We start from the raw sequence: 57671 nt of genomic DNA on the forward strand, positions 1-57671 counted from the left end.
GGCGTCGCTTTTCGAAGTGACAAGTAATATCTTACCACGGCCTCCAAATCTCGTCAACATCTTATTCCAAAAAACTTTCTCCCAGTTTAAGGGAGGTTGTTCAACCAGTAAATAGATCTTCCTATAGGTATCTTAGAGACTTTCTTTAAGGCTAAAGTAAATGCAAGAATTAAAGGAAGTTTTCCTATCATCAAGATCACTTTTTCCAAGCAGCTTTAAATCAACTATTCTTCCAAACGAAAGTCCTACAGTTCAAAATGGAGAACACTGTTTGATAAACAGTCGCTTTCTCCTTCTAATAACATATTAAATGAGAGAGTCATTGCAATACATGTTGTTAACTTGATTTCTCCCCTAGTCGGACCGTTACCTGCACCGATAAACATAAGGATAATCAAAAGAATAAAACCGTTTTTTTCACACTAATACTATCGATTGAATTAAAACCTACATTTCTTGAGGCAGAACCTGAAAGAATGCTCATCTCCATCTGATAAGTAAACCTATTAAACTGAACATATAATTGGATTGCCAAACTGTAAGATACAGGTATTCACTACAATTGAAAATATAAATGGTAATGAAGTGAACATTTATCGTTGAATGCTGCGCCACAAGATAAGCAAGTTGAACCAGAGGTCAGATAATGATGGATCGAGAGCTCGGTATTACACTTTCCACACAACACTGCTAACTCACCAAATTTCTCTTGTGGCCATAATTCCACCTTGTGATCAGTTGATTCTTCATGGCACTTATAACAAGGAAAATATGAGTTGCAACAACAGAATTTAATCGCAACAATATCGTTTTCATTATGATAATGCTCGCACCTTGTTTCTTGGTCAATCGGTTTTCCCTTTATCTCAATGTTCATCTCAGTACTCCTCCTACCACTACTTCCAACGTTTTCTTTGCCAAAAACACCTCGTACCTATTCTAGGTCTTTCCAAGATAATCTCCCTGGCTGACCTTAATAGTCTATCTTCTTATAGGAAAGGCAAGCTGTTATCATTACAGCGCGATCTTTGTTTATTTTTTCCATGAGATGGGTATGTTATTTAGTGGATTATAAACCTTTAGTATATTGCGAACCTGCCCACGGGAGAGCTTGTTTTACATCTCAATTATTCCTAACCTTCTATCAATAGCCCGCCAAGAATAAGAGCTACAATAAACTTCTTTTATTACAACTTTATAGCATCCCTTCTCTGTAAGCAATCTAGAATAAAAGGTACACAAAGAACGCCAAACACTTATCTTCATATTCGATGTTCTCTTGATATTTTCACAAGTTGAAGAACAATCCAATTAAGCAAACAAAACTAGGGAGATAAATGGGGGATATGTAATGGAAAAGGAAAGCGGCCTAGACACAAACAACCTTAAGCTTATCTTTCGCCATATATCAGATCTAATTTTTCTTATTAGGGTGGTCGATTTACAGCATTATGAGATCGAAGCTATTAATGAGGGATACCTAGCACATTATCAAACAACGAAAAAGAATATTTCAGGAAAAAGAATCGAAGAGTTTTTAGGTGTCGATCAAGGTATTAAAGCGATTCGACGTTTTCAAGAAGTAATTATCCGAAAAGAAACATTGCACTTTGAAGAAGCGTACACGTTTCCAGAGCAGGGCTACCGAATGTTCGATATTACTCTCGTTCCTATTATAGAAGAGAATACTGTTGCTAACTTAATCGGAACTGCTAAAGATATAACTGAAAAACGAATTAACGAAGAACAAATGGTTCAATCTGAGAAACTTTCCGTTGTCGGTCAGCTAGCTGCTGGAATTGGGCACGAATTGAAAAACCCCCTCACTTCACTCAAAGGCTTTTTGAAATTAATAGATTCCGAGAACAGTAATCAAGACATTGAGCGCTATATAAAAGTGATGGATACAGAGTTTAATCGCATCGAGCAAATCATCGACGAATTTTTAATATTAGCGAAGCCTAACAAAATACATTTCAGCCACTATCGCATCGATCACATTATTGAAGAAGTGATCGAATTACTGAACGCTCAGGCGAATATGGAATCTATCGTATTAACAACAGAGTATCCCGATATCCCTTCACAGGTTTATTGCGAAAACAATCAATTAAAACAGGTGTTTATTAACATTATCAAAAATGCCATAGAAGCAAGCCGCGATGGTGGAAGAATCTTCATCAAAATCGCTACCAACGAAGAACATATACAAGTATCGATTAGAGATCATGGCGAGGGAATCTCCCAGGAAGATATCGATAAATTAGGCTCACCATTCTACACTACAAAGAAGAATGGCACTGGTCTTGGACTAGCGATTTGCAAACGAATAATCGATAAACATAAAGGACGGCTTCAGATAGACAGTTCAGTCGGACAAGGAACCGAAATAACTGTCATCTTACCGATTAATTTTACTTAACAAAAAAACACCCCCGTATGTCGTTATTATTAATACGACTCAGGCGGTGTTTTTTTCATTATTATCTACAATGAACGCGGGGTGTTTTCAATAGAAGTAAGGTCTTCCTGCGCAGCTAGCCACCCGCGAATTTCGCTTGTTACTTCCGTCGGCTTTTGCCAATGCAGAATATGCCCCGCTTCTTCGATTGCACTAATTCTACACTCACTCTTAATCACTTCTCGCATCGAATCCACTGCATCAACTCTGACCGGTTCTGCTTCTTCAGGTAGAGTTCCTCTTAACAAGTATACTGGAACCGTTATGTCTTTAAATATTTTACTTGATGGTTCATTATAGACCGCTTTCATAATTGCCCGTGCAGTTTCCTCTCTCGTTCTCATTCGTACCCCATCGCCATCCATAGTCATGTCCGCGCGAATCATTTGTTCCAATGCCTTAGACCATCTTCCAACTTCCTTTTTCTTCTTCTCTTCATATTCTTTAATGGATTTGAAATGAGAGTCTTTAATCCAGTTGGAAGTGTTTTGAAGATGCTCTTCTAGATTCATAGAAGGCTCATCAGAAGGACAGATATATCCTCCATCCAACATCACAACCCCCTTCACATCTTCCTTATACAACCTGGAGTAATGAACAGCAATTGCCGCTCCCCATGAATGACCTAGCATATAAAATGGACCTGTACACACTTTCGATATGATATTATTGAGCCATTTCGAAAATGGTGTGAAGAGATAGGAATGTTCATCCATAAACGCATCTGTTTTTCCATGACCCGGTAAGTCAAAAGCAATCAAATGAAATTGATCTTGTAACTCTTCTGCCACCTCAATAAATCCTAACGCATTGTTCGTTAATCCATGCAGGCAAATTACCGGAGGGTTTTCTGGGTTACCCCACTTCATTCCATGAATAGATTGGCCGTCGACGGTGATTTCGAATTCTTTCATCTTAACCTTCCTTTCGTACTTCCCTTCCTAAACCTACTTCGACTGGGAGGGAATCATCCCCTTTATGTAGAAAACAAATTAAGGAAAATGCACTATCTGACATTTACATTTATGGGGGACAATTATGAAGATACGAAAAGCTGTGGTAGAAGATTCAACCGATATTGCAAGGGTTCATGTGAACAGTTGGCGCACAACATACCAGGGCATTGTACCTAGCTTATTTCTGGACTCTTTAGATATGAAAGTGCGAGAAGCTCGCTGGAAGAAAGGGCTAGAAGCAGGCAATAGCATATTTGTAGCAGTAAATGATAAAAACGAAATCGTCGGTTTTGCAAATGGAGGAAAGAATCGAAGTGAAGACCTTCCGTATGATGGCGAACTATATGCTATCTATCTATTGGAAAGTGCACATCGTAAAGGAGCTGGTAAGAAACTCCTATGCAACGTAGCTCAAGAATTAAAAAATGATGGATGCCATTCAATGCTTGTCTGGGTTCTTAACGGCAATCCCGCTGATCAATTTTACCTCCATTTCAATCCTACCGTTGTGACAGAAAAGGACATATCGATTGGGGGAGAGATTTTACTAGAAACCGCTTATGGTTGGAGTGAGATCGACGACATATTAACTGTATGTTCCTAAACGCAATGAAGGTCGCAAAAGAATGCGACCTTCATTTCTGTTCAGATTTAAAACAAATCTAGCTGCTTAATGCGATTAACCGCTTCTACCAATCTATCTTCTGGCGTATTCAGTCCAGCTCTGACATAACCTTCGCCATATTCCCCGAATCCATTTCCAGGCGCTACCACTACCTTCGCCTCTTCTAATAGATAATCTGCAAACTCCTCAGAGGTAAATGAATCTGGAACCTTCAACCACGAGAAGAAAGATCCAGCGGGCGCCTTAACGTCCCAGCCAATTCCTCTTAATCCTTCGATTAAGACACTTCTTCTTCTTTCATAAGTTTGAGCCAACTCTTCTACACATTTTTGAGAACCTAAAAGCGCTTCTGCCGCAGCTTCTTGAATCCCACTAAACAAACTCACATACAGGTGATCCTGTAAAAGATTAATACTTTCGATGACAGATGGGTTTCCAATGGCAAAGCCCACTCGCCATCCAGCCATATTAAAGGTTTTGGACATCGTATAAATTTCGATCCCTACATCTTTTGCTCCCTCTACTTCTAGAAAACTGATCGGTCGATTTCCATCAAAACCAATTGCCCCATACGCAAAATCATGTACTACACAGAAGTCATGCTGATTTGCGAGCTTAATCGTATCCTCAAAAAACGACTCTGTTGCTTGCGCACCTGTAGGGTTGTTCGGATAGTTCAAAAACATGAGCTTTGCTTTCTCAAAATCTTCCTCAGAAATCGCATTATAATCTGGCAAAAAATCATTTTCTTCTAATAATGCCATGGGATGCATTTCTGCCTCAGCCATCGCTACTCCAGACCAATAATCTGGATAGCCAGGATCAGGCATCAAAGCTTTGTCACCTTTATTTAATAGACATTGACTAACCTCTACTAATCCAGCTTTCCCACCGAACAACACAGCAACTTCCTTTTCAGGATCTACAGTCACATCAAATTCCCTTTTATAGAAATCTGCTACTGCTTGTTTTAGAAAAGGCTCCCCCCTGAATGGAGGATATTTATGAAAAGCGGGCTTTTCAGCAGCAGACTGAAGAGAATGGATAATATGCTCCGGAGTGGGCTGATCAGGATTGCCCTGTCCTAAATTAATAATATCGTGACCTGCTTCTTTGTACCGATTCACTTTCCCGGCTAACTTTGCGAAAAATTGTTCAGGTAGTCTTTTTAACGCGTCCGATTGCTCAAACTGTTTCAAACAACTCACATCCCATTTATAATTTTCTATAAATTCTAGTAATTCATGTTATCTTGAAAAATCACTTATGTAAAGGCTTCTGGATGGATTCCTACATCCATTAACCACTATTCACCAGAAAAGAGGTGAATAAAAAAAAGAGGCGAATATCGCCTCTTTACCAATTAATTGGATAGTACCCTAAAGGTCTACTTGTTCTTCCAAAAAAAGAATGTTCGTGCTTTGTATGTGAGAACGTTTCACCATCATACTCATGATAATGCCCTCCACCAGATAGAGGGATCGGAGGACCTGTTTTCAAACTATAACGATGCTGATGGTGCTTGATCAACGTTACTCCTTCCATTCTGTGAAAGTGGTCGTCAAAATCACTCCCATTAGCTGGGAAGCTAAAACCGACAATGTTATGTTCATGATCATCTTTTTCAAAAGTTATCGTTTTAAAGTGATGAGTATGTGCAAAAGGAAGTTGGGTTCCTTTGGACATTCACCTGTCACCTCTTCCTTATTATTCGATTTTCACGAAAGGAAAAGAGCTTCCTAAACAGAAAGAAGATAAGTATATCTATCATATGAAAAGAAAGAGGTGACTTATGCATTCATCCTTAAAGGTCTATGGCCATCGAGGATCAGCGGGCACGCACCCTGAAAATACACTCGTCTCTTTTAAAGCAGCGGAAAAAGCTGGCGCCCATGGAATAGAATTTGATGTGCAATTATCTAAAGACGACATCCCAGTAGTTATCCACGACGAGAAGGTAGATCGAACAACAAATGGGGTGGGCTGGGTAAAAGATTATCGGTACGAGGATTTATGCAAGCTTGATGCTGGTGGAAAGCACTCGAAAAGGTATCAAGGTGAACCGATTCCAACCTTGGAAGAAATTTTCACTTGGCTCACGACGACATCTTTACTCGTTAATGTAGAATTAAAAACCGGATATCTCCCTTATACAGGTATTGAAGAAAAAGTAATTGCGCTTTTGCATCAGTATAATTTAACCGAAAGAACGGTTGTTTCTTCATTCAATCATTATAGTGTCCAACGCGTCTATAAGCAGGATCATCGTATTGAGACTGCGATCCTTCTCAGAGATAAAATCGTACACCCGTGGGAATATATGAAGAGAACCGGAGCAAATAGTATTCACATCGAGTATCATGCTTTAGATGAATATCTTCTAGACCATACTAGAAAACATCGAATTCCTCTCAGAGTTTTCACCGTAAATACACTAGAACAAATCCAACACCTCGATGCCATAGGATGTGATGGAATCTTTACGGATTACCCAGCCATTGCTGTTAACCGAAATCGATAAGGTGTAAGGTTTACAGGGCTAATTCACCAAAAATGTGCGATAGCCTACTTCCGCTTCACCCAATGACAACATAGGTTAATACTGAAACAAAGAAAAATACGAAGGAGTCGTTTTATATGGGTGGATACGGATACAATCAAGGGTTTGCTCTAATCGTCGTGTTGTTTATTTTGCTAATTATCATCGGAGCATCTTGGCTATAATAATCAAAAAAAACAAGTCAGCTGAATGCTGGCTTGTTTTCATATCATGAATGATTGCCTTAGTTAGTTCTTGGATTAGCTGTCATACTACCAGGAGTGCGCGTTTCACTTCCTGAAATATTTGTAGGTTCAGAAGCAGTGTTTTCAGAATCCGCAACTTCTTGACCAGCTTCTTTTACTTTCGAACCAATTTCTTGAATATCCTCCCCTGCTTCCTTCGCAGAAGAAATCACTTCACTGGAATCCTCTTTCACTTGATTCACTTGCTCGACAACTTCATCGTTCACTTTTTCATAAAGTGTTTGAGCATCATTGACAGCTTCCTTCAACACTTCAGATGCTGATTGAATGCGCTCCATCCAATCGTTCTTAAATTCAGAAGGATTTTCTTTTACATTCGTATAGAAACCTTTTGAAGAATCAACTGCACTACCAGTCGCTCGTTTCACCTTTTGTCTAGTTGTTGAATCTAGCATCGCAACTGCTCCTCCAACAATTGCTCCTACTACGATTCCCTTCATTAATTTACTATTCTTTTCTTCATTAACAGTAGTCGTTTGCATGAGTTCTTCCTCCTAGTATAATCGCTATTTTTCCTATCATTTGCCTCTAGTTTTGTCTTTCCCTTTCTTCCAAAAGCTAAACTAACTTGTTAGCAACAAAAATAACTTCGCTTTCCGAAAGTCCTCTGTTATAATAGATTCCGTTATATTAGAGCAGTTCGAAACCTTCCTGCTTTAACAAAACTAAGGAGGAATAACAATGAATAGTATGGATAACGCTTGGCTACCTTCTTCTGGTCCAATGCCAAGACCAGAAAGTGTGGAACAGGCTCGTGAAGTTATAAAGAACGAAGCATTTGATGCACCCAATGTACAAGAAATCACATTCAACGCACTTGAATTTACAGCTGTATGTCCGAAAACTGGACAACCTGACTTTGGTAGAGTGGAAATCTCTTACGTACCAGACAAAAAGTGTATCGAATCGAAATCATTGAAGTTTTATCTTTGGTCTTATCGAGACGAAGGAAGCTTCTGTGAAACATTAGCTGCTCGTATTGCTGATGATGTTGTGTATGCAATCGATCCACTAAAAGTTACGATTACAGTTTACCAATCCGCTCGCGGAGGAATTGAATTGAAAACGATGGCAGTGCGCGATAAGGCTGAAGCTTAGCATGAAGCCCGAACAAATCGACCGCAGCCTTGTCCTGTTCAACGTACTCTTTGCAACTTCTATTGTAATTGCTAACGTACTAGCAGGAAAAGTTGTTATGGTTGGAAGTTTCGTTATTCCTGCTGCAGTCGTGATGTATGCATTCTCTTTTTTATTTACAGACATCATTCACGAACGTTTCGGTAAAGAAGAAGCTAAACGGACAATTCGATACGGATTTGCCGCACAAATCTTCGCCAGTATCATGATTTTCATCGGTATGTTGCTCCCAGTTGCACCATTTGCCTCAGATACGCAAGCTGCCTATGAAATTTTACTAGGACAAAATTACCGATTCGTGCTCGCAAGTCTTGCAGCATACCTTGTATCTCAACATGTTGATGTTTACATCTTTTCTGAAATCAAGAAAAGAACTGCGAACCGACATCGATGGATTCGAAACAATGCAAGTACAGCTGCATCACAACTAATCGATACGACGATTTTTATAACAATTGCTTTTATCGGAACCGTGCCAAATATTTGGGTGATGATTCTCTCGCAATTTGCTATAAAAATGACTCTCGCTCTCCTTGATACTCCGATTTTTTATGCTTTAACTAAAATCGATTCAAGAAAAGAAGAAAGGTTTCATATGAAAAAGCCTCTGGATGTATAATTCCAGAGGCTTTTCTTTATAGTGCTTTTTGGTTTGCTAACGTCATCGTTGTTGTTTGAATTTTACCGTCACGGTAATAAGTGACTTTCATTTCATCTCCAACTTTTTTGTTGGAATAAAGGTATTTTCTTAATTCAGCTGAGCTTTTGATGTCTTGATCATCAAGTTTCACAATCACATCTCGTTCCATTAACCCAGCTTCATCAGCAGGAGAAGATGGAGAAATACCCATGAGTACAACTCCGCCATCCACCTTTTCAGGTAGGTTTAATGTGCCACTCCAATGTTGCTTCGGAACTTCTGTTAACGATGCAGGGGTAACCCCCATAACAGGCCTCTTTACTTCTCCTGTTTTCTCAAGCTGATCAATAATCGGTTTAGCTTCATTGATCGGTATCGCAAAGCCTATTCCCTCGACTTGAGTTTGAGCAATCTTTGATGAGTTGATTCCAATGAGTTGTCCCTGAATGTTAATCAGTGCTCCTCCACTATTACCTGGATTGATTGAAGCATCAGTTTGAATAACATCTGCTGAATAATCAGGTTGACCATTATTATCAAGGTCGACTGGAATTGAACGATTCGTATTACTAATGATGCCCTGAGTTACTGAGCCCTCAAGAAAACCTAGCGGATTTCCTAAGGCAATAGCTGGCTCCCCTGTTTTCAAATTATCTGAAGAACCGAACTCTGCAACCGTATCCACTTTACTTCCATCGATTTCAAGCACAGCAAGATCCAACAGTGGATCTGCCCCTAATAGTTTTGCGTTAAGCTTCTCTTCATTATTTAACGTCACTTCAAGTGAAGATGCCCCTTCGATTACATGATTATTCGTAACAACGAAGGCACGCCCATCTTCTTTTTTATAGATCACGCCAGACCCGGATCCGGCTGCTTGACCTGGTTGTCCATCTTGATTATCTAAAGAAAAACTATCTTCATATTTTGTGATACTCACAACTGATCCTTGGGCCTTTTCTACTGCCTTCGTTATATCAGTTGAAACATCGTATGAAACATTTGTCGCTGACTGGTTTTCAGCGCTCTGAACGGCTGATTGGCTCATAGCCGGTTGATCTGAATTAGTAACATATGGTCCTGCCACAAGCATAACAGAAGCCCCGACCACAGCACCAAACGTGCTAGGCAAAAACCAATTCATCCCTCGCACTGCCTTTCTATCTTTCCTTGTTTGATTATGCTCATCATAGTATCCCATCACTATGTCACCCTTTCTCCCCTTGAACTGTTTATATACACATTGTAACGACTAGAAATACTTCTGTAGGGAATGTGAGAGTTTTTCCATATTCTTTGATATTTGTCGTATTTTTGTGGATATTTCCCGGGAGATTGTGGGAGAAAACGTCGAAACAAGGAACCTCTTACTTATTTCTCAACGTACGTGACCAACTGAAAAGAAGCAATCCTACACCTAAAGCAACCTGTGCAAGGAAGACAAATCCATCCCAGAAATACATCGTTTGAACAGGATACGAAAGATGCTCTACATTGGTCATTACCATATAACGAAACTGTGGAATCATATAAAAAACAAACAACGAAATCGATAATCCTACTCCGACAATGTAAACGAATCCATAAAAACCTAGAATATACTGTTCACGCTTTGATGGTCCGTCTTTATTTTTCTGAAATAGCCACTCTTTGCTTCTTTCCATTAAGTTATAGCAACCAGTGGCATTTTCTAGAACATAATAAAAGTCAGTTTTCATATACACACAGCACTGGTAAATAAATTTAACGAACAAGTCTAATAGTATGAGTGAGGCGATCGCTTGTAACCATGGACCGTGCACAAACAATTTGAAAATGATTGCTCCAAAAAACAAAATAGTATCAAAACAAATTCCTGACAAGTAGAGAAGATGTCTATCTCTTTTATTCAATCGCCAGGCATGTGTCATGTCTGTTTCAATCACCACTAGAAAAAGTCTGTGACTAATCGACAAGTTTGTAGGAAAATCATGTGACCGTACTGCTAATACGTGTCCCATTTCATGGATGAAAATCAAGATGAAGGATAGGAACAAATATGTCATCATTGAAACTGCTAAACTATCTGAAACGAAAAAATCACTATAATGAGGAAGTAATTCTGGATGTGTAATCAATAGTGTTAGATTAATGAGGAAAAGAAGTAAATAAAATTTGTTTGAAATAGGGTTAAATAAAAATTGAGCTAGTTTTGGAGAGATTTTATTCAAAGGTGATGATGGATTTGAGGTGCTTATTCCATGATCTTTATCACTTGAAATGAAACCTAACTCTACTAATTGTTGAACAAAATCAAGAACATCGATTTCGTCTTGAGGAAACTTATCTAACAGAATCCTCTCAATATCTTTCAATGTTTTCCCTTGATCAATCAGCATAATGGCTTCTACTGCCGATTCATTCATTTCGTAGTACTCTGCCGATTTTACGTTTTCAACAATATACTCTTTCTGATTACTATGTATTTGAAACTCGTTTAACTGTAATGAGGCTTCGTAGTCCATACAGAACTCCTTTCAAAAAAAAGGGTGCAAAAACGCACCCACCCTTACCAACCTGGTGGTAACCAATTACACCACCAACACGTCGTTTTCACCTTATTGAGTTTGCGAATTTTCAATACTGTCACCTCCTTTACTATCAGATACTACTGAGTTAGAGTGCTTCTTTTGGTACGCAGACCATTCAGGAAAAGCTTTTTTGAATATCGTCACCATATCGGGATCGAATTGAGTACCCTCTCCGTCGATTATTTGGGAATAAGCTTCTTCTAAAGACATCGCAGGTCGATAAGATCTTGAAGATGTCATCGCATCAAATGCATCAGCAACTGCAGTTATCCGTGCTAACAGCGGAATTTCTTCTCCCTTTAAACCTTCTGGATACCCTCTACCATCCCACCTTTCATGATGGTATCTCACAACATCAAGACAAACCTCTAACCCTTTGATTCCAGATAGAGCATCCGCTCCTACTGTAGGATGTGTTTTAATAATATTGAATTCTTCGTTGTTTAATCTCGATGGCTTCATTAAGATATTATCCGGAATATTCACCTTCCCGACATCATGAAGTAAGCAAGAATAGTTATAAGTTACAAGCTGCTCCGATGTAAAGCCTCCCATATACTTAGCTAATATCGTGGAATAAGCAGCAACACGTTGGCTATGACCACGAGTGTAAGGATCTTTTAACTCGAGTGTAGCTACAACCCCTGTTACTATACCTTCTAGTTGATTATCAAACGTTGTTTGTATAGCTTGTACATATGACAAAAATCGCTGTAATAAAATATAAGCTATTGATAAAACCACAACCAATATAAGGATTGGAAGAAAAATGGTTTGATCGTTCAGTATTATACCTATCAGCAAATATTTAATCATGGTCCCAATTGATACAACCCAAAAATACTTTCGATTAACAAATATGGGGCTAAGCAAAACGATGAGTATTTCGGCAATGTTCCCACTCCTATATGGAAAATCATTGCCATAATAAATAATCAAATCATTTACTAAGTTGAGTATTGTAAAACCTATGAAGATCATATATTTAATTCGGTATGCAAGCTCACCCTTTAAATAATATACAATAAATGGAATGAAAGATAGTTCAATAATGAAATACCATATTCCTAAACCCTCATGTAGTGTATTTGGTGTATCTATATTTACTAGTTGACTCAAAATAACACTATTAAAGAAATCATATGATAGTGAAACTAAATAAAAGAGCCAAACAAACAAGATGACAGCACGTTTTTCCTCTGATAATAATGTTGACTTTATAAATTTCCTCATAATCGCTACCCCGTTTTCAGTTTGTTGAAGGTAAAAATATATGGAACGTTGTGCCCACTTCCGGCATACTTTCTACCTCAATTCTTCCGTTATGTTCCTCAATAATCCGATAGCTTACCATCAATCCCAGCCCAGTTCCACTTTCTTTAGTAGAAAAAAAGGGCTCTTGTAATCTATCAATAAATTCATCCGGGATTCCATTGCCTTCATCACTGAAAGATAGTTTAATTTCATTCTCACTATAATTATCGGCAGTAATTTTTATTATTCCACCTTCTGACATCGCATCGATCGCATTTCTAATAATATTGATAAATACTTGCTTCAATCTATTACCATCACACCATACAGTAGAGAGCTCACTATTTATTTCCACCTCGAGAGTCACACCACTAGCTGCTGCCTGATTAATAGTAAGTTTCACGACATAATCAATGATTTTATCCACTTTACTTTCATGAAACGAAAATGCATTTGGTTTTCCAAGAATCAATAAATCATTCACAATTAGATTAATTCGTTCAAGTTCATCCATCATGATTGAGGAATGTTCAGTATCCACCTGAGTTTGATACTGTTGTAATTGGAGAAATCCTTTAATAGAGGTCAATGGATTTCTAATTTCATGAGCAATTCCAGTAGCTACCTGCCCCATAAAGGCTAATTTCTCATGATGTGCTAATTTCTCATAAGCTTTTTCAATTGAAGTCACAAAGGATAGTGAACGGTTAAGATATATATATGTAATGATTGAAATTAATCCTAGTAACGTAATAGGGAAAAGCACTTCTACTAATAATAAGACACTACCGACGATAATGTATTTAATAATCATTCCGGCAGTAACCCACATAAAATACTTTCTATTCAAAAAAATCGGAGTGAAAAACACAAAGAAAATCTCCATTACACCACCACTTGAATATGTGATGTCAAATAATGAATAAATTGTAATTTCAGTCACAAGTGTGACAACTAAATAAACAATTAAAAATACATACTTAACGGCATAGCTTTTACTGATTTTAATTAAATAAAAACCAATAATGATTAAGATTAATTCAGTCCCAATATAGATCCACTCATCAATATTAACGCTAGGTGTTCCAGGGTTGGTGGGAAGTTTTGGCTCAATAGCAAATTTATAAATACTCGTAACAATCGTTACCAAGGCAAATAAGTATAAAAATAACTTTGTAGCCTTCTTGTCTTGCTCTGATACAATTTCTCTCAATGATGCTGCTTTCATACCTACTCCTAACACTGCTTTCAAGGCAGTTACAAGATCTTTAAAACACTCTTGATTATAGCATATTATTCGACAATAATTACCAAATTCCTATTTAATTTTCATAAAGGATAAGTAAATTTTCAGGCCGGTTTTTTCCATCCCTTTTGGAATAGAAGACAAAAGAAAAACCCCGCGAATGCGGGGTTCAATTTATCAGATATATTTATTCTTCTTAATGAATTTCTCTTCGTTAATTTTATCTTTGGCAACATTCTGCTGAACCTTGAGTCTTGATAAACCCAAGCGTTTCATGACTGCGTCTATGTTCTCAGAATCTGCATTTTCTTCTTTAGATTTATCTGAGAAGACCCAGCTCACAAGAGCATTGGCCATTTCAACAGCGTAACCTTTATTACGATAATCTGGTATCAAGTGGTATCCAACTTCTAGATTTCCTGATGCGTCGCCAGTATTTTTGAATCCCATCGTTCCGATTACTTTTTCATCCGAGGTATGGATCAGTATCCCTTCCCACTTGCAATTCACTTTTGCAATATCTGTATCATCTAAGTGAAAAGGTAGAAAATCTTCAAACTGAACGTTTTCAAATTCTCGTGGAACCTCTACGTGTAAAAGCTTCTCAAGTTCTTTCTTATTTGCCATCGCTTTAATAAGATCAAAGGAAAATGGAATTATGGTCAGACGATCGGTCTGAAGGTAAGGCATTTTATTTCAAAAGTCCTCCTTGTGAGTTATTTTCAAGTAATGTGAAAATGACTTTTATCACTATACCTTACAGATTTACTTACTGTAAACCATACCCTAACAAATCTTTAATAAACGAAATTTTCTTTATTTATGTTGTCCTTTCTCTTATAGGTTATGCAGGACAAACAAAAAAGCTGCCACAAAAGTGCGGCAGCCTAGTGAGTTCTTTTGGACTCCTTCAATACATCTTCTTCTTCAATAATGGCGAGGTCATTATTTAGAATGTCCTTATACTTCTGAGCTACTTCTATAGAAATAATTTCATCCTGTTCAAGCTCAGTAATTTTCGCATGTTGCGCATATAATGAATGTTTCTTCAATGTTATTAGCTGACTCGTCTTGAGATGAGGATGTTCTTCTAATAAACGATCAAGGTTATCATGAATGTCATCAATTTCTTTTTCGTAAGAGGTAAGCATTTCTCCATAAACAGGTTCAGGTATGAAAAGCTGTGATTTTATCTTTTGAATTTCCGCGATACCTGCTTCATGTCTATGTAAGTTAGCGACAATATCTTCATATTCCTTCGAACCGCTATGCTTGGCACGTAGTCCAAAATAATTAATCAATGGTTTAATCGTTATTCCTTGAACGACTAAAGAAAATAAGACGATGCTAAACGTTAAAATCAATAGGGTTTCTCTACCGTCGAAGTCACCTGGCAAACTCAGTACAAGTGCAATGGATAGTGACCCTTTCAGTCCGCCCCAATTTAGCACATGACGCCACGAAGTTGGTAATCCCTTTACAAACATCGTGCTTCCGTAAACAGCAATACTTCGACCAACTAAGACAATTAAGAGGGCTAGTCCAATAATTCCCCATTTATCCGCAAATTCAATCCTGGTGATTTCAAGTCCAACCATTAAAAAGACGATGGAATTCGCAAGCAATGCTGCAACATCCCAGAAGTTATTGATATTTAACCTTGTCGTTGGACTCATTCCAACCTTCGCTCCAAAGTTACCGAACGTAAGAGCTGCTATAACAACGGCAATAACACCCGAAACATGAATACTCTCTGCCGCAATATACGCACCATAGAATAGAATCACGCTGAAAATAATCTCGAGTGGGTAATCGTCAAAGTACTTTGTGAGGATTGAAACAGCATATCCAAACCCTCCACCGATCAGTAGACCACCAGCAACAACTTTCACAAACTCTAACACACCGCTAGTCAATCCACCCCAGCCCATATCCATATAAGCTAAGAGAGAAAATGCGGAGATTTTGAACAACACGACGGCAAGTCCATCGTTAAATAAACTTTCCCCTTCGATCGTTGTCGAGAGTTTATGATTAACCCCCATACTCTTAAAAATGGAAAGTACACTCACCGGGTCTGTTGCACTCATCAATGCTGCAAATACAAACGCAACCGGAATGGATAGCCCTAAGAGATAGTGCGTTGAAAACCCAATAACAAGAAAGGAAAGAAATGTCCCTCCGAAGGCAAGCGCGAGAATCGGCTTCTTATTTTCATTCAAATGTGAAAACGGAAGCTTTAATGCAGCCTCACCAAGCAATGCTGGTAAGAAAATCGTTAAAATAACAAAATTAAAAATATCCCCTTCCGTAATAAACATCTTCAACGGTTCAAGCACAGGAATATTCAATAAGCCTATTAACGTTCCGATAATAACCAAAGCGATCGGATAAGGCTGTTTTAGTTTCTTTGCAACCGCCGTTATTCCAGCAGCCATAATTACGAGAATCAAACCAAGTTCAAAAATATGATGCAAGTCTAAATGTTCCATATCCTTCCTCCGCTTCTTTATTCTGTTCTTATTATAACCAATTCATATGTATAATGGAAAATCACGGAGAATTTCACCAATGGTAGTCTTCCCTAATTCTGCTGAATTCACACAAAAAGAAGAGCCCTATTAAGGACTCTTCCAAATTATATTTCTTAGTTCACACCCACTTGATTCCAAGCACTTGCTACAGAGTTATAAGTTGAGCCAGTACCGTAGAGATCAGAAGTTGCTTGTAGTAATGCAGAACGTGCGTCACTAAAGTCGCTTGTTGGAGTCATGTATAAGCTAAGCGCACGATAGTAAATTTTTTCGGTTTTTGACTTTCCGATACTTTGGATTGTCAGATAAGCTGCTTTGTTTGGAATACCACTGTTAGTATGAACGCCTCCATTATCGGATGAAGTATAGTAATAGTCATCCATATGGGACGGCTGCCCGTACGCTTCCGGGTTAGACATACTTCTTAGCGCATCTCCAGCTTGTCCAGGCGTATAAACATCCTCACCCATCAAATAGTCGCCAGGTTCAACAAAGTAGCCAAATACATCAGACATTGATTCGTTCAATGCACCGGATTGATTCTTGTATTGAAGGCCAGCTGTTCTTTCCGTTACAGCGTGAGTGATTTCGTGCGCAACGATATCAAGTCCGCCAGAAAGTGGGTCGAAAACTTGTCCATCACCATCACCATAAACCATCTGAGATCCATTCCAGAATGCATTGTTATAGTTTGATCCATAATGAACAGTAGAGCGAATCGTTGCTCCATTATTGTCAAAGCTGTTGCGGTTATGAGTACTCTTGTAATAATCATATACTTTTCCAGCGTTATAATGAGCATCAACTTCAGCCCCTTGAGAAGCTGCAGTGAATGCATTGTTACTATCAACTGCGTAGCTACCCGGTAGGGACGTACCGTTGTTCGCCGTTCTTGTTTCGATAACTCCACTCATCGCTTTCGTTGTATCATAAAGGTAATACGTACCACTTGATAAATAAGTGTTCAGATCTTTATATCCTCCATTCACGCCATAGCCGTAACCAGTAGTTGCTCCTTCAGTAACTGCATTGTAAGCATCTACAATCGAGCCATCTTCTGCATCAACGTAGACTTGCCAGTTTGCTGGATATGGATCAATGAACTGAAGCTGGACTTTATAAGTAAGATGATATGCATTATCTTTCTCATAAACTACTTTTTCGCTCTTCTCTACTTGATCAGATACTTTGGATTTTTTCACAAAGCTTGGTTCGTCACTTACAACGTTTTTAGGATTGACGCCAATATGTTTCCAAGCTTTCTTCATTGCTTGTTTGTCAGATAGCTTTGCCTGGCTACTGCCTTTAAAGTTCTTGTCAGCATTAGGATGCAAATCGCCGTTGATCGCTACAATATTATCGTTTTCATCCTTATGTACGATAAATTTCGCTCCGTCAATTTCTACTCCTTTAACAGTTTGAACATATTCATAATGTGTCATTCCGAGCTCATCCGTATTTTCACCAATAAGTTTTAAATTCTTAGTGTTAACGTTGAACAAGCCTTCATTTGATTTTAAGAAAGACTTTACTGCCTTTTCATTACCTACTTTATCTTTTGATAGTTTACCAGAAAGAAATGATGGTACGTTTCTTTCTTTTTCCCACGTTTGTTTCACATTCTCCATTTTTTCGAGTGCGCTTTTCTGTTCCGGATTAAGATCCTTAGTAGAAGCAGCTGAAGCGGTTGGAAGCGCTGATCCAAAGGCAAGGCCAGTTGCGAGTGCTACGACAATTCCTTTTTTCATAATGCTTTCCTCCAATTCGGAATGTTTAGAATTTTTATTACATTAGTAGAATATCACATATATTTTCAACTTTGTATTGGGAAATATATAGAAAATCACAGGAATATAAACGATATTTACAATCACATTTCCCAATAACATTTAGCTTGGCAAGGTGATATAATGAATCCACAACTCTTATTTTATGGAAAAATTTTACTTTTAAATAAACTAAAGAGAGACGAGCATTCCTCTCGCCTCTCTTACATTTTATATTTTACGATTACATGCTGGAAAGCTTCATCGCTTTCGATTTCAAAAATGCTTCGATTCCTTCCACTGGGAGCGGTTTACTATAGTAATACCCCTGGACATCATAGCACTCTAATTGTTTTAACGCTTCGATTTGTTCTTCAGTCTCAACGCCTTCAGCAATGATATCTAAATTCAAATGCCTTGCTAATGAGATAATTGTTGACACTATTCCAAGACTACTTGAACTACTGACCAAGCCTCGAATAAAGGATTGGTCTATTTTGACCCTATTGATAGGCAATTTCGTAATGTATTGCAAGGAACTATAACCTGTTCCGAAATCATCCATGCTGATTGCAACACCTAGGTTTCTAAGCTTCTCTAGCTTTTGAATCGTAGTATGTTCATTAAACATCGCCATACTCTCTGTAATTTCGATTTCAAGAGTCTCAGGGGCAATACCTGACTGGTCAAGGTTGTTCGTGATCGTACACACAACATCTTCTTGATAAAAGTGACGCTGAGATATGTTTACAGACATAGTATAGTCTTCACTATGGTTTTGTTGCCATGCTTTTAACTGTTCACAAGCACGCTGGATCACGATTTTTTCGATAGGAACAATGAGTCCTGTTTCTTCTGCCGCTTGTATAAATTCGTTCGGAGATATCAACCCTATTTCTGGGTGCAACCACCTGACTAATGCTTCGAAACCAATGACTTCCCCCGACTCCGTATTCACCTTTGGCTGATAGTAAACAAGTAGTTCATCTTGTTCGATCGCCTTTCGCAAGTCGTTTTCTAATATAATTTTGTGAAGCGTCTGATTGCTCATCTCTTCTTGGTAGAATGCATAGTTGTTCATATTTTTCTCTTTGACATGATACATAGCCATATCCGCATATTTTTGAAGCTCTGCTGCATTACTACCATGAGTAGGATAAAGGGCAATCCCGATACTTGCTGTTAACAAACACTCTTGATTCTCTATCATAAGTGGAGATCGAAAAGCTTCTAGAATAGATGCAGCCACTTGTTCAACATCCTCTTTATTACCGTGATTGGGAAGAATAATCGTAAATTCATCTCCACCTAACCTTGCCACAAAAAATTGCTCATCCAGCACTTCTACCAAACGGTTTCCGATCGATTGGATGACCAAATCCCCGAAATCATGACCGAATAAATCATTGATCCGCTTAAACCTGTCAAAATCAATTAACATGATTGCAAATGGAGGGGGAACTTCTTGATTCATAAGAGAAGCTAGCTCTTCATTGAAATACCGTCTATTAGGAAGCCCCGTTAACTCATCGTGGTAAGCGAGGAAATGGATTGTTTTTTCTGCACGTTTCTTCTCGGTAATATCTTTTGCTATGCCGTATACCCCTACTATTTCTCCTCCAACATTAATCGGTACAGTCGAAATATGTAAGTCTTTGATTTTATTTCGCTTTGATTTGACTTTGATATCGAATTGATGAACCTCGCCCTGAAGTGAACGTCCAAACATTCCCTTAGCAAGTTGCACCTCTTCTGGTGCCACCACTTGATCAAAGGATTTTGTTTTCAATTCTTTGAGCGAATACCCTGTGTACTCCGCAGCTACATAGTTAACACTCGCAAACTTACCATTAGAATCAATAGAAAATACAGCATCCGGATTATGGTGAAAAAGGGATTTAAACTGCTGTTCATTTTGTACAAGTCGATCTGTTTGTTCTATTTGCCTCGCAATCCCGTATCGATCAGGCACATACACTAGAATCCCCAAGCATACGTAATTAAAAGCCAAAGCAATAAGGTAGGGTTCTAACTTATCAGCTTCCTTAAGATAGAGTGTGTGATCTACCATTCCAAAAAATAATAAGTATGGCAAACAAGAAAAGACGATACTAGCTGCTAGGCTCCCTACAACTAACCAAAGTTTATAATACCGTTGACTATCATTGAGGTTTAACAGCAACAAGAAACGAACGATGCAAAGAGAAAAAGCAAACGTGATGATAATGGATAAAATTAAGTAAATGGGCTTTATTAAGATTGATTCACTAAAGAATGCGACATTGCCAATAATAAGTGTAATTATAATTCCCGCTGTAACTAGTACCGAACCAATCAAATGAAACTTGGGTTTCATCTTTCTGTTTAAGAACGTTTTGATAATGATAAAAGAAAATAGCGTGCTTAACAAAATCAACAGAATCGCATGAAGCACATACCCATCAATCGAATTAGGTATAGTGATTGAGAGATTGAACAGAAGGTTGATGATATATTGCGATAAACCTAACAGAATAGACACAATCGCAATAACCCTTCCTGTTTTTCTTAGGGGCCTTTTATTATATTTAAAAAATAGGAATCCCCCACCATAAAACACTAAATATGATATAAAAAAACCTGTTATGTAGTATGCGTATTCAATCGTATACAGTTTGATTAATGAAAGCATGAAGACCCCCGACACTATGCTAACTTTCAGCATTTTCTATTTTTGTAGGTAACGCGTTATGAAACTCTCTTCAAATACATACATATTAAAACAACCCTGAACAAGCAGGTGATCGCACCATGCTAAAGAAAATAGCAGCTGTGCTTATTGGTAGTGTTATGGTCGGAGTAGGAGTCAATGGTTTTCTCGTCCCGAACCACCTGATTGATGGAGGGATGATTGGAATTGGGCTAATCATCAAATATATTTGGGGCTTTGAAACAGGACTTACGATTATTTGTTTAAGTATTCCACTTTATATTTTTGCTTTCCTTCATTTTCGCCAATACTTTTATAATAGTCTCCATGGCCTATTACTCTCCTCGTTCTTTATCGATATTCTTTCTCCTATGCGTCACTCATTTCTATACCCTTCATTGCTTAGTGCAATCATAGGAGGTTTTTTTGTAGGATCGGGGATTGGAATCATGCTGAGGTTTGATACCAGTACTGGTGGAACTGACCTACTAGCACAGTTCATCTCAAAAATTCTATCGTTAAATGTAGGAGTAATCATTTTCCTTATCGATGGCGTTGTTATTATTATCGGCTCTAAAACCATTGGTTTGAACTCTACAATGTACTCGGCTATCACCATTTTATTTGTTGGAATTGCGACGAGTTTATTAACTATCAAAAAAGAAGTCACTTAGAAACGCTGCCTCCATTAGGAAGCAGCGTTTTCCATCAGTTATTCACTTTTTGTACACTCCAATAATGTTCTCCAAGAACATCCGAAATTGCATCTACTGTTCTACTCAGTTCTTCTAGGTTATTATCGACTCCTCCCATTTCGATCAGCATGGCATTAGGGGATATATCCTGGTTATATACACCATCAACTCGTTGTCCCTTCTTTCCGATTACTCCTCTACTCAGCCCTGGATATTTCTCCTTTAATGCGGTATGCAGTTCCTTTGCAAGTTTGAGGTTCTTTTCGTAGTTCGGATTTTCTTCACCTATTACAAATACGGTGCGAGCATATTTTTCATTATTGATTGTTACTGTAGTATCATTCTTACGAAGAGCATCTCTGTGAATATCAATGAACAAATCGTAATTTGAATTACTGCTCATTGCTGATTGGACGATGGTTCTAGATACATCATATGCCCTACCATGTTGCCATCCTTTTTCATTCAACAGGGCCCCTATATTTGAATCATCGACCACTGTCCCAATCCCTTTATTTTCAAGGGCTTCTCCAAGCATTTTCCCTACTAACGTAATGTTTGTTTTTCCATCGTTGGCAAGATCACCATTCTTATTCCCTTCAAGTCCTAGCAAAGGTAAATATGATTCATAACTATGAGAGTGGTAGATGAAAGCTACATCTTTTCCGTTAGTAGTTTGAACCGGTGGCGTAACAGGCTTTTTGGGATCTTGAATAACCAATTTGTCTGATGGAACATCCCTTTCGATAAGTAGATCGTTCAAAGGCGGAACCGACTCAACAGGAAGATTCGCAAAGCTCGTTCCTTCCCCAGCCACATGGATCTTTGCATCATATAAAGCAAACCCAGGCAGTTCACTACCAAGAAGACTTCGGATGTCCCCTGGCTTTATACTCGTAATAAATTGAAAAGCGACAAGTGATAGCGCAGGAGGCTCGCTTCCTGCTGGCAGCACTTGCGTTAAATAATGATTTTCAGTGCCCATCGCATAAATCATTGCTTCATTTGAAAAGCTCGTAACCCAGTCGTGCATCATTGAGGAAGAAAATCGATATTTCGTTTCAGAAGACGAGATAAATCCCGCAACGATAAACAAACTAATCAAGCTAATGATCATAAGGAATGAAAGTGTTCTAAGCATTTTGTTACTAGGATTACTAAATAACTTTATCGCATTTTGTTTCATAAGCTCTTCTCTCCCTCGCCGGCTTCATACTCTATGTCTATGAAACAAAAATCACATTAGAAGATTTTTTTGCTAGCAATAATAGATAGAAGCGTATATGATTCAAAATATCTGCAAAATATATTTGATAATTGAATGTGCGAAAAGTATGATTAAGATAGGATAGGGGAGGTGAACAGAATGGGAAAATCATCGATGTATATTGCTTCGACAATTTTGTTCCTAGCGATAGTGGTAGGCTTTACATACTGGCTGTCTACAACGGAAGAACACGCTGGTTCTGAAGGAAGCCATGGTGAGCAGACTGAAGACTCAGCAGGAGGAGAAGCAGAAAAAATCTTCTCTCAGAACTGCGCTTCCTGTCACGGTGAGAACCTTGGTGGGGGAGCAGGTCCTGCACTAGAAGCTGTAGGTGGTAAATATTCAAAGGACGAGATTCTCGGCATTATTAAGAATGGTAAAGGTGGCGGAATGCCAGCTGGTGTCATTCAAGGTAAAGAAGCTGAGATGGTCGCTAAATGGCTGTCCGAAAAAAAATAATATTGTAATAAAAAGCTTTCTGTTAATCCAACAGAGAGCTTTTTATTATTACCTTTGAATGATCTATTATCACTTCGTTGAAAGCATTATCACAGAATAGCTTGACTTCAAGATGTTTTTGTTGAGTTATCTTCTCTCGCGATGTATAATGAAGCTGTAAAATAGTATACGAACTATCTTCGGGGCAGGGTGCAATTCCCGACCGGCGGTGAAGGAATAATTTCCTCAAGCCCGCGAGCCTGTAGTTTGGGCAGGATCTGGTGTAAATCCAGAGCCGACAGTATAGTCTGGATGGGAGAAGATGGTGGAGTAGCAAGCTCTCTATTGAAAAATAGACGATAAGCTTGCTTATTTCCCCATGCCGACTACCATGAGCCCCATACTCATGGTTTTTTTACGTGCATAGGGCCACATCTCCTTTTCGATGGTTCAAAAATCAAAGGAGCAATGTCAAATGAAAACTGTATCAAAGACACAACGTATGATCGTTGTAGCGATGTTCAGTAGTATTTCATATCTACTGATGCTACTAGATTTTCCACTACCTGGTTTTCCTGTTTTTCTACAAATTGATTTCAGTGAAATTCCAGCACTTTTTGTGGCGATTCTGTATGGTCCAGTAGCAGGTATATTAGTTGAAGCAATAAAGAACTTTATCCATTATGGAATTCAGGGAAGCTTTACTGGAGTCCCTATTGGACAGCTTGCTAATTTTATTGCAGGTGTATTCTTTATCGTGCCGACTTCTATTATATTCAGGAAGTTTAACCAGACACAGAAAGGCCTTACGATTGGGCTAATTCTTGGAACTCTCTTGATGTCAGCAATGATGGGATTGTTGAACTATCTCGTAATTCTTCCAGCTTACACATGGTTCATGGGATTCGAAGCGATGTCAGCTTCAGCACGTCAGGCACTAGTTTTAACGGGAATTACACCGTTTAATATTATAAAAGGTTCGATTGTAGCTGGTATATTTATTGCCTTCTTTATTAAATTAAAACCGTGGTTTGCGAAACAAACCAGACTTGCTTAATAAAACGAAACGCGTATCCTCATGGGATACGCGTTTTTTTATATTGACGTTTTTTCCATATGAAGGAAAACTAATGCAAGTTGTTGAATACGTACAAAAAGTAGAAAAGGAGGTACTCACCTTATGTTATCCATTGATTGGCTTGAAAAATCAACTATTTTAGATCTACAACAAGCAATGTTTGAAGGAAGATTAACATCTTATGAACTAGTTTGTTTTTACTTAGAACAAATCGCGAACTTTAACTCTGAAATTAATGCGGTATTGGAAGTGAATCCAGATGCTCTGTTTATTGCAGAGGGTCTTGATCGAGAACGTAATTTACAAGGTCCAAAGGGCATTTTGCATGGTATCCCTATTCTACTGAAAGACAATATTAATACAGGTGATAACATGCACACGAGTGCAGGCTCATCTATGCTTTCGAATTCTTTCGGTAGAGGTGATGCTTTTCTCGTTTCTAACCTTAGAGAAGCGGGAGCAGTCATACTTGGGAAAACCAATATGACAGAATGGGCGAATTTTATGAGCGACACAATGCCTAACGGCTATAGCTCGAGGGGCGGACAAGTACTAAACCCTTATGGTCCAAGAACACTAGATGTAGGCGGTTCAAGCTCAGGCTCTGCAGCTGCTGTAGCATGTCATTTCGCCACTGCTGCTATCGGAACTGAAACGAATGGGTCTATTCTTAATCCTACAAGCTCAAATGCTACAGTTGGAATAAAGCCAACAGTCGGATTAATTAGTAGACAAGGGATTATTCCTATCTCCTCTACTCAGGACACAGCAGGACCTATCTCTAGAAATGTAACAGATTCCGCCATCCTACTCGGTATTCTATCAGGGCAAGACAACGATGACCCTTCCACCCTATCAGCACCCGTTCAAAGCGATTATACACCTTACCTTTTCAAACCCACCTACGAGAATATCAAACTTGGCATAATCAAAAATGGTTATTACGAAGAAATGCATCCGGAAGAACAAGAGCAATTTGATTTTGCCGTTACAAAGTTGAAGAATGCAGGATGTTCAGTCATCGAGATCAACGAGATAACAGCAGATCAAGAAGAATTAGAAAATGACTATAATGTGCTTTTATATGAATTCAAAGCAGGAATCGATGCATACCTTGCTAAGGAAACAAGATTCCCAAACAACCTTAGTTTGAATTCTATTATTGAATACAATAAGAAGAATGAAGAAAACGCTTTGGAATATGGTCAGTCACTATTACTCGAGGCAAACAATACGAGTGGCACATTAACGGAACCACACTATCTAAAAAGTAGACTCAACGATATTAAAAAAGCAAAGCAAAATGGGCTTGATTCATTATTTAAAAATGAAGGGTTAGATGCCATTCTATTTGGTGGGAGCTATGGATCTACACTCCCAGCAAAGGCTGGTTATCCATCAATTACAGTACCAGCAGGATTCACTTCTAACGGGAAACCATTTGGGCTCACCTTTACCGGAACCCCATTTAGTGAACCGCAGCTTATTAAACTAGCCTATACGTTCGAACAGGTTACTGGTCATCGCAGAGTACCTAAAGTAATCACAAAGCCAGTCACAAAATAAGAGAAGAGCCGGGCAAGCCCGGCTCTTCTCAGTTTGTAGAAAAACCTGATTATTGTGTTCCCTATGCCGTAGGAGTTTGAATACCACAAGATTCCTGTGGACGAACGCCCGTTTTCCACGGGAGTCAAGTGGTCTTCACTCCTACTAGGTTGTAATCAATCAAAGCAAACTTTCCGAATGATTACTATTTAAGTTGTTCTCTGTTTTATTTCTCTAGAAGTAATTTAATTTGCTTTTGTCTTGTTTTCAAAACCACATATCAATGTTGATTGGAGCGGAAGGATGCTCGACTCCTGCGGGACGTGCGGGACAGGTGAGACCCCACAGGAGCGTTTTGAAAGCGACGAGGAGACTCACCGCCCGCCCCGCGGAAAGCGAGCATCCTGAAGCGGAAATCACTACCATATCCGTGGCGAATGGTCCTTAATACTTCCTCGACAACCTGAGAAGAGCCGGGCAAGCCCGGCTCTTCTTCTATTTACTATTCGATTGTTACCCACTTAAGTGAAGAATCTGCTCCAAATTTATGCATGTGATAGTTCTTAACATGCTCTTTCATTATAATCGCACCTCCACGCTGGTAAGTAGGAATAATAGCTGTATCTTCTTCAATTAGGATACGCTCAGCTTCCTGCATCATTTCCCAACGTTTCTGCTTGTCCGTTTCTTCTTTAGCTCCAGAAACTAACTTGTCATACTGTTCGCTAGAGTAATCCATACGGTTGTATGCTCCATCAGTTTCAAACATGTAAACGTATGTCATTGGATCTGGGTAGTCTGGTCCCCAACCACCCGTTGAGATGTCAAAGTCGCCACCATCTTCAAGATCAAGGAACTGCTTCCAAGGCTGTTTGTTGATTGTAATTGTAAGACCATCTAACTTAGATTCAAACTGCTCTTTTGCATATTCTGCGATTTTTGAAGCTAGATCTGAATCAGTCGTTAGGAATTCGATTTCAACTGAATCTTTTCCAAGAGCTTCTAGACCTTTCTTCCAATATTCAGCAGCATCGTCTGCTGTTTTGTCAGCAAGGTAACCGTCTGGAGTAGATGCTCTAAAATCTTCACCATCAAGGAATAGGAATTCTTTTGGCACAAGATAACGTGCTGCAATTGAACCGTTGTTAAGTAGTACATTAACGAGTCCATCACGATCGTAAGCAAGGAATAGTGCTTTACGAACATCATTATTAGCTAGTACTTCATTCTTTTGATTCAAACGAAGGAAATAAATAGCTGTGTCAAGAATAGTAAAGAAATCATCTCTTCCCTGGAATTGATCAACAAAATCTGCACTTAGGCTAGCACGATCAATCTTTCCAGTTTCATAAAGGTTAACTTTTGTAGCTTCGTCTTTAACGATCTTATAGTTTGCTTCTTTAAGTTTAACAGTATCAGCATCCCAATACCCATCGTTCTTTGCTAACTGCCAACCTTCACCATGGTTCCATTCAGCAAGTGTAAATGGTCCGTTGTAAAGCATCGTATCTGCTTCTAGAGAATAATTTTCTCCTTGCTCAGCAGCAAATTTAGCAGGTTGTGGATAGAATGATGCAAATGTTAGAAGATCGAAGAAATATGGAACCTTTTGAGTTACAGTAACTTCAAGCGTTTTTTCATCTACCGCTTTAACTCCTAGCTCTTCAACTTTACCGTAAAGTGGGTCACCTTCAGTTACGATTTCATTTCCGTTCTTGATACCAGCTGTTCCTAGCATTGATGCATAACCGCCCATTGTATCAGGGTGGATGATTTTCTGCCAAGCATAAACGAAGTCTTCAGCTGTTACCGGTGTACCGTCAGACCAATTCGCATCTTCACGAAGAGTAAACGTATAAACCGTTTCGCCGTCCTTTTCTTCTACCTTAGGCTCTTCAGCAGCCATACCAAGGACAGGTTTGTTATCCTTATCTAAACGATATAGACCTTCAAATACCTGGTTCATTACGTTGAATGCTACAGTATCAGTTGCCTGTGTAGTATCCATCGTTGGAATATCCTGTGTATCCGTAAGATTCAATACCTGTTCTTTTGTTTCTTCTGAGCTTCCTGAATCTCCTGATGCTTCTCCTTCACTGTTGGTGTTTCCAGAAGTACCGGAATTCCCAGAACAAGCTGCAAGGAAAAGGCTCAACAACATGATGACAGAAAGCAATAGAGAAAACTTCTTTTTCATTGTGTTACCCCCTATTTGTTTTGCCATCCAGGTAAATGAGTTACCGATCTCTACCTCTCCGAAATGGTATAAGGATCCTTCATGAGTTCAATAACAGGGAGGTCATGTCACTCATTGTTATGTACACCTCTTTCACACTTCAAAGTAAGAAACCAGTAACCATTTAACTGAATGTTTAAACTTATTGTAAATTTCAAAAAACTTTCTGTAACCATCCAATTTAGTCTAATTGGCACCAACCAATTTGTAAATATATGCTATAAATACATGCAAATGGCTTATCCTCCTTATTTAGCAAGGACTTTTGAGCTAAAAAGTTTTTTAAAAATTTATACAATTTTCTCTAAATTTCTCTATAATAAGGGGTGAGGTGATAAAAAATGGCGAGACTCAGCCTAGATTTTGATAGTAAAATGCCACTTTATAAACAAATTGTAGAATACTATCAAAATGCCATCATGAATGGCTACCTTATACCAGGTACTCTTCTTCCTACGGAACGAGAGCTTGCAATACAATTAGCAGTAAATCGGAGTACAATCACAACTGCTTATGCGGAACTAAGAGCTAATGGTTTAATTACATCAAGACAAGGTAGCGGTACACGTGTTAGCGAAGAAGCTGAAGAGCTTCTCCCCAGCCATTCTATTACTTGGAACAAATTACGCAATCATCACTTAAACGAAGACAGTTTAGCTTTCAAACAAGTGTATAAATATATGAATGAACCATCGTTTATTAATTTATTGACAGGGTCAGCCGCTCCTGACCTTTGTTTAGCAAAAGAGACAAGAGAGCTCATTCCTTTCACAAATAAGGAGAGCAATGAATCACTAGTGACATCTAGTATTTCTAGTTCATTATGTACCTTCATCGACGATGAAGTTGACCCTGAAAACATGATTCTTACTTCAAGCATCGAGCAAGCCATTCTGATTTCACTCAAGTGTTTGCTTACGCCTGGTGACACGATTGCAGTAGAAACTCCTGCTAATTTTTCGCACATCAATATGTTATTAACATCAGGCATCAAAGTCATATGGTTTTCAATCGATAACCCTCTAACAGATCAACTTTTACGAAAAGAAAAGTTAAAACTCGTCATCACTAGCCCACTATACAACCAATGCGATAACATATCATCTACGATCAAAAAAAGAAAAAATCTACTACAATTATGTGAGAAATCAACCATTCCTATGGTCGAAATCATTGAAGCTCCACTACTGATTCATTCTAGAGTGAATGCCATCCCTTCCTACTACGAACTAGCGCGAGACCGTAAGTTTGTCATACAAATTGGGCACTTTACTGGCATTGCCCCAGGAATAAGTATTGGGTGGATCCTAGGCCCATCAAATGTAAAGCTACGCCTTCAAGAAGTTCAAATGCAGCTCGGACTAATACCGCCACCCGTGCTTTTGGAGCTAGTTGATAATATATTGAGTTCCGAAGTCATGTTCACCCATCTTGATGATGTGTTAAAGGAACTCCATGAGCGAAGACATCTCCTCTTGTCGATGATTGAGCCTTTCTTCGAAGAGATTAGCATAGTCGATAGAAATGATCCTACTTCATTATGGTTAGATATAAAAACCTCTATTACCGACAACGAGATTGTGAAAGTGTTTCTTGAAGAACACTTGCTGCTTCTCCCACATGCAGGTATCAATGACACGGTTAGCATTAAAATCCCACTGTTCTATGTCAATAGGACCCCATTACTCGAAGGTGCCAAAAGGTTAATTTCTAGTTTGAACAAAATACAAAGAAGAGAATTAGTACAGGCACATTAGAAAACGGTCGTCAAAAAAAAGTGCGTTGCTCTTCGCAACACACTTTTTATTTATTTCTTTTTCTTTTTTCTTTTGGAATCACGTTGCTCGCCTAATTCTACACCAGTCCCCTGGCCCTCAGGTTGAGAAGAAGGAAGGCCGGTTGTAGATGGGTTTGCTTTTCGCTTTGCCATACGACTCACCTCCACTTCTAGCATTTCCTTATTATTGAGTTCTTATCAAAGAAGAATTTGGAATCTCAACGCCCTGCTCAGTGATAAAAACCTCAATCTGAAGCTTATGGTGGTAATCATGTTCGACTAATCCTTTTATATAGCTCGTTAAACACAGTGGGTATTTATCGATATAAAACGTATACTCCCATTCTTCAGGTGTGAATTCCTGGAGCCTCGCCACGACTTTTTGGCGTTCTAGAATTGTTTCATGAATCAATTCACTTTGTGATTTCCCTGACATTGCATACTTTGCTGCTATCGAATTGGTTTTCTCAACACTGATAGAGTTTTTTTCGAGCTTTGCTTCATTTTGTATAAATGGGAGCCGTTCCTCTAGAAGGTAGGTATCCCATACTCGAAGATGTGCTAAAACCTCAGCAATTGACCACTTACTTTCCTTAATCGGGGTGAAAAACGTTTCTTCACTTACCTGCTTAACTGTTTCCTCTAACCAATCTGGCAAAGAAGCATATTGATCCAAAATAGAACATCCATCATCCATGACATAGCGCCCCCTCAGAATAAGATTATCTGCGATGTTGCCTCGTACGGTCCCCGGCTATTTTCTTCCATTTTTTTCGTTCCTCGATCTGTGCTCGTTTATCCGTTTGCCTTTGTAAATATGCTAATTCCTTCTTGAACTTCTTATAATTCTCGAACCTTCTTTGGTCAAGTGTTCCTTCAACGATTGCTGAATTCACAGCACACTTCGGTTCCTCTGAATGTGTACAGTCCCGAAAAAAACAGTTCTGAGAAAGGTCTTCTATTTCTTGAAAGCTATTCGTCATGCTATCTCCTGCATCCCAAAGCTGAAGTTCTCTCATTCCAGGAGTGTCGATCAAGACGCCTCCCATGTCTAAAACGACCAATTCCCGACTCGTTGTCGTATGCCTTCCTTTTCCATCATCTTCTCGGATATCTTGAACTTTTTGAATGTCACTACCATATAACTTATTGATTAATGTCGATTTTCCTGCTCCAGATGAACCAAGAAGTGCAACCGTTTTACCTATACCTAAATATTCTTGCAGCCCCTCAAGTCCTTCACAAGTCGCCGAACTCACGATATGAACAGGCACACCACCAGCTATTTTCTCAACAGAAAAAGCTTTCTCATCAGAATCATCACATAAATCAGCCTTGCTTAACACAATAACAGGATCAGCACCGCTCTCCCATGCCATTATAAGATAGCGTTCAATTCTTCCAAGGTTAAAATCCTGATTGAGAGCGTTAACAAGAAAAACGGTATCTATGTTAGCTGCTATGATTTGCTCGTCAGTTGTGTTCCCTGCTGCTTTTCTTGAAAATTTACTCTTACGTGGGATGAGCTGGTGAATAATCGCGTTCTTCTCTTCATGTAATAAAGTAGCTAATACCCAATCTCCTACCGCAGGTAACTCATCGCGGGAAGCTGCTTCAAAGCGATACTTACCAGAAAGGTCAGCACGAAAGATCGTATCACCATTACTTATCTCATAAGAGCCCCGATGTTCTTGAATAACTCTTGCAGGCTCATTTCCTTCCCATTTTCGTTCACTAAGCATTTCTTCAAAAAATTCATTCCAACCTAAATTAGTTAATGTCATCAAAATCCTCCTGATTAATAAAAATTAGTATTAAAAAAAAGCCGCTGCTAAGCACGGCTTTTCACACATCCCTACACTAGAGGGATTAAAAAAACCATGGACAGGTATGTACACAGTCCATGGCCTCATTAATCAAAAAGGATTTTCAGGCTTTCTTCGTCATGTAATGGACTGTGCACAATATGAAATTACAGTATTATTCATGTGATTTGACATAATACACAGCCCCTTTCCGTTAGTAGTACATTCATTATATGTTACTGATGATGAATTGTAAATGTTTTCTGAAAGATTAGGTCATTTCGATAACAACCGCTATGCCTTGGCCACCACCAATACAAAGGGATGCGACTCCATACTTACCTTTTCTTCGTTTCAGCTCTTTGATCATTGTATAGAGGACTCTTGTTCCACTTGCACCTACAGGATGACCGAGGGCAATTGCCCCTCCGTTTACATTCACGATTGATCGATCAAGTTCAAGCTCCTTCTCCACAGCAAGATATTGCGCTGCGAATGCTTCGTTAATCTCAATCAGGTCCATATCCTGCATCGTTAAATCAGCGTTCTTCAAAGCGGTTTGGATAGCAGGCACAGGTCCAATTCCCATGATAGAAGGATCGACCCCTGCAATACCCCAGGATACGATTCGGGCAAGCGGGGATAGGTTTTTAGATGTCACATACTCTTCATCAGCCAATACAACAGATGCAGCACCATCATTGATGCCACTAGCATTCCCTCCAGTAACAGTACCGTCTTTCTTAAATGCTGGTTTTAATGTACTTAGTTTCTCCACAGTCGTACCTTCACGAATATGCTCATCTTCAGATACAGTTGTTACCTTCTTACCTTGAATTTCAACAGTTGCAATTTCTTCCGCAAATATTCCTTCAATCCTTGCGCGTGAAGCTTTTTGTTGACTTTGTACTGCGAACTCATCCTGTTCTTCTCGAGTGATACCGTATTTCTCAGCTAGGTTTTCACCTGTAACACCCATTCCATAGCCAGTATATTCATCGGTTAAAGTGGACCAAAGCATATCATCTACTTTTGGTGCACCTAACTTCGTCCCAAACCGGCTCCCTCTTAGTGCATGAGGAGATAAGCTCATGTTATCTGCACCACCTGCTAGAGCTGTTTTCCCTTCCCCCATCATGATTGATTGTGCTGCCGACACTATCGATTGTAGTCCTGATCCACATAGTCTGTTTACAGTTAAAGCTGGACTCGTAATCGGTACCCCTGAGCTTAACGCAATATGTCGAGCGAGGTAGGATGCATTTGAAGTTGAATGTATAACGTTTCCAATGACAGATAAGTCGATTTCATCTGCACTAACCCCACTTTTTTTAAGTGCTTCTTTACTAGCAATGACTCCTAAATCAGTTGGCGAAACATCTTTTAGTGCACCACCGAAGGTCCCAAAAGGGGTTCTAGCACCTTCTAGAATAAATACATCTTTCACATTATCTCCTCCATTCCTCTTTTTCATTTTACAAATGAAGGAAAGCGTTTACAACTATTATTGAGCCGTATAACCTCCGTCGATCACTGCTGCTTGTCCAGTAATGCCCTTGGCCTGGTCACTTGCAAGAAACATCGTGTAATCCGCAATTTCTTGAACCGATAATAGTCGTTTTTGAGGAACAAGTGGATAAATGACTTCTTCCAAAACTCGTTCAAGTGGGACGTTTCGGCTCTCTGCAAGATCTTCAAGCTGACCACGTACGAGTGGTGTATCGACATAACCAGGGCAAACGGCATTAACGGTAATACCATGCTCAGCACCTTCAAGAGCAGCAACTTTCGTTAATCCAATCACACCATGCTTGGCACTGTTGTAAGCTGACTTTCCTGAAAATCCAACTAAACCGTTAATTGAAGACATGTTTATGATGCGACCCGTTCCTTGTTTTTTCATAATCGGAAAAACAAGTTTCGTCGCAATGAAAGGCGCAACGAGCATTACTTTTGTGAGCAGCTCAAACTTCTCAGTTGGAAAGTCTTCTAAATTCGATACGTGCTGAAGTCCAGCATTATTTATTAACACATCAACAGCATTAAATCGTTCTAACGTTTGATCCAACAATGCCTGTACTTCTTCTTCTTTTGTTACATCACATCGTATACCAAGCGTTGTCGCGCCTTCCCCACGTATCGTTTCAGCAGCATTTACTACCTTCTCTTCATCAAGATCACTCAGAACGACATTTGCGCCATGTTTTGCAAACACTTTTGCAAGTTCTTTTCCGATTCCACTTGCAGCTCCTGTGATGACAACCACCTTATCTTTAACAAACAACTAACTTCCTCCTTCGAAACCTTAGATTCCTATCCCGAGACTGAATAAAATGATTGCGAGACCTAAGCCGATCAGCGGAACAATAACAGTTAATGCTCCTACTGCACCATATGCATCCTGGTGTGATTCTCCACATATTGCTCGAATTGTCGTCACGACATAGCCATTGTGTGGAAGGGAATCAAGTGCTCCAGAAGAAATAGCAATTGTCCGGTGAAGTGCTTCTGGATTCACACCAGCGTCAATGTAGTGCGGCGCAATAATCGGTAGTGCAATAACCTGACCTCCTGAAGCTGAACCAGTTAATCCGGCAATAACACTTACCGCGATCGCTCCACCAATTAATGGACTACCTGGAATGCCTGTCATAAAACCTACTGCCGTTTCAAATGCTGGAACTGCTTTCGCAACGCCTCCAAATCCAACCACTGCAGCTGTATTACCAATTGCAATCAACGCACCGAGAGTACCATCCGAAACAGCTCGACCAAAGTTTGCAAAGTATTTTCTGTTTAACAAGTATGTAGCTACGATCCCACCAAGAAGCGCTATAATCAATGCTGACTGCTTCAAGCTATCGTGGAAAATAAACGAAATAACCAATACGATCACGAGTGGAACTAAGCCCATTAACGGATGTGGTAGAGGACGCTCCTCAACCTCAGGGTCTTCATCTCTTGCAGTGAATTTCTCCCCGTTTGCTACAGCTTTTGAGATCATACGCTTCAACCACCAGTAACCAAACCCTGCCATAAACAATGCTACGATAAGACTGACTTCCCAACCTGCATATGGACTCGTATCTAGATATTCAATCGGAATCCAGTTTTGAATTTCGGGAGATCCCGCCGAAGTCATTGTGAACGTGACCGAGCCAAAGGCAAGCGCTGCAGGAATGAATCGACGCGGTAAATTTGCTTGTTTGAATAAACTTACAGCCATCGGGTATACAGAAAAGGCTACAACGAACAAGCTCACTCCACCATACGTTAAGATCGCACATGCAAGAACAATGGCTAGTACTGCCTGTTTAATACCTAACTTCGCAACGACCCATTTCGATACACTATCAGCTGCCCCGCTATCTTCCATAACTTTTCCAAAGATTGCTCCAAGTAAGAACATAGGAAACCAGGATGCAACAAAACCAGCGAATCCCCCCATGTAATTACCAACAAAATTGGCAGCTCCTTCTTCAACAAGTTGAGGAAACAGCGGGAGAGCACTCAATACTGCTACAAACAGTGCACACAGAGGCGCTACTACTAACAAGTTCATCCCTTTCATCGTAAGATAAATGAGTAGCAATAGCCCTCCTATCAATCCAATCATACTTAACATTCTTGTTCCTCCTTCTTAAAATGCGTCATACGTAATATCTGAGGCTACTACTAGTTCTGCTCCTGTTGAGCTCTTTATCTCATCGAGGGTAAACCCTTTCGCTACTTCTTTTAATACCAGTCCACCCTCTGTTACGTCAATGACAGCTCGTTCGGTAATAATCCGATTCACAACACCTTTTCCTGTTAATGGCAATGAACACTGCTCGACAATTTTTGGGGCTCCATCTCTATTCACATGATCCATAATCACTGCGATTTTCTTAGCACCGTGCACGAGATCCATCGCGCCACCCATTCCTTTGATCATCTTTCCCGGAATCATCCAATTGGCTAAATCGCCGTCCTTAGAAACTTCCATCCCTCCAAGAATAGCTAAGTCAATATGCCCCCCTCGAATCATTCCGAAAGACTCAGCGCTATCAAAAAATGAAGCACCTGTTGTAGCAGTAACGGTTTCTTTCCCTGCATTGATTAAATCTGGATCAACCTCTTCTTCTTCAGGATAAGCTCCGATGCCGAGCAAGCCATTCTCTGATTGAAGCACAACCGCTTTATTTTCAGAGATGTGATTCGCAACAAGAGTAGGCATTCCTATTCCTAAATTGACGTAGAAACCGCTTTCAATTTCTTGTTCAGCTCTTCTAGAGATACGCTCTCGATTATTCGTTTTAGTTGAACTCATTTCACCATCTCCTGACCCTCGCGTACTGTACGACGCTCGATTCGTTTCTCTTGCTCTGCTTCCAACAATCCCTGTACATAAATACCTGGTGTATGAACCTGATCCGAATCAAGCTGACCGGTTTGAACGATACTTTCTACTTCTGCTAAAGTAACTTTTCCTGCTGCTGCAATCATAGGATTGAAATTCCTCGCTGTTTTGTTATAAAGTAAATTACCCATCTCATCCGCTTTACTCGCCCGAACAAGGCTATAATCAGCATGAAGTGCTTGTTCAAGAACATACTCTTTTCCATCGAACACTCGCGTTTCTTTGCCTTTAGCAACCTCAGTACCTACTCCTGCTGGCGTATAAAACGCTGGAATACCTGCCCCTCCCGCGCGAATGCGCTCCGCTAGCGTTCCTTGTGGAATCAATTCAACCTCTAACTCACCTGAAAGGACCTGACGTTCAAACTCTTTGTTTTCTCCTACATAGGAGCCGATCATTTTCTTAATTTGTTTTTTCTTTAGTAAGAGACCAAGCCCCCACTCATCTACACCACAATTGTTTGAAATAACAGTAAGATCTTTCACACCTGATTCAACCAATCCTAGGATCATTTGTTCAGGTATTCCAACTAGCCCGAACCCACCTACCATGATCGTGCTACCATCTTTAATATCTTGTACTGCTTCATTTCCACTTCCAAATTGCTTTTTCATTCCTACAACTCCTTTCACATCTACTATGTATAATGCAAGTGCCATGCCAACTTTTTCTTTTTTCAAAAAACACTGATAACGCTTACTTTATAATCTTCGTGTAATTTTACACGTTTCCGTTTTTACGGAATGTTGTTGTTTTAGAAAGAATAATAGGATATAAAACCTTCGACATGTCTAAGAAAATAAGAAAATTCCAGAAAACCGGAATGTATTCCGATTTTCTGGAATTGTTTAGAGGTTATACTTTTTTATTTTGTCATATAAACTGGTCTTGCCTATTCCAAGTGTTTTTGCAGCTTCTATTTTGTTATCGGAACACTTTACGAGCGTTTTTCGAATTGCTTCTCTCTCTGCCTCTTCCATAACGTCTTTTAATTTCCGCCCCGCAGCTACAATTGTTTTTTCTTCCGTTAAGTAATCAGGAAGAGACTCAATATCAAGTGTTTCGTTTCTAGTTAAGTGAACGGAAGCTTCAAGTGCATTTTCGAGTTCACGAGCGTTACCTGGCCAGTTATGTTGAAGAAGGAATTGTAGCGCTTCTTTCTCTATGCCGAGTACTCGTTTACCTGTTTTGAGTGCGATATTCTTTACAAAGAGTTCTGCCAGTGGCATTACATCCTTAAGACGATCTCTCAATGGAGGAATAAACAATTGAATCACATTAATCCTATAAAAAAGATCCTCTCGAAAACGCCTTTCTTCTACCATGGCTTCAAGCGGTCTATTCGTAGCAGCAATGATTCTTACATCCACTTTTTTTGCCTGAAGGCTACCCACACGTTCTACTTCTCGATCTTGAAGAACCCTTAATAATTTCACCTGCATATTTACCGGCATATCACCGATTTCATCCAGAAAAATTGTTCCATTATTCGCAAGTTCAAACTTCCCAGGCTTTCCACCTTTTTTTGCTCCTGTAAAAGCACCTTCTTCATACCCAAACAGCTCTGACTCTAGCAATTGATCTGGTATCGCCCCACAATTCACTTTAATAAATGGACGATTACTACGTTCACTCAATTGGTGAATACTATGGGCGAATAACTCTTTACCAGTACCACTCTCACCTCGAATCAGAACGGACACATTGCCGCTCGCAATTTGCTTCACCTTATCTTTCAAACTTTGAATCGAATCTGAAACCCCTGCAATATCTGAAAGAGAATAGCTCGCACCATTTTCTTTAGCAGTCCCGCTTCGATAATATTCAAGTTCTGAAAGAAGTCCCTTCACGTGGGTGTTCATCTGTTTCCATTGTTCTGTATCCCGAAAAATCACCGTACCTACAGCACCGATAAGTTCGTCATGATGATAGATTGGAACTCTGTTGGCAATCATATAGTTTCCACGTATGTATTGAAGATCAGCAAGCTCAAGCTCACCCGTTCTTGCTACAATATGCATACGAGTGTTTTCTATCACATCTGTTACATGCTTTCCGATTACTTGTTCACTTTCTACTTCCAAGAACTCGCAGTATGTTTTGTTCATATAATCGATTACACCATCTGTATTTACAACAACAATCCATTCGTAAGCGTTATCAATAATCTTCTCCAAAATGTTGCATTTGACCGTAAGCTCACCTGGGTTCAATTTAGCCACTCCTCTGTCCTATCATTCTCTTATTGTAACATCACTCTTACACATCGAATCAAAAAGAGACCCTTGTGCTTTGCACAAGAGTCCTTTCTTCACTTTCGTTTGTTTTTTGCATTTAGTAGTCGAGTCATTCGATCGGTGTTGTTCGTTTTTTCCTCTTTTGTTGGGGACTTAGCTTTCTTTTCAACTACTTCTTTAGGTGGATCTACTTTAGAAAAGGTTTTCTTCGTAGTGTTTGTTTTTGAAGCAGATTTTAATCGTTCAAACCTGACCGTGTTTTCTTTTGTTTGAGCATGATCTCTCCTCGACATCCTACTCTTCCAGTTAACCTTTATGAGACCAAAACGACGTAGCGCGATGTCCGCAATAAATAGGATAAGTGTGAGTAACAATAAATACTTCCAAATAGATTGCCGCTCATATCCTATCGGTATATTACGCAGAAACACATCATCAGAGTCAGAAAGGACACGCCCATTCCCCGCTTTAGCGATTGCTTCAATCTTCTTTTGATCAAGCTCTGCTGGACGGTACTCATCATTGTAAGGAAGCACAAATCCAGATTGATAAGCATCGCTAACCTCGCCATTCTCTCGTTGTTCAACCTGTGCAAAGTATACGCCTGTCTCTCCCTTAAACGATAGCTCATATTCTCCGGGAGCAGTGATGTGAAACTGAGAAGGCACTTTATTTCCTGCTGAATCTACTATTTTACCACTAACGTCTCCTCCCTCATCTACATTAGAAGAAATTGAAACCGATGCCTGCTCACCTTGCTTAGTAGAGGTAAGTTCAAAAGTATCCCCTTCAAATTGCGGAAGTGTAGACGTCACGATATTGTTCCAAAAAGGAGACCACTGCTTCCAAGATGGCCAACTTCCCGACCATTCTCCAGTCAAATCACTTGTCCATGCAATCGTCTTACCAAGACCATATTGCCATTTTGCAAGTACAGGATCTTCTTTCTCACTTTGAAGAAGAACAGAAGCCCTACCCTTTGGTGTCGTTGCGATATAGGTATTCATTCGTGGAACCCCAGCTTCAACATACGGTTGCAATTCATTTCCTGTAACAACAGGGAAGAAGGGGTTATCTTCAATATAAGTTCTCGTTGTTAAAGCTGTTTCTCTTGCTAAAATACTCGGAATTGTTGAGGCATCTGTCACATTATAAAACCGTCCCTCGCCATACTCTGCTAGATCTTCAAGAAGGTTTCGGTCAGCATCTGAACCAATCGCAACAGTCGAGAGAGTGATGTCACTATTCTCTGAAGCTTGCATCATCCCCTCATAGTTAGGCTGATTGCTTGCCTGTCCATCTGTTAGTAAGATAATGTGTTTTCTTTTCAATTCGAGAGGTGATAACCTTTCATAAGCAAGAGAAAGAGAAGAGAAAATTTCAGTGCCACCACCTGCAGAAACGCCTGTCACTTTATCAATCACTTTCTTCTTGTCCGTGATCGGCTTCGTTTCGATAATTTCCCACGGTTGATCATCGAAAGCAATAAATCCAAACGTATCTCTTTCTCTTAACAATTCAACTGAACGCGCAGCTGCTTCTTTGGCAATTTCGAGTTTGTACCCTGACATACTTCCTGATCGATCGAGTACCATTACCATTCCGAGAGAAGGGATTTCTTTTTTTCCTTTCACATCCATATCAACAGGCAGAATCTTTTCGATCGGAGTTTTAAAATACCCCCCAAGTCCAAAACTATTTTTCCCACCTGTCATGATAAACCCTGTTCCAAAGTCACGCACCGCTGACTCAATCATCGTCATCTGATCTTCACTAACCTGCGACCCAGAAACATTCGCAAAAATAATAGATTGATATTCAGCAAGACCTGTGAGGGATGTCGGAAGAAGCTCTGGAGTGATCTGTTTCACGAATAAATCAGTAGAATCGAGTGCTGCTACTGCATTATCGCCCTCCCCTTCCTCGCCTTCCACTACTAATATTCTCGGAGTACCTTTACTAATCGATATACCATAAGCTTCATTATTTTCAGCGGTCGTATCTGTACTGGCGTTCACTTCAGCTTTGTATTCTTTAAATCCTGATTCTGAAATTTGATCATCAAACGTGAAACGATTAACGCCCGCTTCTAATTGAACCTGCTTATCTATAATTTGTTCATTTCCACCATAAATCCTTACACGTGCTTTCATTTCTGTATTGCTTTCAATGTTAAGTTCGAGACTTGCAGTTTCTCCCGTATAGACCTTGTCCGGCACACTAAAAGAAGTGATAGCTGCGTCTTGTTGTGAATCAGGTTGAAACCCTTTAACATCAACAGTAATGCCTTGCCTGGCAAGTTCTTCTGCTCGTGCTACTGCATCATGAGTGGTCTCATTTCCATCTGTTAAAAGAACGACCCTTGAGCGACGAGTAGAATCTAGTAAACTTCCTGCAACACTAAGTCCACTAGCCAGATCAGTAGCAGTTCCATCCGTTTCAGCAAGAAATGCAACTTTTTGTTTTTCATATTGACGAAGGTTCCTTTCAACATTCGCATCCGCACCAATCGTCACGATCCCAAACTCATCTTCAGGTTCACTACTTCCGAGAGCATCCTGAATATACTTCTTCATCTCATCACTTTGGTTTTTTTGACTATCAGACTGATCTACTACAAACACGGTTGAAAGCTCTGTGACAGGGGTTACAATTTGCAGTCCAGCAAGCGCGAAGATTAAACAAATAAATAGAAGCGATCTGAGTGACAGCAAAACCCATTCCTCAGTGGTAGAACCCATTCGCTTCCAGTATAAGAAGAGAGAAAGTGTAACCAGAAGAAACATCAATAGCCAAAGGGGTTGTTCAAATTGCATTTCCACGTCGATACACCTCCCATTCGATTAATAAAATGAGAAGTGCTAATCCAGCAAATACATGCCACCACTCTACTATCCCGGAACTTGTAACAGATGTAGATTCTTCTCCACTAGAAAAGGACTCATTTACTTGAGGAGACCGTTCGGTTGAAGGAATCGTGACGACGAAGTTTCGTTCCTTAAATCCATCTGAACGCTCTTCTATAATCGTATACATGTCGGGTTGATTAGGCACTGAAAGACTCCAATCATTCGTATTTAATTCTTTCACCCTACTGCCTCTACTATCTTCTATAACGGCACCTTTTGTACTGGACGAAAACGGTAGTTCCATTTTATGACCAGGGGCATACGAACCTAGAATGGATTGAGCCTTGCTCAGTGATTGAATCGTGTTTTGAATAAAAATTGGAAACCCAGGGTGAAGAGGCCAATCAGAATCATTGATATCAAAAGAAGCAACCATCATTTGTTTTCCTTCAAGATTTCCACTAAGCAAGACTGGGACGTCACCGCTTTTCACAATCGGATCGAGTGCAATAGTGATAGGATAAGCAGACTGAAGATAAACCTCCTCCATGTTCACATACTGCAACACGGTACGATCTAAGCCAGTAAGAGTCGCTTCTAGTTCGATTTTCTTTTCCACTTGATAATCTGTGACTTCCTCCGTCACAGGTGAAAAAAGCAATACTCCTCCTTTTTCAGGCCAGTTTTCTCGTTTCACTCCACTTAGTACATAAATAGCATCGTCCCGTTCTGGGTATGAAAAAGAACCGTTCTCGGATGAGAGGGTAACGGGTTCATATCCAAGTAACGTGACTGCTCGTTTGATGAAAGAAGATACATCACCGGCAAAGTAAACCTGAGGTGTAGCTTCTACATTAGCAAAGGCATATTGCGTATTATCTATATCGTAGTCATCCTTTTCCTCGATATGCGCTTTATAAAAGCTGTGCTCAGGCAATGCATCGAATCGAAAGGTATAGGATTCACCGGCTCCCACAACCTGATTCTTCGTTTCTAGCAACTCTTCTTCATTTGAATAAATTCCAACGCTTACTGTTGAAGATTGCGGCGTGTCATTTTTCACTGTCGCCGTTGCTTGATTGTTCTTCACACCAAAGGTTAGTAGTGAGAGATTCTCTACTTCCCCATCTATATTCTTTACAACTACTTGCTGTTGAACGCCACTAACCTCGTTTTCTTTTACATCGTCTGAGAATATGTAGATGCTCCCCTGTTGATCAGCTATGTATGATGCAGCCAGACTAATCGATTCAGGCATATTTTCTTCTTCAAACGTAACCGAAAGACCTTCTACTAGCCTTTTCATTTTTCGTTTATCTGTTTCTTTTGTAAAAACCATTTCGGGAACAGCTCCTGCCGTTACCATCGTTAAACTCTGGTCATCTCCAAGATTATCTATTAAATCGAGCACTTCTTTCTTAGCGCGTTCAAACTTTGTTTCTTCCTTACCAGCAGACATCGTAGCTGACGTATCGAGTACAACTGCCCCTGTTTCTCCAGACATTCTGTCACTCATAATGAATGGCCTTGCAAGAGCAATGATAATAAGGATGACAAATAAGAGTTGGAGATAGAATAAGAGATTTTGTTGAAGTTTTCTCCACCATTTAGAAGCCTGCCATTCTTCAATAACTTGATTCCATAAGAAAGTAGATGGAATTTGAGTTTTATCAAACTGCTTTCGAAATAAATAAAAGACAACGATCAAAGCTGTTAAACTTAACAACCATAAAAAAGAAGGTACTACAAATCCCATTTCATCACCTCACAAAATCCAGCCTTTCTTACGTAAATCACGAAACATCACGGTTTCGAGTGCATCCGAGGTAGAGCATGTCACTAGGCCGATGCCACGTTCAGAACAAAATCGCGCGAGATCATGTTGATGAGCGCTTAGTCTTTTTTGATAAGATTGGAGAACTTTTTTGTTCATCGATACATTTGTTTCTTGAGAATTCTCACTATCGATTAACTTTAAGTCCCCTTTATATCGAGGATTTAATTCATCCTCTGTGAGTACTTGAACCAATCGAACTTGTTGCCTTTGTGCCTGAAGTCGTTTCAGTGATAATTTAATTTCACCTAATGGCTCCATAAAATCACTTATGATGATAGAGAGCCCTGATTTCTTTGGCAGTTTACGAAGAACTTCTTTCATAAAGGATTGAGTTACTCGTTCCTCCAAATGATTCAACGAAGTGATATAGCTTAATAGCTTACTGCTATACGCTCTTCCCTTGCGAAATTGAAAAGATGGTGCTTTTTCACCGATTGGATGAAGGCTCACTCGATCATCTCCACATAATCCCATGTATCCGAAAGCTCCAGCAATAGATTGAGAAAAGTCACGCTTCTGCTTATTTAACACAACAGAAGATGTCGTATCTAAATAAATAGAAATCAACAATTCTTGCTCATCCATAAACCTCTTTATATAGTGTTTTTTTGTTCTCGCATAAGCATTCCAATCGATTTGTCTTAAGTCATCTCCAGGAGAATAAAGACGGTAATCAGAAAATTCAAGTGACGTACCTAGCTTTGTAGATTTTCTTTCGCCTCTGTGGGTACCCCTTGCTAGGATTGTAGATTGGATCCTATGCTTAGGTAATCGCTGCAGGACACGAGGAGATAGCATCATCTCTCTTCTAATCCTTTGATCACTTCCATAATAAGATCATCCGTTACGACACCTGAAGCTTCTCCCTCGAAATTAAGGAAAACTCTATGACGTAATACAGGTATAGCCACTTGTTTAATATCCCCGATCGATACATTCGCTCTTCCAGCTAGGAGTGCTCTTGTCTTTGCTACTTTAATAATCCCTTGGAGTCCACGTGGTCCCGATCCATACCGAACATTTTGTTGAACAGCCTCAGGTGCACCATCTTGATCAGGGTGGGTATTTAATACAAGTGAAACGGCAAAGTCCATGATGCTATCAGCAACAAGAACTTCGTTCGTAAGCTGCTGTACATCAACAATGAATTGGCCATCTATCACCTTATCTAATTCGAAATGTTCACCGCTCGTCGTGCGAATTGCAATCTCTTTCAATTCGCTCCGAGAAGGATACTCCACATCGATTTTGACAAGAAAACGATCCATTTGTGCTTCAGGAAGTGGGTACGTTCCTTCAAGTTCAATTGGGTTTTGAGTAGCTAAGACAAAGAACGGATTTGGAAGTTCTTTCATTTCTCCCATCACGGTCACCGTTTTTTCTTGCATTGCTTCGAGTAACGAACTCTGAGTCTTCGGTGTAGCACGGTTAATTTCATCTGCTAGTACGATATTTGAGAAAATCGGCCCTTTATGAAAGTAGAAAGACTGTCCCCCCTTTTCATCTGGTTGAATCATCATCGTCCCTGTAATATCGCCTGGCATTAAGTCCGGTGTATATTGAATCCTTGAGAAGTTCAAGTCCATTATTTCCGAAAGTGTTCGAACGAGCATCGTTTTTCCTAAGCCAGGTAATCCTTCGAGCAAGGCATGTCCACCTGAAAAGATCGTCCACAGAACTTGCTCGATCGTCTGCTCCTGACCTACGATAAATTTGCCAAGTTCCGCTCTAAGTTCGTTCATTTTCTCAGCGGTGTATGCCAATTTATTTTCTTGTTCTTTTAAATCGATCACCTTTTATTCCCCTTCCGGATTCATTTCGCTATAATACTGCTTCACGAGAGATTCTAAATGTTTCGGTAGCTGCAATCGTTCCACGCTTTGGCGATATCCATCTTCATAATCTCCATATACTTCTTGATAAGACCTGACTGATCCAGGGAGTACAGGAGCTTCTTGTGCTTCCTCCATCTCACTACTTCCCTCTCCTAATTCACCACTATCCTGTTCAACCTCGCCTTTTCCACCCATGCGATTTGGAACCGTCAATAATTCTCTATCTCCTTGTCCAGTTCCACCTGCTGATCCGCCTGTTCCAGAACCAGCTCCTGCGCCGCTTCCAGTTCCGCTGCCTGATCCATTGCCTCCACTACCTGTGCCACTTCCGCTAGCACTTCCGCTACCCTGTCCTTCTCCAGAGTTCGAATTAGAGTTTGTGCCTTGTGAAGATCCACTACCTTCGCTTCCACTAGATTGAGAGCTTGATGAAGCATTTGAATTCGAGAAGGAAAGTGATTGTACACCATTCATACCTGAAGCAAGCATCTCTGAGTTTAGTGCTTGCGCATTACTTTGCAAGCTATTTTGAAGTGCTTTTGCACCTTCTAACTGGCTAGCACTCGCTATAGCCTCTTCCAGAGATTTCTCTAGGCTTTCAATTAAATCACTGACTTCTTCATCAGACAGTTCGTTTGTCTCGGCAGATCCATTCAACTCTTTATTCAATGATTGTAGAGCGTTTTTCTCTTTCTCTGAGAGCTCTTCTTGTTTCAACTTTTCCATCGCTTTCGTTAGCTTTTCTTGATCGAGTTTCTTGAGCGCTTCAGAGATGCCCTTCAACCCCTCACTCTTTTCAGAGAGATTCATTACCTTTTGTTTCGCTTTCTCAGCATCTTTCTTTAATTCATTCAGCTCTTTTTCTTTTGTTAGTAGGGTTTGTAAAAGCTCCTCTGCTGACTTTGCTTCCTCTAATTGTTTTGTTAAGTCCTTTTTCTCATCTTCTAACGACCCGCCTTTTTCTTTAGAAAGGTTCTCAATTTCCCTTTTTGTCTTCTCCATCAATTCATTTTCTTTTTCCATAAGTTGCCCTTGTTCCATTACTTTGTTTGGAAAAAGAACCATCATGATAATCATAAAACTTGTCCCTAGTAAAAAAGCGACACGTTTTTTGTTCATGGAGAACAGTTTCATCTCATGAACTTCGGTCATGATACGTCTCATTCTTTGAACAGTATCACTTCGCTGTATACGGATCATTTGATTTGAATCATCATGCAAAAAAGTAAACGCTGTCTCAACTCGATCTTCACCTACAAAACGGTCAAAGTACCGGGCAGCTTCACCTAAACGAGGTTTCTTCACCCATGCTGTTAGAGTAACTACTAAAAAAATGATTCCAGCACTAATGAAAGCAGTTTGGATAAGATAGGGCATCGCAATCATTCGACCGATTAAAAGTATGAGCACTGCAATCCCAAGGGCTAGAAGCAACCCCTTGCCTGTTCTCTCTGATAGATATCGCACCTGAAGCTTTCGCTGAAGGACTTTTAAATAAGAGAGAAGCGATTCTTTTTCTGTCATTCCTTCGGCCTCTTACTTTTTCTAACTTTCATATTCGGACGAAGCTTTGAAATGCTGATCCATAAAGACAACGTAATGAGGAATGCACATGTGAATAAATAGCTGATCCATAGTGGAATTGAAATGCCACTTTGTTTCAATAAATCTTTCTGTATACCTGGCTCAAAGACTGTCATGAGCACAGCAGCAGGGTTACCCATTAACATAAGATAAGGAATTGGATTTTGCGCTTGATTCGGTCCTCCCATTGAAAGGAATTGAATGGATAACATCGCTATAAACGCTGTAAACGCGGTTAGAAAAAGCGCTACACCATATGTTGTTATCATTGACACGATTGTTTTTCGTATAAGTGTCGAAAACATAACGCCCAAACTACCTATTGTGAGTATCGTAACTAAGTAGATTCCGAAAGTGGCAAGAATAGTTCCTGGTGCTACGCCACCAAAGAGAAATGTAATGCTGTAGAGTGGTAATGATGCCACAATGATCAAAAGTAGAAACGATAGCGAAGACAATAGTTTCCCTACAATGATGCTTGCTGATGATTGCTTTGTCGTGAGCAGCATATTTAACGTCTGTCTTTCCCGTTCTCCGCTTATCACACCAGCTGTTAGACCAGGTGTCATGAATAGGATTAATGCTAGCTGTACCATCGATAGCACCATGAACATGACCCGACTTTCCTCAGGTCGAAAATAGCCCATCCGCGCGTTCATCGTTGTTAAGAAGATGAACCCTATTCCAATGCTCCCTAGTACTAATAAATAGATGAGTATCCCTAGATAGCTCTTAAATGAACGAAGCCTTAATTTAAATTCTTTATTTAGGACTGGATTCAACAGCAACGCTTTCACCTTATTCCACTCCTTTCGTTATTTCCATAAAGATATCCTCAAGATCAGTTTTTTCCTCTGTGAAGCTGAGTATAGGTAGATTATGTTGTAGCGCTTCTTTCAGCAAAACAATTTGTTCTTCGTCACTTCCATTAAATCCAAACTGAATTTCAGTCTCCGTTGTTTTTCGAATGTCGACCGCAAGTGGTTGATCTTCAAAGAATTGGAGCGCACGATCAAACTCACTTTGAACATTGACGATCAACACTTTGTTAGCTTTTAATTGTTGTTGAATAGCACTTACTGAACCTGTTGCAACAAGCTGTCCATTTTCGATAACTCCGAGCGAATCACACATTTCAGAAAGCTCTGGAAGGATATGAGAAGAAATCAAAATCGTTTTCCCCATCGCTTTTAATTCTTTCAAGATATCGCGCATTTCTACTCTTGCTCTTGGGTCTAGGCCTGAAGCTGGTTCATCGAGAATCAGGATCTCTGGGTCATGAATTAGACAACGTGCAAGACAAAGACGCTGTTTCATTCCCCTTGATAGAGAATCAACGTACGTATCTTTTTTATGAGCTAAGTTCACAAGTTCTAGCAATTGTGGAATCAATGCTTCTCGTTCTTTTGGATGAATACCGTAACTTGCTCCATAGAAATCTAGGTATTCACCTGCTTTTAGGGAGTCATACACACCGAAAAAGTCTGGCATATATCCGATGTATTCTCTAATCTTTGAAGGATTTTGTGTCACGTCGATTCCATCGATGTATGCTGTTCCACTCGTCGGTGCAAGAAGGGTCGCAAGGATTGAGAAGGTGGTAGACTTCCCAGCTCCATTCGGTCCGACTACTCCAAAAACGGTTCCTTTCTCTATTGTTAAATTCAGTTGATCAAGCGCAGTGAACGTCCCATAACGCTTTGTAAGATTTACGATCTCAATCACTAGTAAACTCCCCCTTTATACTGATACGAGGAACAAAGAACTGATTTTTCATACTACTCGTTTTATTTATTTGAAAAACGATCTTACCGTCATTGACGTAATTCTGCACATCCTCAGTTATCTTCTCGCTCTGTTGCTCTAAGATCTTGCCATCTTCCTTATCCATTAAACGAATTTCAGAGCCTCCATTGCTTTGATCAAATTTCACGGAAAGCTCTTGGAAAGTGAGCTCTTTTTTTGTGAGAGACTCAGGGAGTTCATAACTAAACTCAAATTTCCCATTACCTAAATCCACCCAGTTTTCACCATTAGCTAATGGCTCAGTATAAAAATCTCCATTTCCTTCAAGCGTAGTAATCTCTGGAATAATTTCATTTAGATTAATAGAGAACTCTCCTGAGTCAGTTGTATCAATCTCGATAGGCATTGCGATCATGTTTAAGCTATTTCTCTTCGGTGCTTTGCCATTGATCTTCGCTTTGACGATCGATTGATCTACATATCCGATTAACAATGGAGATGAGTTCCAACCATTCAATAGACCATTTGTTAAATAGAATTCAAGAATAGTGAATTCTTTCCAGTTTTCAGTGTTTTGCATATTTCGCGCGTTGGGAAACGTCTTTTGAGCTGCATAGGATGATGGAGCAATCATCAGCGTATTCTGAACACCATCGACCGTGATATCCGTTTTGGAACCGCCTTTTATACTTCCTAGGTCATAAGATCTTGTGCCACTAATAAGATGTACTTTTTCTAAGTCCTGTTTAAATTTACTCGTAACATCACCTTTTAACTTCCCATCGACAACCTGCAAATCAGCTTGAAGGCTTCCTAACTCTACAGATGGAACAGTAACGGTTGCTGACCTTGTTGACCAGTATTCTACATCCTGAAACGTAATCTTTTCTCCATCCTTTGTCTGTTCTTTCATAGGAAATATGCTGTGATCAACATCTTCAGAATAGTGGTCCATCTTTGGTGAAACAGATAAATTATCACCTTCAAATGAGAGGCTATAATCCCCACTTCCATTCGTCAGAATGGAGGAACTTCCATAACCTGAAGCTATTCCAGATTCATCAAGTTCAAAAACCATCATTTCATTCACTTGAGTTCCTTTTAGGCGATCCTTGGCCCCTACAACATAAATACCTATACTCGCAATCAATGCAAGGGAAGGAATGATCCACCATCCCCACTCTCGCCGATCTTTCTTCTTCAATATCACGTAAAGAACAGGTACGACTACTATGAGATAGATGATAAATAAGGCAATTAATATCGGTATGGAAATGACTGACCCAGGAAACATCTCTGAATCATATGTAAGTTGTTGAAGCATGTCATCCGTTGATCCATGACCATTTCTTCCCTTATCGACCGTTTTTTGAATTAGTTTCTCCCACCACTTACCGTTACCTTCCCATTCCACAAGTTCTTTCGAGGCTGGGTTATATGCCAGCTGGATGACTTCTCCCATCCCAACTGAATCGCTTACAACAAGCGGAAGGTTATTTTGCTCAAACTCAATCGTTGCGGAACCATTTAATTTTCCTGTCACTACTTCAAAATTTGATAGAGGTAATGGTTCTTCAGAATTAAGAGTCGATAGTTCCTCCAGCCTTTCGGAGCCAGATGGCATAAGAGGTAACAATTCACTGAGAGCCCCGAGGCGCTGCTTAACGCTAGATGAACTGCCAATAACGAGGTTCCCTCCTCTTTCCACCCAATCCGCTATGTTCTGCTGTTGCTCATCCGAAAACTCTGCAGCATTGTATTCATTTATTAGGATAAGGTCAAATACTTCAAGTGCTTCAGATGACTGATAAACAGACTCCATTTGAATTAACTCAGTTGAATTACCATTAAACGATGCTGCTTTTATGGCATTGAAAGCATCCTGATCATCACTGAGCACACCTACAACGAGACGGTCGAATGGCAAAAAAGACGGAGTAAGATCAAGGTCGCCTGAAAGTTCAACTTGCTTTCCTTTCTCAAATCCACCTTCAAAAAAATAAATATGCTGTGTTTTCTTTGACGGATTATTGGAATGCTGTATGTGCTCACCAAACCCTGAGACTGTTAGTTGATATGTTTTTTCTTCTCCTTCACCAAGTTCTACAGAAATAACTTGATTATGGGCTGTAGAATAACCTTTACTTGATGAAAGAACCAAATCACCTTTTACACTTTCTCCCTTGTTCTTAAGGGTGAGCTCAACAGGAAATCCTTTCCCCACTTGAGCTTTCCCGTCGATTCCTATCTTTGATTCTACTTCTATCCCCCCAGCAGCCTTTGCATGCTGAGGCAGTGTTATCGCGAATGCGAGAAACAAAATGATAGCTATTGCTTTATGTACATTCTTCACTTATTCTTCCCCCTTTTCATCTTCTTTCCATTATTTCAACGATTGAACATGCAAAAAAGTTCCACCTCCCCTTAAAGAAAATGGAACTTTATACATTAATTAATTGAAACGGATAGCCTTATCCTATCTCTGCAAACGATTCCGTTTTCTATGATATCTTCATCGTAATCTTCAAAGTAACCATGTTGGATTTCCATCATTCGAAATCCGCACTTTTGGTAAAGAGCGAGCTGTCCTATACTAGAGTTCCCAGTCCCAATTTCAACAGTTTCAGCCCCCATTTGTTTCGCTCTAAGGAGCGCATCCTGTAACAATTTCGTTCCGATCCCTTGACCTCTATCACTTTCATCAATAGCTATATTCACTATTTCGACAGAAGAACCCTTCTGCAACAAGACATATACTCCGATGACTTTTCCATTTTGGTTGGCGATATAACACTCGCCACGTTCAAGATACTCCTTTACATTCTCGAAGGAAGGGTCTGCATCAAGAAGAAGATCGAATGGAAAAGATTTCATCTCTCTAGTAACGTTCATTATAATCAATCTCCCTTTCTTGTTAACGTAAACGTCGTCTTCTCACTTGTAACAGCTTCATAGACAGGAAAGTGACTGATCTTCATGTTTATTTCGCTCGCCCTCTCAAAAAACTCTCTCTTGATAAGGATGTTTTGAACTTCCTTATCGGGTGTGGGAGATAACGAACTACCATTTGGTTCGATAATCGTTCCATTTTGATCTGTTATTTCAATAAGCGGACCACTCTTAAAGTGATAGACATCAGATCCTGAATCACCAGTAACGTTGTATTTTAAATTTTGCATTCCTTCAGTGACGTAATTAAACCATGTGTTAAATTGTTTACCTTCTGCACCTTCGAGTCCAACCGAAATCCCTAACAAGTCCTGATTGGGCTCGCCATACGTGTTGTTGTTAGATAACCCTTCGAAGAAGATGCCCATCCCATTCTTGCTTCCGATTTTTTTCTCGATGGATTGGGAATTTCCCTTATCTAAAGCTAAACCCTGGTCAATCGTTTCCTTTGAAATAGTATGCGTGATTGGAATCCCTTCGTCCATGAATTCCAACGCCACTACTTCGAGACTGAATTCATGTGGAAACTCCTTAAACTTCCTCACATTTACTTCATAACGATCTTCATCTTCTAACCTTCCAACACTTATTTGATCTTCGAATATTTCGCCATTCGGTTTGGTAATTCGTAGTTTCAAACCTTGTAACAAACGTTTCGTATTTTTCAATTTGAATGAAAGCTTTGTATTCTCGATATATAAAGTCAATGCTTCCCACTCGATCGTCCTTCCATCACCTAACGTCGTAGTTTGATTAAGGTCGAATTTCTCAAGCTTCTCATTTGGAAGTGTAGAAAGTGAGACATCGATTGCCATTGACTCTAGTGTCTTTTTATCTTCATATGAACCATGAATCATTTCGGGTTGATCGATTACGATTTTGTCGATTTTATCGTTTTCCATCACTTTTTCAATTTCTTCAAAATTCCCTTCCGAACCTGTCAATCGTATCGTAACCCCTCTATATAATCGATAATTATGTACATAGCCTTTTACAAGCCAATTGGTATCCTCTATTGAAAGATCAAAATCATGACTTTCCCCACCAGCTTCAAGTGAAAGATCTTCAAACATCAAATAGGGGACGTCAGATAGTTCTTTGTCCTCTGAACGTATATCGATGCTATAAATAAGCTGCATGGTACCTTGACGAAACCAGGCTTTCTCAACCCTTAACGTACGACGATCTTTCATCAAAATCTTTTCGTAATTAACGTCAGTAAATAATTGATAGTTTGTAGCAAGGTTAGAACGAGTCAATTTCCTTGTTATCTCATTCATTAATTCTTTCTCATTATCAACTTGATTGAACTGTTCACTAACTTTAAATGTTGGTTCATCGTTCTGACTCCAATTCATGTATAATAGGAAGCCTGCGAATACAACGAGCACGACTATAAGTTTCGGTATGTTTTTCTTAAAGATTTTATTCACTCCTTTGTTTACCGATCTTCCAGATTTATCATACTATTCTTTCTATTTCCAAGAAAGGGCAACCAACAAAAAAACCGTGTTCTCTACACGGTTAAGATGCTTTGTATTTAGATGAAATGATCAGACTGATTACTAGTGAAACGATTAGACTAATCAGATCGATTGGATTATACAATAAACCAAATGTAATGGTACCCGTTAGTTGTTGCCCTTTACTCCATACTCCTAGCCAGGCTGGCTGAAAAGCATTGTTCACAATCAAACCAATGACCAAATTCGTTATAAAATAAAAACAAATTAAACTAATGGTGAAAATAACATATTTCTTCAAGTTCCCCTACTCCTTCTAAAGCGTCGTCTACAATATTGTAACCCGCCTGAATCTTATTTCTCAACTTACCTGATAGTGACACATCATTATTCAAATCCATACCGTATAACTAAGTTAAAGAAAAAAGGAGGGGTCAAGATGCACCACTTCCATTACAGGCCACCATATTTACCTCCTAACTTCCCCACTGAATACAATCGACCTATGCCACCTGTTGAGGTAACTCGTTTTCAAGGCTCAGCGGGTACATGTATTCACCTTATGGAAGACGGGAAAAAGCTCTTGAACAAAGTCCATAACGACCAATCCTTTGCGCACGAACTTAAAGATGCAGCCCAAAATAACGACCACACCTATGTTCATTCCCTCATAAGAAGTGTCGGCGTTCAATCCGCTCTCAAAACAAGCTATAATCCAGATGCCATTCGCATCGACCTTCATACTGGAGATGAAAGGGACTGCAGCGAACTTTCGATCAAACTTTGCTGGTAAGGAAAAAGAGAGCCCAACCAAGGGCTCTCTTTCTATGAAAAGCTAGTTATTTTACGATTAAGACCTGACACGGTGATTGCTGAGCCACTTTCTGGCTTACGCTTCCAAGCATCCATTTTTTTATACCACTCAACCCTCTGCTCCCGATTACAATCAATTCAGCTTTATTCATAATGGCAAGATCTACAATTTCCTTCGCTGGATCTCCGACTCTTACTTCCGTTTGGACCGTAATGCCCATATGTCGTAACGTTTCTTTCACTTCGCGAAGCATGACTTCTCCCTGACTTCGTTCGATGTTTATTCCCTCTGTTTGCTCATTCACCGGAGAAGGAACACCAGCATGGCCTTCATTTCCAATGCTACCTGTTCCATATGGAATTCTTGTTGCAGCCTGTGTTGAATACTTATTCGAATCCTTCATAACATGTACAAGCATAATCGAAGCATGATTAAGTTCTGCAAGTTTCACTGCCTGATGCAAAGCTTTCTCACTATCTTCAGAACGATCATAGGCTACCAGAATTCTTGAATACATCTTTTTCACTCTCCTCAAGGATTGAAGTAGTATTGGTATACCCGATCCCCTCGGAAAATAACGCTAAAAATGGAAGCGTATTCTCAACGATATATTTGTTATCAGATTATAACTAGCCAGTAATAATTTGCTCTTTAGGATAATGGTATCGTTCTTCTGGTGCATTCGCTCTCGTCATGAGCAAAAATGAGATGATTCCAATCCTTCCTACAAACATAAGAAAAATAATCACAACTTTACCAACTGTACTTAATTCAGGTGTAATTCCAAGTGAAAGACCTGTCGTACCAAAGGCTGATGTCACCTCGAATACTATCGCAACCAATGAAAACGGCTCTGTTACAGACAATATCACCACAGCTAAGCCGCAAATTCCTGTTGCAGTAAAGATAACAATGAAAGATTTAAGAATATCATCGTGATATAGCTCTCTTCCGAAAACTTTTACACTTTTCCTACCCATTGCAAAATGATAGACGGTTAATATCCCAACCGCAAATGTGGTCGTTCGTATGCCTCCCCCCACACTGCTTGGTGAAGCTCCAATAAACATCAATAAACATAACCAGAGCTTCGTAGCCTGCGTAAATTCATTTACATCCATGGTAGCTAGACCGCCATTTCTAGTCGTAACAGATTGAAATAATGAATAAAACAACGCTTGATCCCAGGTTTTACCTACCATGAAATTTTGTATCTCTAGCAACCATATAAGTCCTGCACCTAGAAAAACCAATATAAAAAAAGTGAGTGTTGTAACTTTCGTAAATAATGTGAAGCGATAAATAGTTTTTTCTTTCCTTTGAAATAAATAATCTTTTAATTCAATGAGCACGGGAAATCCTATCGCGCCAAGGATCAGCAATATCATATTTATTGTTTGCACAAAATAATCATCCGCAAATGGAACAAGTGAGTTCCCTGTGATGTCGAACCCTGCATTAGTTGTTGCACTTACTGCAGCGAAAAAGCCCTGGTGAAAAGCCTCCTGCCATGAAGGGAAGTACTTCAAAAAATACACTCCCAAAATCAGCGTCCCAATTGCTTCAAATAAAATAATCATCCCTAGTATTTGCCTCATTAACTTCACTAGTCCTGAAAGAGTCCCTCTATTCTGATCAGTACTGATTAACTTTCTTTCCTTCATTCCAATCTTCTTACCAATTAATAACCAAATAAAAGTACCGAGGGTCATAATGCCTATCCCGCCAAATTGTAAAACGAATGCCAGGATATATGTACCAATATCGCTAAATGTATCTGCTGTAGATACGACTGTTAAACCTGTGACGCTAATTGCACTAACAGCTGTAAATAAAGCATCTATGAAACGCCATTCAATATCAGCTTTATGCGCAAATGGAAGGCTTAATAAAACAGTTGATAGAATAACAGCACCTACATAAAAGAGAACGATCAGTTGTACAGAAGATAGTTCGGTCGCTTTTTCTTTAATCTTCAAATATGCCCCCCCATTCTAACTCGAAAAATTAGTGATAGTTAGATAATCGCCGTATTTATAGTATAATAAACTCTACCATTTTGTTCTATCCTCGGAGGGAAAGTCCATGAAAAATGAGCAAAATCATGAACAAGAATTATTGACGCTTAAAACGATCGCTGAAACATTAAACCGCTCTACTGATCTAAATGAGATGTTACAAACCGTGCTAGAAGAGCTGCTAAATGTAACCGGTCTAAAAACCGGATGGATATTTCTTACGGATGAAAGAATGAACTTCACCTGCGCTGCAGACTCAGCGTTACCACAAGCACTCTCACAAAATGATAAACAGTTAATGTCCCGAGGTTCTTGTTGGTGTTTGAATCGATACTGGGATGGAAGATTGAAGCAGGCAGTAAACATTATCGAATGTAAACGACTTGAGGATGCTACCAACCTGAAAATTGGAGATACTGAAGGGCTCACTCATCATGCTACAGTCCCTCTTACCGCAGCGGGTGAAACATTTGGGTTACTTAACGTAGGGTCTCCGGGCAAAGAACAATTTTCTGATGAAGAATTAACGTTACTAGAATCAGTTGCATTTCAAATTGGGACCGCTATCAAACGAACGTTATTGTTTCAAAGTGAACAAAGGCGTGGCGAGAATTTCTCAAAACTCGAAACGATTACAAGAGAACTTTGGAATCAAGAACGTGTTGACCACATCATCGACATCGTTATGAAAAACACTGGCAAATGTTACGAATGGCCTTTTGTCGGATTCTTCACTAAAGGTGACAACGATTTGTTAGTAACGAAACGGTTTTCAAATGGGAAGATCATGAATGCCAGAGAACGATTTTCTGAGAAAGAGCTTCCAATGATTAAACGGGCTTTCGATGAACAGAAAAGCCACGAAACCACTAATGAATTTATTCTATATCCAGATGCCACTTCAACATTATCACTCCCTGTCTCAGTAAGAGACGAGCACATAGGTGTTTTAGTCGTGTCCAAGATTGAGGAAATCTCCTTTGAAAACAGTGAAATAGAAGTTACTAAGGCGATCGCTGATCATATGGCACTTGCAATTGAACATGTGAAAATAAATTACAAGAAACAAGAGTTGCTTCTCGCTGAAGAGCGGAACAGGCTCGCTCAAGATCTTCATGATTCAGTTAGTCAAAAACTTTTCTCCTTATCTATGACAGCGAAAGGTGCATGTCGTTCACAACAAGAGGAGAATCCTGTCCTAACAGATGCGCTAACAGACATACAGCAGTTAGCTCAGGACGCGATGCGCGAAATGAGAACCTTGATTTGGCAGCTTCGACCAACAGGAATGGAAGCGGGTCTCATGACCTCATTGAAATCCTATGCGGTTGGACTTAGCTTAGAGCCACATTGCGACATTCAAGGAATGAAAGAATTACCCAGATTTATTGAAGAAGCGTTGTGGAGAATAGGTCAAGAAGCCTTGAACAATGTAAGCAATCATGCAAAAGTGAAAGAAGTAAAGATTATTCTAGAGATTCATGACAAAGAAGTCTCGCTCACAATTCAAGATAGAGGCCAGGGATTTGATCCAGCTCTCACCACCCTTACATTAGGAATACAGGGAATGAAAGAACGCACAGAACTACTTAATGGCTCATTAACTATTAATAGTAGTCCGAAACAAGGCACAACCGTTACCGTTGTGCTACCGATCTTGAAGTAGAAAGGGATAGATATGAACATTAAACTTCTTCTTGCAGATGATCATTTGATGGTCCGAAAGGGGCTACGACTCTTCCTACAAACGCAGAAAGATATTGAAATTGTTGGTGAAGCATCAACTGGACAAGAGGCTGTTAACTTAGCGGCAGAACTAAAGCCAGACGTAATTTTGATGGACCTCATCATGCCAGAGATGGATGGAATTGAAGCAACTAAGCAAGTAAAGCAGAACCTACCGAGAACTAAAATCATCATCCTCACAAGTTTCGGAGACCAAGAACATGTTTTGCCTGCTATACGTGCAGGAGCAGAAGGCTATCAATTAAAAGATATCGATCCAGACGAACTTATTTTCACAATACGTGCTGCTTTCAAAGGGCATCGTCATCTCCACCCTCAAGCAACTAATCAGATCATTTCACATATGTCTGAGAAGGATGACAAAGCAGACGAACCAAGGCTCAATATCCTAACGCCGAGAGAACAAGATGTCTTACGCGAAATTACGAGTGGAAAAAGCAACAAAGAAATCGCTACGACGTTGTACATTACAGAAAAAACCGTAAAAACTCACGTAAGTAGTGTCCTTTCAAAACTCGGTCTACATGATCGAACACAAGCAGCGTTACTGGCCACCAGAAAAAACTGGTTTGATGCTAACTAAGACTAAAGGCTGAGAATCTATTCAGCCCTTCTGTGGATTCTTGTCACTTATAATTTTGATAATCTATTAATAGAAGCAAAGCCAAAC

The 57671-nt window shown here is 39.6% G+C and carries 51 protein-coding genes and 1 riboswitch; of the genes, 14 read left to right on the forward strand and 37 right to left on the reverse strand.

The window, feature by feature from the left end; genetic code table 11:
• Nucleotides 1-556: 556 nt before the first annotated feature.
• Complete coding sequence (locus SJY16_RS17405) at nt 557-877, reverse strand: CHY zinc finger protein (RefSeq protein WP_377891170.1); 321 nt, start codon at nt 875-877, stop codon at nt 557-559.
• A gap of 474 nt (nt 878-1351) precedes the next feature.
• Here SJY16_RS17405 and SJY16_RS17410 point away from each other — a divergent pair, with 474 nt between their 5' ends.
• Nucleotides 1352-2422, forward strand: a complete 1071-nt coding sequence (locus tag SJY16_RS17410; RefSeq protein ID WP_377891172.1) for an ATP-binding protein — start codon at nt 1352-1354, stop codon at nt 2420-2422.
• Nucleotides 2423-2487: 65 nt separating this feature from the next.
• Here the strand turns inward: SJY16_RS17410 and SJY16_RS17415 are convergent, their stop codons facing one another.
• Nucleotides 2488-3375 carry an alpha/beta fold hydrolase gene (locus SJY16_RS17415; RefSeq protein WP_377891174.1) on the reverse strand — a complete coding sequence of 296 codons (888 nt, stop codon included), beginning with the start codon at nt 3373-3375 and terminating at the stop codon, nt 2488-2490.
• 124 nt (nt 3376-3499) lie between these two features.
• Between SJY16_RS17415 and SJY16_RS17420 the strand changes: the two genes are divergently transcribed.
• Nucleotides 3500-4021, forward strand: a complete 522-nt coding sequence (locus SJY16_RS17420; protein ID WP_377891176.1) for a GNAT family N-acetyltransferase — start codon at nt 3500-3502, stop codon at nt 4019-4021.
• Nucleotides 4022-4068: 47 nt separating this feature from the next.
• On the opposite strand, the gene SJY16_RS17425 is transcribed toward SJY16_RS17420, so the two are convergent.
• A complete protein-coding gene (locus SJY16_RS17425; RefSeq protein WP_377891177.1) occupies nt 4069-5241 on the reverse strand; it encodes a pyridoxal phosphate-dependent aminotransferase in 1173 nt (390 codons plus the stop codon).
• A 157-nt stretch (nt 5242-5398) separates the two neighbouring features.
• The gene (locus tag SJY16_RS17430) at nt 5399-5728 is read right to left on the reverse strand and encodes a YmaF family protein (RefSeq protein WP_377891178.1); all 330 of its coding nucleotides are present in this window, start codon (nt 5726-5728) and stop codon (nt 5399-5401) included.
• A gap of 106 nt (nt 5729-5834) precedes the next feature.
• Between SJY16_RS17430 and SJY16_RS17435 the strand changes: the two genes are divergently transcribed.
• Together SJY16_RS17435 and SJY16_RS17440 are read left to right on the forward strand one after the other, a co-directional pair.
• Nucleotides 5835-6563 carry a glycerophosphodiester phosphodiesterase gene (locus SJY16_RS17435; RefSeq protein ID WP_377891179.1) on the forward strand — a complete coding sequence of 243 codons (729 nt, stop codon included), beginning with the start codon at nt 5835-5837 and terminating at the stop codon, nt 6561-6563.
• Between the two features lie 116 nt (nt 6564-6679).
• Complete coding sequence (locus SJY16_RS17440) at nt 6680-6766, forward strand: YjcZ family sporulation protein (protein ID WP_377892314.1); 87 nt, start codon at nt 6680-6682, stop codon at nt 6764-6766.
• A gap of 59 nt (nt 6767-6825) precedes the next feature.
• Here SJY16_RS17440 and SJY16_RS17445 read toward each other — a convergent pair whose 3' ends face one another.
• On the reverse strand, nt 6826-7329 hold the full coding sequence (locus SJY16_RS17445) for a YtxH domain-containing protein (protein ID WP_377891181.1): 504 nt from the start codon (nt 7327-7329) through the stop codon (nt 6826-6828).
• A gap of 199 nt (nt 7330-7528) precedes the next feature.
• On the opposite strand from SJY16_RS17445, the gene queF reads away from it, so the two are divergent.
• Together queF and SJY16_RS17455 are read left to right on the forward strand one after the other, a co-directional pair.
• A complete protein-coding gene (gene queF, locus SJY16_RS17450; protein WP_377891182.1) occupies nt 7529-7945 on the forward strand; it encodes a preQ(1) synthase in 417 nt (138 codons plus the stop codon).
• A gap of 1 nt (nt 7946) precedes the next feature.
• Nucleotides 7947-8603 carry a queuosine precursor transporter gene (locus SJY16_RS17455; RefSeq protein WP_377891183.1) on the forward strand — a complete coding sequence of 219 codons (657 nt, stop codon included), beginning with the start codon at nt 7947-7949 and terminating at the stop codon, nt 8601-8603.
• A gap of 16 nt (nt 8604-8619) precedes the next feature.
• Here SJY16_RS17455 and SJY16_RS17460 read toward each other — a convergent pair whose 3' ends face one another.
• The 8 genes from SJY16_RS17460 to SJY16_RS17495 all read right to left on the reverse strand — a co-directional run bounded on the left by SJY16_RS17460 (nt 8620) and on the right by SJY16_RS17495 (nt 20515).
• The gene (locus SJY16_RS17460; RefSeq protein WP_377891185.1) at nt 8620-9825 is read right to left on the reverse strand and encodes a S1C family serine protease; all 1206 of its coding nucleotides are present in this window, start codon (nt 9823-9825) and stop codon (nt 8620-8622) included.
• A gap of 166 nt (nt 9826-9991) precedes the next feature.
• The gene (locus SJY16_RS17465) at nt 9992-11128 is read right to left on the reverse strand and encodes a PqqD family protein (RefSeq protein WP_377891187.1); all 1137 of its coding nucleotides are present in this window, start codon (nt 11126-11128) and stop codon (nt 9992-9994) included.
• A gap of 93 nt (nt 11129-11221) precedes the next feature.
• Entirely contained in the window at nt 11222-12427 is a 1206-nt protein-coding gene (locus SJY16_RS17470) for an HD-GYP domain-containing protein (protein WP_377891189.1), read from the reverse strand.
• 16 nt (nt 12428-12443) lie between these two features.
• Nucleotides 12444-13676: an ATP-binding protein gene (locus SJY16_RS17475; protein ID WP_377891190.1), complete on the reverse strand. Its 1233-nt coding sequence runs from the start codon at nt 13674-13676 to the stop codon at nt 12444-12446.
• 195 nt (nt 13677-13871) lie between these two features.
• Nucleotides 13872-14384 (reverse strand): GNAT family N-acetyltransferase, encoded by a 513-nt coding sequence (locus SJY16_RS17480; RefSeq protein WP_377891192.1) that lies wholly within the window; start codon nt 14382-14384, stop codon nt 13872-13874.
• 197 nt (nt 14385-14581) lie between these two features.
• The gene (locus SJY16_RS17485; protein WP_377891193.1) at nt 14582-16186 is read right to left on the reverse strand and encodes a cation:proton antiporter; all 1605 of its coding nucleotides are present in this window, start codon (nt 16184-16186) and stop codon (nt 14582-14584) included.
• Nucleotides 16187-16341: 155 nt separating this feature from the next.
• Nucleotides 16342-17976, reverse strand: coding sequence for a M4 family metallopeptidase (locus tag SJY16_RS17490; protein WP_377891195.1), 1635 nt, complete (start codon nt 17974-17976; stop codon nt 16342-16344).
• Nucleotides 17977-18238: 262 nt separating this feature from the next.
• Nucleotides 18239-20515, reverse strand: a complete 2277-nt coding sequence (locus tag SJY16_RS17495) for an EAL domain-containing protein (protein WP_377891197.1) — start codon at nt 20513-20515, stop codon at nt 18239-18241.
• 269 nt (nt 20516-20784) lie between these two features.
• Here SJY16_RS17495 and SJY16_RS17500 point away from each other — a divergent pair, with 269 nt between their 5' ends.
• Nucleotides 20785-21357, forward strand: coding sequence for a YitT family protein (locus SJY16_RS17500; RefSeq protein WP_377891199.1), 573 nt, complete (start codon nt 20785-20787; stop codon nt 21355-21357).
• A gap of 34 nt (nt 21358-21391) precedes the next feature.
• Here the strand turns inward: SJY16_RS17500 and spoIIP are convergent, their stop codons facing one another.
• A complete protein-coding gene (gene spoIIP / locus SJY16_RS17505) occupies nt 21392-22564 on the reverse strand; it encodes a stage II sporulation protein P (RefSeq protein ID WP_377891201.1) in 1173 nt (390 codons plus the stop codon).
• A gap of 180 nt (nt 22565-22744) precedes the next feature.
• On the opposite strand from spoIIP, the gene SJY16_RS17510 reads away from it, so the two are divergent.
• The 3 genes from SJY16_RS17510 to SJY16_RS17520 all read left to right on the forward strand — a co-directional run bounded on the left by SJY16_RS17510 (nt 22745) and on the right by SJY16_RS17520 (nt 25727).
• Nucleotides 22745-23104 (forward strand): c-type cytochrome, encoded by a 360-nt coding sequence (locus SJY16_RS17510; RefSeq protein WP_377891203.1) that lies wholly within the window; start codon nt 22745-22747, stop codon nt 23102-23104.
• A 171-nt stretch (nt 23105-23275) separates the two neighbouring features.
• Nucleotides 23276-23411, forward strand: a riboswitch (FMN riboswitch).
• 147 nt (nt 23412-23558) lie between these two features.
• Nucleotides 23559-24140 carry an ECF transporter S component gene (locus SJY16_RS17515; protein WP_377891205.1) on the forward strand — a complete coding sequence of 194 codons (582 nt, stop codon included), beginning with the start codon at nt 23559-23561 and terminating at the stop codon, nt 24138-24140.
• A gap of 123 nt (nt 24141-24263) precedes the next feature.
• Entirely contained in the window at nt 24264-25727 is a 1464-nt protein-coding gene (locus SJY16_RS17520) for an amidase family protein (RefSeq protein ID WP_377891207.1), read from the forward strand.
• A gap of 481 nt (nt 25728-26208) precedes the next feature.
• Here the strand turns inward: SJY16_RS17520 and SJY16_RS17525 are convergent, their stop codons facing one another.
• On the reverse strand, nt 26209-27903 hold the full coding sequence (locus SJY16_RS17525) for a peptide ABC transporter substrate-binding protein (RefSeq protein ID WP_377891209.1): 1695 nt from the start codon (nt 27901-27903) through the stop codon (nt 26209-26211).
• Between the two features lie 380 nt (nt 27904-28283).
• Between SJY16_RS17525 and SJY16_RS17530 the strand changes: the two genes are divergently transcribed.
• Entirely contained in the window at nt 28284-29699 is a 1416-nt protein-coding gene (locus SJY16_RS17530; RefSeq protein ID WP_377891210.1) for an aminotransferase class I/II-fold pyridoxal phosphate-dependent enzyme, read from the forward strand.
• 50 nt (nt 29700-29749) lie between these two features.
• On the opposite strand, the gene SJY16_RS17535 is transcribed toward SJY16_RS17530, so the two are convergent.
• The 20 genes from SJY16_RS17535 to SJY16_RS17630 all read right to left on the reverse strand — a co-directional run bounded on the left by SJY16_RS17535 (nt 29750) and on the right by SJY16_RS17630 (nt 52724).
• On the reverse strand, nt 29750-29872 hold the full coding sequence (locus SJY16_RS17535) for a YuzL family protein (RefSeq protein WP_377891212.1): 123 nt from the start codon (nt 29870-29872) through the stop codon (nt 29750-29752).
• A gap of 31 nt (nt 29873-29903) precedes the next feature.
• Nucleotides 29904-30416 (reverse strand): DinB family protein, encoded by a 513-nt coding sequence (locus tag SJY16_RS17540; RefSeq protein WP_377891214.1) that lies wholly within the window; start codon nt 30414-30416, stop codon nt 29904-29906.
• Nucleotides 30417-30441: 25 nt separating this feature from the next.
• Complete coding sequence (gene rsgA / locus SJY16_RS17545; RefSeq protein ID WP_377891215.1) at nt 30442-31503, reverse strand: ribosome small subunit-dependent GTPase A; 1062 nt, start codon at nt 31501-31503, stop codon at nt 30442-30444.
• A 292-nt stretch (nt 31504-31795) separates the two neighbouring features.
• Nucleotides 31796-32971 (reverse strand): acetyl-CoA C-acetyltransferase, encoded by a 1176-nt coding sequence (locus SJY16_RS17550; protein WP_377891217.1) that lies wholly within the window; start codon nt 32969-32971, stop codon nt 31796-31798.
• Nucleotides 32972-33028: 57 nt separating this feature from the next.
• Nucleotides 33029-33808, reverse strand: a complete 780-nt coding sequence (locus SJY16_RS17555; protein ID WP_377891218.1) for a 3-hydroxybutyrate dehydrogenase — start codon at nt 33806-33808, stop codon at nt 33029-33031.
• Nucleotides 33809-33829: 21 nt separating this feature from the next.
• A complete protein-coding gene (locus SJY16_RS17560) occupies nt 33830-35149 on the reverse strand; it encodes a GntP family permease (protein WP_377891220.1) in 1320 nt (439 codons plus the stop codon).
• A gap of 15 nt (nt 35150-35164) precedes the next feature.
• Nucleotides 35165-35833, reverse strand: coding sequence for a 3-oxoacid CoA-transferase subunit B (locus SJY16_RS17565; protein ID WP_377891222.1), 669 nt, complete (start codon nt 35831-35833; stop codon nt 35165-35167).
• A complete protein-coding gene (locus SJY16_RS17570) occupies nt 35830-36537 on the reverse strand; it encodes a CoA transferase subunit A (protein WP_377891224.1) in 708 nt (235 codons plus the stop codon). The genes SJY16_RS17565 and SJY16_RS17570 overlap by 4 nt, the downstream gene beginning before the upstream one ends.
• 234 nt (nt 36538-36771) lie before the next feature.
• A complete protein-coding gene (locus SJY16_RS17575; RefSeq protein WP_377891225.1) occupies nt 36772-38136 on the reverse strand; it encodes a sigma-54 interaction domain-containing protein in 1365 nt (454 codons plus the stop codon).
• 98 nt (nt 38137-38234) lie between these two features.
• Nucleotides 38235-40976, reverse strand: coding sequence for a VWA domain-containing protein (locus tag SJY16_RS17580; protein WP_377892317.1), 2742 nt, complete (start codon nt 40974-40976; stop codon nt 38235-38237).
• Nucleotides 40966-42765, reverse strand: coding sequence for a vWA domain-containing protein (locus SJY16_RS17585; RefSeq protein WP_377891226.1), 1800 nt, complete (start codon nt 42763-42765; stop codon nt 40966-40968). Before SJY16_RS17585 ends, SJY16_RS17580 begins: the two co-directional genes overlap by 11 nt.
• A 9-nt stretch (nt 42766-42774) precedes the next feature.
• A complete protein-coding gene (locus tag SJY16_RS17590; protein ID WP_377891228.1) occupies nt 42775-43647 on the reverse strand; it encodes a DUF58 domain-containing protein in 873 nt (290 codons plus the stop codon).
• Entirely contained in the window at nt 43644-44639 is a 996-nt protein-coding gene (locus SJY16_RS17595; RefSeq protein ID WP_377891229.1) for an AAA family ATPase, read from the reverse strand. Before SJY16_RS17595 ends, SJY16_RS17590 begins: the two co-directional genes overlap by 4 nt.
• 3 nt (nt 44640-44642) lie before the next feature.
• Nucleotides 44643-46205 (reverse strand): hypothetical protein, encoded by a 1563-nt coding sequence (locus SJY16_RS17600; RefSeq protein WP_377891230.1) that lies wholly within the window; start codon nt 46203-46205, stop codon nt 44643-44645.
• Nucleotides 46202-47062, reverse strand: coding sequence for an ABC transporter permease (locus SJY16_RS17605; RefSeq protein ID WP_377891232.1), 861 nt, complete (start codon nt 47060-47062; stop codon nt 46202-46204). The genes SJY16_RS17600 and SJY16_RS17605 overlap by 4 nt, the downstream gene beginning before the upstream one ends.
• A gap of 1 nt (nt 47063) precedes the next feature.
• Nucleotides 47064-47990, reverse strand: coding sequence for an ABC transporter ATP-binding protein (locus SJY16_RS17610; protein WP_377891234.1), 927 nt, complete (start codon nt 47988-47990; stop codon nt 47064-47066).
• Nucleotides 47983-50364 (reverse strand): DUF7408 domain-containing protein, encoded by a 2382-nt coding sequence (locus SJY16_RS17615; RefSeq protein WP_377891237.1) that lies wholly within the window; start codon nt 50362-50364, stop codon nt 47983-47985. The genes SJY16_RS17610 and SJY16_RS17615 overlap by 8 nt, the downstream gene beginning before the upstream one ends.
• Nucleotides 50365-50459: 95 nt before the next feature.
• Nucleotides 50460-50903: a GNAT family N-acetyltransferase gene (locus SJY16_RS17620; RefSeq protein ID WP_377891239.1), complete on the reverse strand. Its 444-nt coding sequence runs from the start codon at nt 50901-50903 to the stop codon at nt 50460-50462.
• A 5-nt stretch (nt 50904-50908) separates the two neighbouring features.
• The gene (locus SJY16_RS17625) at nt 50909-52393 is read right to left on the reverse strand and encodes a hypothetical protein (protein ID WP_377891241.1); all 1485 of its coding nucleotides are present in this window, start codon (nt 52391-52393) and stop codon (nt 50909-50911) included.
• A 91-nt stretch (nt 52394-52484) separates the two neighbouring features.
• Nucleotides 52485-52724: a hypothetical protein gene (locus SJY16_RS17630; RefSeq protein WP_377891243.1), complete on the reverse strand. Its 240-nt coding sequence runs from the start codon at nt 52722-52724 to the stop codon at nt 52485-52487.
• A gap of 138 nt (nt 52725-52862) precedes the next feature.
• Between SJY16_RS17630 and SJY16_RS17635 the strand changes: the two genes are divergently transcribed.
• Nucleotides 52863-53216 (forward strand): YuzC family spore coat inner layer protein, encoded by a 354-nt coding sequence (locus SJY16_RS17635; protein ID WP_377891244.1) that lies wholly within the window; start codon nt 52863-52865, stop codon nt 53214-53216.
• A 46-nt stretch (nt 53217-53262) separates the two neighbouring features.
• On the opposite strand, the gene SJY16_RS17640 is transcribed toward SJY16_RS17635, so the two are convergent.
• Together SJY16_RS17640 and SJY16_RS17645 are read right to left on the reverse strand one after the other, a co-directional pair.
• Nucleotides 53263-53754, reverse strand: a complete 492-nt coding sequence (locus SJY16_RS17640) for a universal stress protein (RefSeq protein WP_377891246.1) — start codon at nt 53752-53754, stop codon at nt 53263-53265.
• Between the two features lie 112 nt (nt 53755-53866).
• Nucleotides 53867-55216 carry a TrkH family potassium uptake protein gene (locus SJY16_RS17645; protein WP_377891247.1) on the reverse strand — a complete coding sequence of 450 codons (1350 nt, stop codon included), beginning with the start codon at nt 55214-55216 and terminating at the stop codon, nt 53867-53869.
• A gap of 106 nt (nt 55217-55322) precedes the next feature.
• On the opposite strand from SJY16_RS17645, the gene SJY16_RS17650 reads away from it, so the two are divergent.
• The gene (locus SJY16_RS17650) at nt 55323-56921 is read left to right on the forward strand and encodes a GAF domain-containing sensor histidine kinase (RefSeq protein ID WP_377891248.1); all 1599 of its coding nucleotides are present in this window, start codon (nt 55323-55325) and stop codon (nt 56919-56921) included.
• 12 nt (nt 56922-56933) lie between these two features.
• The gene (locus tag SJY16_RS17655) at nt 56934-57584 is read left to right on the forward strand and encodes a response regulator (protein ID WP_377891249.1); all 651 of its coding nucleotides are present in this window, start codon (nt 56934-56936) and stop codon (nt 57582-57584) included.
• Nucleotides 57585-57671: the final 87 nt, after the last annotated feature.

It is taken from the genome of Alkalihalobacillus sp. R86527 (genome assembly GCF_042466185.1).
In the GTDB taxonomy this organism is placed as follows: domain Bacteria; phylum Bacillota; class Bacilli; order Bacillales; family Guptibacillaceae; genus Guptibacillus.

What these genes read in the sequence shown, in the direction of transcription:
- SJY16_RS17405 (WP_377891170.1), bottom strand. Translation starts at nt 877, where the DNA reads ATGAACATTGAGATAAAGGGAAAACCGATTGACCAAGAAACAAGGTGC.
- SJY16_RS17410 (WP_377891172.1), top strand. Translation starts at nt 1,352, where the DNA reads ATGGAAAAGGAAAGCGGCCTAGACACAAACAACCTTAAGCTTATCTTT.
- SJY16_RS17415 (WP_377891174.1), bottom strand. Translation starts at nt 3,375, where the DNA reads ATGAAAGAATTCGAAATCACCGTCGACGGCCAATCTATTCATGGAATG.
- SJY16_RS17420 (WP_377891176.1), top strand. Translation starts at nt 3,500, where the DNA reads ATGAAGATACGAAAAGCTGTGGTAGAAGATTCAACCGATATTGCAAGG.
- SJY16_RS17430 (WP_377891178.1), bottom strand. Translation starts at nt 5,728, where the DNA reads ATGTCCAAAGGAACCCAACTTCCTTTTGCACATACTCATCACTTTAAA.
- SJY16_RS17435 (WP_377891179.1), top strand. Translation starts at nt 5,835, where the DNA reads ATGCATTCATCCTTAAAGGTCTATGGCCATCGAGGATCAGCGGGCACG.
- SJY16_RS17440 (WP_377892314.1), top strand. Translation starts at nt 6,680, where the DNA reads ATGGGTGGATACGGATACAATCAAGGGTTTGCTCTAATCGTCGTGTTG.
- SJY16_RS17445 (WP_377891181.1), bottom strand. Translation starts at nt 7,329, where the DNA reads ATGCAAACGACTACTGTTAATGAAGAAAAGAATAGTAAATTAATGAAG.
- queF (WP_377891182.1), top strand. Translation starts at nt 7,529, where the DNA reads ATGAATAGTATGGATAACGCTTGGCTACCTTCTTCTGGTCCAATGCCA.
- SJY16_RS17455 (WP_377891183.1), top strand. Translation starts at nt 7,947, where the DNA reads ATGAAGCCCGAACAAATCGACCGCAGCCTTGTCCTGTTCAACGTACTC.
- SJY16_RS17460 (WP_377891185.1), bottom strand. Translation starts at nt 9,825, where the DNA reads ATGGGATACTATGATGAGCATAATCAAACAAGGAAAGATAGAAAGGCA.
- SJY16_RS17465 (WP_377891187.1), bottom strand. Translation starts at nt 11,128, where the DNA reads ATGGACTACGAAGCCTCATTACAGTTAAACGAGTTTCAAATACATAGT.
- SJY16_RS17470 (WP_377891189.1), bottom strand. Translation starts at nt 12,427, where the DNA reads ATGAGGAAATTTATAAAGTCAACATTATTATCAGAGGAAAAACGTGCT.
- SJY16_RS17475 (WP_377891190.1), bottom strand. Translation starts at nt 13,676, where the DNA reads ATGAAAGCAGCATCATTGAGAGAAATTGTATCAGAGCAAGACAAGAAG.
- SJY16_RS17480 (WP_377891192.1), bottom strand. Translation starts at nt 14,384, where the DNA reads ATGCCTTACCTTCAGACCGATCGTCTGACCATAATTCCATTTTCCTTT.
- SJY16_RS17485 (WP_377891193.1), bottom strand. Translation starts at nt 16,186, where the DNA reads ATGGAACATTTAGACTTGCATCATATTTTTGAACTTGGTTTGATTCTC.
- SJY16_RS17490 (WP_377891195.1), bottom strand. Translation starts at nt 17,976, where the DNA reads ATGAAAAAAGGAATTGTCGTAGCACTCGCAACTGGCCTTGCCTTTGGA.
- SJY16_RS17500 (WP_377891199.1), top strand. Translation starts at nt 20,785, where the DNA reads ATGCTAAAGAAAATAGCAGCTGTGCTTATTGGTAGTGTTATGGTCGGA.
- spoIIP (WP_377891201.1), bottom strand. Translation starts at nt 22,564, where the DNA reads ATGAAACAAAATGCGATAAAGTTATTTAGTAATCCTAGTAACAAAATG.
- SJY16_RS17510 (WP_377891203.1), top strand. Translation starts at nt 22,745, where the DNA reads ATGGGAAAATCATCGATGTATATTGCTTCGACAATTTTGTTCCTAGCG.
- SJY16_RS17515 (WP_377891205.1), top strand. Translation starts at nt 23,559, where the DNA reads ATGAAAACTGTATCAAAGACACAACGTATGATCGTTGTAGCGATGTTC.
- SJY16_RS17520 (WP_377891207.1), top strand. Translation starts at nt 24,264, where the DNA reads ATGTTATCCATTGATTGGCTTGAAAAATCAACTATTTTAGATCTACAA.
- SJY16_RS17525 (WP_377891209.1), bottom strand. Translation starts at nt 27,903, where the DNA reads ATGAAAAAGAAGTTTTCTCTATTGCTTTCTGTCATCATGTTGTTGAGC.
- SJY16_RS17530 (WP_377891210.1), top strand. Translation starts at nt 28,284, where the DNA reads ATGGCGAGACTCAGCCTAGATTTTGATAGTAAAATGCCACTTTATAAA.
- SJY16_RS17535 (WP_377891212.1), bottom strand. Translation starts at nt 29,872, where the DNA reads ATGGCAAAGCGAAAAGCAAACCCATCTACAACCGGCCTTCCTTCTTCT.
- SJY16_RS17540 (WP_377891214.1), bottom strand. Translation starts at nt 30,416, where the DNA reads ATGGATGATGGATGTTCTATTTTGGATCAATATGCTTCTTTGCCAGAT.
- rsgA (WP_377891215.1), bottom strand. Translation starts at nt 31,503, where the DNA reads ATGACATTAACTAATTTAGGTTGGAATGAATTTTTTGAAGAAATGCTT.
- SJY16_RS17560 (WP_377891220.1), bottom strand. Translation starts at nt 35,149, where the DNA reads ATGTTAAGTATGATTGGATTGATAGGAGGGCTATTGCTACTCATTTAT.
- SJY16_RS17565 (WP_377891222.1), bottom strand. Translation starts at nt 35,833, where the DNA reads ATGAGTTCAACTAAAACGAATAATCGAGAGCGTATCTCTAGAAGAGCT.
- SJY16_RS17570 (WP_377891224.1), bottom strand. Translation starts at nt 36,537, where the DNA reads ATGAAAAAGCAATTTGGAAGTGGAAATGAAGCAGTACAAGATATTAAA.
- SJY16_RS17580 (WP_377892317.1), bottom strand. Translation starts at nt 40,976, where the DNA reads ATGCAATTTGAACAACCCCTTTGGCTATTGATGTTTCTTCTGGTTACA.
- SJY16_RS17585 (WP_377891226.1), bottom strand. Translation starts at nt 42,765, where the DNA reads ATGGGATTTGTAGTACCTTCTTTTTTATGGTTGTTAAGTTTAACAGCT.
- SJY16_RS17590 (WP_377891228.1), bottom strand. Translation starts at nt 43,647, where the DNA reads ATGATGCTATCTCCTCGTGTCCTGCAGCGATTACCTAAGCATAGGATC.
- SJY16_RS17600 (WP_377891230.1), bottom strand. Translation starts at nt 46,205, where the DNA reads ATGACAGAAAAAGAATCGCTTCTCTCTTATTTAAAAGTCCTTCAGCGA.
- SJY16_RS17620 (WP_377891239.1), bottom strand. Translation starts at nt 50,903, where the DNA reads ATGAACGTTACTAGAGAGATGAAATCTTTTCCATTCGATCTTCTTCTT.
- SJY16_RS17635 (WP_377891244.1), top strand. Translation starts at nt 52,863, where the DNA reads ATGCACCACTTCCATTACAGGCCACCATATTTACCTCCTAACTTCCCC.
- SJY16_RS17640 (WP_377891246.1), bottom strand. Translation starts at nt 53,754, where the DNA reads ATGTATTCAAGAATTCTGGTAGCCTATGATCGTTCTGAAGATAGTGAG.
- SJY16_RS17650 (WP_377891248.1), top strand. Translation starts at nt 55,323, where the DNA reads ATGAAAAATGAGCAAAATCATGAACAAGAATTATTGACGCTTAAAACG.
- SJY16_RS17655 (WP_377891249.1), top strand. Translation starts at nt 56,934, where the DNA reads ATGAACATTAAACTTCTTCTTGCAGATGATCATTTGATGGTCCGAAAG.